The 49,688-nt window shown below is 44.9% G+C and carries 45 protein-coding genes, 1 tRNA gene, 3 pseudogenes and 1 riboswitch; of the genes and pseudogenes, 4 read left to right on the top strand and 45 right to left on the bottom strand.

The genetic code is table 11. From position 1 onward, the window contains the following. Positions 1-54: 54 nt before the first annotated feature. The 4 genes from BSG1_RS09855 to BSG1_RS09835 form a co-directional block, all read right to left on the bottom strand. Positions 55-312: a glutaredoxin family protein gene (locus BSG1_RS09855; RefSeq protein WP_006836871.1), complete on the bottom strand. Its 258-nt coding sequence runs from the start codon at positions 310-312 to the stop codon at positions 55-57. Beyond that, entirely contained in the window at positions 305-1,597 is a 1,293-nt protein-coding gene (rpoN, locus tag BSG1_RS09850; RefSeq protein ID WP_006836870.1) for an RNA polymerase factor sigma-54, read from the bottom strand. The genes BSG1_RS09855 and rpoN overlap by 8 nt, the downstream gene beginning before the upstream one ends. Positions 1,598-2,353: 756 nt before the next feature. Beyond that, a complete protein-coding gene (locus BSG1_RS09840) occupies positions 2,354-3,019 on the bottom strand; it encodes a DsbA family oxidoreductase (protein ID WP_269479316.1) in 666 nt (221 codons plus the stop codon). A gap of 311 nt (positions 3,020-3,330) precedes the next feature. Further along, positions 3,331-3,402 (bottom strand) — tRNA-Arg (locus BSG1_RS09835). 739 nt (positions 3,403-4,141) lie between these two features. Here BSG1_RS09835 and clpP point away from each other — a divergent pair. Next, on the top strand, positions 4,142-4,741 hold the full coding sequence (clpP, locus tag BSG1_RS09830; RefSeq protein WP_044022699.1) for an ATP-dependent Clp endopeptidase proteolytic subunit ClpP: 600 nt from the start codon (positions 4,142-4,144) through the stop codon (positions 4,739-4,741). 114 nt (positions 4,742-4,855) lie between these two features. On the opposite strand, the gene BSG1_RS09825 is transcribed toward clpP, so the two are convergent. The 21 genes and pseudogenes from BSG1_RS09825 to hprK all read right to left on the bottom strand — a co-directional run bounded on the left by BSG1_RS09825 (position 4,856) and on the right by hprK (position 24,047). Beyond that, positions 4,856-5,611, bottom strand: coding sequence for an SDR family NAD(P)-dependent oxidoreductase (locus tag BSG1_RS09825; RefSeq protein ID WP_044022702.1), 756 nt, complete (start codon positions 5,609-5,611; stop codon positions 4,856-4,858). A 253-nt stretch (positions 5,612-5,864) separates the two neighbouring features. Further along, complete coding sequence (locus BSG1_RS09820) at positions 5,865-6,122, bottom strand: HPr family phosphocarrier protein (protein WP_006836864.1); 258 nt, start codon at positions 6,120-6,122, stop codon at positions 5,865-5,867. 27 nt (positions 6,123-6,149) lie between these two features. Beyond that, positions 6,150-7,097, bottom strand: coding sequence for a DNA-binding protein WhiA (whiA, locus tag BSG1_RS09815; RefSeq protein WP_006836863.1), 948 nt, complete (start codon positions 7,095-7,097; stop codon positions 6,150-6,152). A gap of 86 nt (positions 7,098-7,183) precedes the next feature. Continuing rightward, entirely contained in the window at positions 7,184-8,164 is a 981-nt protein-coding gene (locus tag BSG1_RS09810; RefSeq protein ID WP_006836862.1) for a gluconeogenesis factor YvcK family protein, read from the bottom strand. Beyond that, positions 8,161-9,051 carry an RNase adapter RapZ gene (gene rapZ / locus BSG1_RS09805; RefSeq protein ID WP_006836861.1) on the bottom strand — a complete coding sequence of 297 codons (891 nt, stop codon included), beginning with the start codon at positions 9,049-9,051 and terminating at the stop codon, positions 8,161-8,163. Before rapZ ends, BSG1_RS09810 begins: the two co-directional genes overlap by 4 nt. Positions 9,052-9,068: 17 nt before the next feature. Beyond that, positions 9,069-9,527 (bottom strand): NUDIX hydrolase, encoded by a 459-nt coding sequence (locus tag BSG1_RS09800; RefSeq protein ID WP_006836860.1) that lies wholly within the window; start codon positions 9,525-9,527, stop codon positions 9,069-9,071. 466 nt (positions 9,528-9,993) lie between these two features. Then, positions 9,994-10,944 carry a thioredoxin-disulfide reductase gene (gene trxB / locus BSG1_RS09795; RefSeq protein WP_006836859.1) on the bottom strand — a complete coding sequence of 317 codons (951 nt, stop codon included), beginning with the start codon at positions 10,942-10,944 and terminating at the stop codon, positions 9,994-9,996. Between the two features lie 185 nt (positions 10,945-11,129). Then, positions 11,130-12,644 (bottom strand): tetratricopeptide repeat protein, encoded by a 1,515-nt coding sequence (locus BSG1_RS09790; protein ID WP_006836858.1) that lies wholly within the window; start codon positions 12,642-12,644, stop codon positions 11,130-11,132. 331 nt (positions 12,645-12,975) lie between these two features. Beyond that, positions 12,976-13,605 (bottom strand): bifunctional phosphoribosyl-AMP cyclohydrolase/phosphoribosyl-ATP diphosphatase HisIE, encoded by a 630-nt coding sequence (hisIE, locus tag BSG1_RS09785; protein WP_006836857.1) that lies wholly within the window; start codon positions 13,603-13,605, stop codon positions 12,976-12,978. Beyond that, positions 13,602-14,360: an imidazole glycerol phosphate synthase subunit HisF gene (gene hisF, locus BSG1_RS09780; RefSeq protein WP_006836856.1), complete on the bottom strand. Its 759-nt coding sequence runs from the start codon at positions 14,358-14,360 to the stop codon at positions 13,602-13,604. The genes hisIE and hisF overlap by 4 nt, the downstream gene beginning before the upstream one ends. Next, positions 14,354-15,088: a 1-(5-phosphoribosyl)-5-[(5-phosphoribosylamino)methylideneamino]imidazole-4-carboxamide isomerase gene (hisA, locus tag BSG1_RS09775; RefSeq protein WP_006836855.1), complete on the bottom strand. Its 735-nt coding sequence runs from the start codon at positions 15,086-15,088 to the stop codon at positions 14,354-14,356. The genes hisF and hisA overlap by 7 nt, the downstream gene beginning before the upstream one ends. After that, positions 15,085-15,714, bottom strand: coding sequence for an imidazole glycerol phosphate synthase subunit HisH (gene hisH, locus BSG1_RS09770; RefSeq protein WP_006836854.1), 630 nt, complete (start codon positions 15,712-15,714; stop codon positions 15,085-15,087). The genes hisA and hisH overlap by 4 nt, the downstream gene beginning before the upstream one ends. Beyond that, positions 15,715-16,308 (bottom strand): imidazoleglycerol-phosphate dehydratase HisB, encoded by a 594-nt coding sequence (gene hisB / locus BSG1_RS09765; protein ID WP_006836853.1) that lies wholly within the window; start codon positions 16,306-16,308, stop codon positions 15,715-15,717. A 116-nt stretch (positions 16,309-16,424) separates the two neighbouring features. Continuing rightward, the gene (gene hisD, locus BSG1_RS09760; protein ID WP_006836852.1) at positions 16,425-17,693 is read right to left on the bottom strand and encodes a histidinol dehydrogenase; all 1,269 of its coding nucleotides are present in this window, start codon (positions 17,691-17,693) and stop codon (positions 16,425-16,427) included. Positions 17,694-17,708: 15 nt separating this feature from the next. Further along, on the bottom strand, positions 17,709-18,344 hold the full coding sequence (gene hisG / locus BSG1_RS09755) for an ATP phosphoribosyltransferase (protein ID WP_006836851.1): 636 nt from the start codon (positions 18,342-18,344) through the stop codon (positions 17,709-17,711). After that, the gene (locus tag BSG1_RS09750) at positions 18,344-19,528 is read right to left on the bottom strand and encodes an ATP phosphoribosyltransferase regulatory subunit (protein ID WP_006836850.1); all 1,185 of its coding nucleotides are present in this window, start codon (positions 19,526-19,528) and stop codon (positions 18,344-18,346) included. Before BSG1_RS09750 ends, hisG begins: the two co-directional genes overlap by 1 nt. Positions 19,529-19,989: 461 nt before the next feature. Beyond that, a complete protein-coding gene (locus BSG1_RS09745; RefSeq protein ID WP_006836848.1) occupies positions 19,990-20,523 on the bottom strand; it encodes an acyltransferase in 534 nt (177 codons plus the stop codon). Next, positions 20,520-21,173: a pyrophosphatase PpaX gene (gene ppaX, locus BSG1_RS09740; protein ID WP_006836847.1), complete on the bottom strand. Its 654-nt coding sequence runs from the start codon at positions 21,171-21,173 to the stop codon at positions 20,520-20,522. Before ppaX ends, BSG1_RS09745 begins: the two co-directional genes overlap by 4 nt. Then, entirely contained in the window at positions 21,170-22,117 is a 948-nt protein-coding gene (locus BSG1_RS09735) for a nucleoside recognition domain-containing protein (protein WP_006836846.1), read from the bottom strand. The genes ppaX and BSG1_RS09735 overlap by 4 nt, the downstream gene beginning before the upstream one ends. Before the next feature lie 29 nt (positions 22,118-22,146). Further along, positions 22,147-22,968, bottom strand: coding sequence for a prolipoprotein diacylglyceryl transferase (gene lgt / locus BSG1_RS09730; RefSeq protein ID WP_006836845.1), 822 nt, complete (start codon positions 22,966-22,968; stop codon positions 22,147-22,149). Positions 22,969-23,112: 144 nt separating this feature from the next. Beyond that, positions 23,113-24,047: pseudogene (hprK, locus tag BSG1_RS09725) on the bottom strand (HPr(Ser) kinase/phosphatase). Between the two features lie 254 nt (positions 24,048-24,301). Here hprK and BSG1_RS09720 point away from each other — a divergent pair. Beyond that, the gene (locus BSG1_RS09720) at positions 24,302-24,973 is read left to right on the top strand and encodes an N-acetylmuramoyl-L-alanine amidase (protein WP_006836842.1); all 672 of its coding nucleotides are present in this window, start codon (positions 24,302-24,304) and stop codon (positions 24,971-24,973) included. A 375-nt stretch (positions 24,974-25,348) separates the two neighbouring features. Here BSG1_RS09720 and BSG1_RS09715 read toward each other — a convergent pair whose 3' ends face one another. The 8 genes and pseudogenes from BSG1_RS09715 to BSG1_RS09680 form a co-directional block, all read right to left on the bottom strand. Continuing rightward, positions 25,349-25,711: a phage holin family protein gene (locus BSG1_RS09715; RefSeq protein WP_006836840.1), complete on the bottom strand. Its 363-nt coding sequence runs from the start codon at positions 25,709-25,711 to the stop codon at positions 25,349-25,351. Between the two features lie 17 nt (positions 25,712-25,728). Beyond that, positions 25,729-25,911, bottom strand: coding sequence for a PspC domain-containing protein (locus BSG1_RS09710; RefSeq protein ID WP_052302382.1), 183 nt, complete (start codon positions 25,909-25,911; stop codon positions 25,729-25,731). A 22-nt stretch (positions 25,912-25,933) separates the two neighbouring features. Beyond that, on the bottom strand, positions 25,934-27,088 hold the full coding sequence (locus tag BSG1_RS09705; RefSeq protein WP_006836838.1) for a DUF4097 family beta strand repeat-containing protein: 1,155 nt from the start codon (positions 27,086-27,088) through the stop codon (positions 25,934-25,936). A 20-nt stretch (positions 27,089-27,108) separates the two neighbouring features. Beyond that, the gene (locus tag BSG1_RS09700; RefSeq protein ID WP_332248306.1) at positions 27,109-27,432 is read right to left on the bottom strand and encodes a DUF4870 domain-containing protein; all 324 of its coding nucleotides are present in this window, start codon (positions 27,430-27,432) and stop codon (positions 27,109-27,111) included. Between the two features lie 503 nt (positions 27,433-27,935). After that, on the bottom strand, positions 27,936-30,815 hold the full coding sequence (uvrA, locus tag BSG1_RS09695; protein WP_006836837.1) for an excinuclease ABC subunit UvrA: 2,880 nt from the start codon (positions 30,813-30,815) through the stop codon (positions 27,936-27,938). A gap of 6 nt (positions 30,816-30,821) precedes the next feature. Then, positions 30,822-32,804, bottom strand: coding sequence for an excinuclease ABC subunit UvrB (uvrB, locus tag BSG1_RS09690; RefSeq protein WP_006836836.1), 1,983 nt, complete (start codon positions 32,802-32,804; stop codon positions 30,822-30,824). Positions 32,805-33,100: 296 nt separating this feature from the next. Then, entirely contained in the window at positions 33,101-33,949 is an 849-nt protein-coding gene (locus BSG1_RS09685) for an alpha/beta fold hydrolase (protein WP_006836835.1), read from the bottom strand. Further along, a pseudogene (locus BSG1_RS09680) lies at positions 33,946-34,209 on the bottom strand (penicillin-binding protein); the annotation flags it as partial. The gene BSG1_RS09685 and the pseudogene BSG1_RS09680, both read right to left, overlap by 4 nt. A 173-nt stretch (positions 34,210-34,382) precedes the next feature. Between BSG1_RS09680 and BSG1_RS09675 the strand changes: the two are divergent. Then, positions 34,383-34,733, top strand: coding sequence for an LptM family lipoprotein (locus BSG1_RS09675; protein WP_006836833.1), 351 nt, complete (start codon positions 34,383-34,385; stop codon positions 34,731-34,733). Between the two features lie 58 nt (positions 34,734-34,791). Here the strand turns inward: BSG1_RS09675 and BSG1_RS09670 are convergent, their stop codons facing one another. The 7 genes and pseudogenes from BSG1_RS09670 to BSG1_RS09640 all read right to left on the bottom strand — a co-directional run bounded on the left by BSG1_RS09670 (position 34,792) and on the right by BSG1_RS09640 (position 40,862). Continuing rightward, positions 34,792-35,799: an IS1595-like element ISBsp1 family transposase gene (locus BSG1_RS09670; protein ID WP_006836832.1), complete on the bottom strand. Its 1,008-nt coding sequence runs from the start codon at positions 35,797-35,799 to the stop codon at positions 34,792-34,794. Positions 35,800-35,873: 74 nt separating this feature from the next. Then, a pseudogene (locus BSG1_RS09665) lies at positions 35,874-36,638 on the bottom strand (serine hydrolase domain-containing protein); the annotation flags it as partial. A 255-nt stretch (positions 36,639-36,893) separates the two neighbouring features. Continuing rightward, positions 36,894-37,127, bottom strand: a complete 234-nt coding sequence (locus BSG1_RS09660) for a CsbA family protein (protein WP_006836830.1) — start codon at positions 37,125-37,127, stop codon at positions 36,894-36,896. 64 nt (positions 37,128-37,191) lie between these two features. Further along, positions 37,192-37,842 carry an HD domain-containing protein gene (locus BSG1_RS09655; RefSeq protein ID WP_006836829.1) on the bottom strand — a complete coding sequence of 217 codons (651 nt, stop codon included), beginning with the start codon at positions 37,840-37,842 and terminating at the stop codon, positions 37,192-37,194. Positions 37,843-37,900: 58 nt separating this feature from the next. Beyond that, positions 37,901-38,671 carry an alpha/beta fold hydrolase gene (locus tag BSG1_RS09650; protein ID WP_006836828.1) on the bottom strand — a complete coding sequence of 257 codons (771 nt, stop codon included), beginning with the start codon at positions 38,669-38,671 and terminating at the stop codon, positions 37,901-37,903. Between the two features lie 166 nt (positions 38,672-38,837). Then, positions 38,838-39,392, bottom strand: a complete 555-nt coding sequence (locus tag BSG1_RS09645; protein ID WP_006836827.1) for a BsuPI-related putative proteinase inhibitor — start codon at positions 39,390-39,392, stop codon at positions 38,838-38,840. Positions 39,393-39,656: 264 nt separating this feature from the next. Further along, positions 39,657-40,862, bottom strand: coding sequence for a PDZ domain-containing protein (locus BSG1_RS09640; RefSeq protein ID WP_006836826.1), 1,206 nt, complete (start codon positions 40,860-40,862; stop codon positions 39,657-39,659). Between the two features lie 196 nt (positions 40,863-41,058). Between BSG1_RS09640 and BSG1_RS19825 the strand changes: the two genes are divergently transcribed. Further along, positions 41,059-41,601, top strand: a complete 543-nt coding sequence (locus BSG1_RS19825) for a DUF402 domain-containing protein (protein WP_006836825.1) — start codon at positions 41,059-41,061, stop codon at positions 41,599-41,601. 508 nt (positions 41,602-42,109) lie between these two features. Here BSG1_RS19825 and BSG1_RS09625 read toward each other — a convergent pair. The 5 genes from BSG1_RS09625 to BSG1_RS09605 all read right to left on the bottom strand — a co-directional run bounded on the left by BSG1_RS09625 (position 42,110) and on the right by BSG1_RS09605 (position 49,371). Further along, positions 42,110-43,090 (bottom strand): NAD(P)-dependent alcohol dehydrogenase, encoded by a 981-nt coding sequence (locus tag BSG1_RS09625; protein WP_006836823.1) that lies wholly within the window; start codon positions 43,088-43,090, stop codon positions 42,110-42,112. Positions 43,091-43,294: 204 nt separating this feature from the next. Then, positions 43,295-44,737: a S41 family peptidase gene (locus BSG1_RS09620; RefSeq protein WP_006836822.1), complete on the bottom strand. Its 1,443-nt coding sequence runs from the start codon at positions 44,735-44,737 to the stop codon at positions 43,295-43,297. Between the two features lie 148 nt (positions 44,738-44,885). Beyond that, positions 44,886-45,926 (bottom strand): homoserine O-acetyltransferase MetX, encoded by a 1,041-nt coding sequence (gene metX / locus BSG1_RS09615; RefSeq protein WP_006836821.1) that lies wholly within the window; start codon positions 45,924-45,926, stop codon positions 44,886-44,888. 3 nt (positions 45,927-45,929) lie between these two features. After that, positions 45,930-47,228 carry an O-acetylhomoserine aminocarboxypropyltransferase/cysteine synthase family protein gene (locus BSG1_RS09610; protein ID WP_006836820.1) on the bottom strand — a complete coding sequence of 433 codons (1,299 nt, stop codon included), beginning with the start codon at positions 47,226-47,228 and terminating at the stop codon, positions 45,930-45,932. A 111-nt stretch (positions 47,229-47,339) separates the two neighbouring features. Further along, a riboswitch (SAM riboswitch) is annotated at positions 47,340-47,453 on the bottom strand. Positions 47,454-48,240: 787 nt separating this feature from the next. Next, positions 48,241-49,371: a trans-sulfuration enzyme family protein gene (locus tag BSG1_RS09605; protein WP_006836817.1), complete on the bottom strand. Its 1,131-nt coding sequence runs from the start codon at positions 49,369-49,371 to the stop codon at positions 48,241-48,243. Positions 49,372-49,688 lie beyond the last annotated feature (317 nt).

The raw sequence follows: 49,688 nt of genomic DNA, 5'->3' as shown, positions 1-49,688 counted from the left end.
CCTGCTTTCAAGGTAAGTTTAGCAAGGGATGAACCAAATTTCAACTATAAAAACTCAAGTTTTATCTTGTAAACGTTTACTTAATGTAAAATAATCAATTTGCCCATACTGAACGATTTCACCGTCCATCTCGACTACCGGAATCATCAATCCGAATCGCTCTGTCAAATCGTCGCTTAAGTCGATATCATATTCAGAAAGTTCGAACGGGATATCTTCTTTTATAAGGTTAAGAATAAGTTTCGCGTCCACACACAAAGGACATCGGTCTCTCGTATAAAAGTTCACTTTAATCAGTTTCTGATCATTCATATCTTTTTCTCCTTGTGGACGAAGGAATGTTGAGCTGATCTCTGTACTTCGCCACTGTTCTCCTCGAAACGTGCAGACCTTTTTCCTGCAGCATCACGGCAATCGCCTGGTCTGACAAAGGCTTCTTCTTATCTTCAGTGGTGACCATCTGCATGATCTCGGCCTTTATCCCTTCTGAAGAAACAGCATCTTCATCTTTTCCAACACCGCTTACAAACAAAGCCTTCATTTCATATGTCCCACACGGTGTTCCAATGTACTTCCCTCTAACAGCCCTGCTGATGGTAGACTCATGCACCCCTATTGTCTCTGCCACCTCTTTTAAAGTCAAAGGTTTAAGTTCCTTTGGACCATATCTAAAAAAAGCCTCCTGCCTTTCCACAAGGCACTTTCCTACTTTCATCAACGTGGTTTTACGCTGATCGAGCATTTTGAGAAGCCACTGAAACTCCTGCTTTTTATCACGCATAAACTTTAAGCCTTCTTTATCCTTTGAAGAGGCGATTAATTCATCATATTCGCTGTTGTATTTGATCTTCATGACACTGCCGTCGACCAACTGCACTTCCAATCCATCTTTACTGCGGGTCACATTCATTTCCGGCCGTATATACTGTGGAGCCTCCGATGTGAATCTTGCTCCTGGGCGAGGGTTCAGTGTTTTCACGTAGTCCGCTGTTAATTGAATATCTGATAGAGTAATTCCTAACTCTTTTGTGATCGTTTTCCATGTCTTTTCACAAAAAGCCGCGAAGTGATGCTCAATGATTGAGTGGGCATGTTCCGGAGCTTCGGTGTCCCTCTGAATCTGCAGAAGGAGACATTCCTTTAGATTCCTTGCGCCGATTCCGGCTGGTTCCAGACTCTGAAGCATTTCTATATAGGTTGATAGATCCGATACTCGAAAAAGACTTTCTATATTGGACGGCAAATAGCCGTTCTCATCAAGGCTGTCAAATAAAAGAGATAGAGTGTTACGGTCTTCATGGTTAAGCGTTTTCAAATTCAATTGCGCATTTAGGTGCTCCCATAACGAATGCTGCTGCACTGCAATCTCTTCAATCCAATCAATACTCATTCCGTTATACTCTTGGTTTCTTTTTCTAGTACGTTCCTCATAGGAAACAGGTTCAAGCTGAAGAAGCGGATTCTCCAGTGCTTTGCTTTCCAAATAGGCATTCAATTCCTGGGAGGAATACTGCAGCAATTCAATCGCCTGTGTCAGCTGCTGAGTCATATTCAATTTCAATGATTGCCGCTGCCATAATCCGGTATTGAGCTTCATTCCCGATCCCTCCTCACCTTATTTTACAACAGAAAAGAGAGTGAGTGTATGGAAATAAGTAGATTCGGGTGTGGGATTTGGTTTGGGGTAATTAAATTTGGTTGTGATTTCCGCTGCAGGCACTCGACTCCGCGGGGCGGGCGTTGAGCCTCCTCGGCTGCGCCTGTATAAAAGTGGAAGCGCCCTGTTCAGCCCCGACAGGCAAATGTTCCACAGCGAAGAAAAGGTGATCTTTCCTTTTATTCGCTGTGGGTTATTTGAGCCGAGGGGCTGGACGCTGCAACTGGATTGGGGGTCTCACCTGTCATCAAAAGTGGAAGCGCCACTCTCAGCTCCGACAGGCAAATGTTCCGAAGAGAAAAAAAGGCGCTTTTTCCTTTTATTCTCTTCGGGTTATTTGATCCCGAGGGGCTTGGCGCTGGAACTAGATGTCCCGCTTATCCCGCAGGAGGTCTAGTACCTTCCGCTCCAATCATACAGATTAACTCTCAAGGATTCTATTTCTTATAAGCAAGCCTGACCATTCTCTATTACTAGATAAATTCAGACAAGTATATTTGTATAGATTACTTTCCTCTTGGGTACGAGGGCTTTTCTCTCTAAACAAAGTGAATAACTCTTTTCTTTCTTGCTGACCAAAATAATTTCTGCTAATTCTAGCCATACCTCTTGAACTTCATATAGAAGTAACCTAAAACAAAAACCAGCCCCGAATTCTGCTTATCAGCAAAACGGAGCTGGTTTCGTTAATGGTGCTTACTTTTTAGGAATCTCGCAGCCATTCTCATCACAGACAACGCCGTCTTCATTGCCGCTGTTTAAAACTGTGATTTTTTCTTCTTCTTCTGCGATCACTTTTTTCAATGCCTGCACAAACACTTCAGTCGGCTGGGCACCGGTAAGAGCGTACTTTTGGTTGATCAGATAAAAAGGTACACCTGACACGCCAATCTGCTGTGCGGCCTGTTCATCTGCACGGACGGCATCAGACATCTCGTCGCTTGCCAGCACCTTTTGTACCGCTTCACGGTCCAGACCTATTTCAACTGCAAGATCTGTCAGCGTATCATGATCACCGATATGCTTGGATTCCGTATAGTAAGCATGTAAAATACGGTCGGTCATTTCTTTCATAAGGCCCTTTGTTTTAGCATACATCGTTAAACGATGAGCATCAAAGGTATTCGTCAAGATCAGAGTATCCATTTGATAATCTAATCCAACTTCTTTCGCCATATTCACCATATTTTCAGTATTGGCTTTGGCTTGATCTATACTCATGCCGTATTTCTTGGCGAGCTTCTCATAAATGTTTTCTTTAATATCTCGGTCCGCTGTCGGATCCAATTCAAAGCACTTGTATGTCACTTCAATTGGGTGGTCAATCTGCTTAATGGCGTCCTCCAGACGCCTTTTGCCAATATAGCAGAAAGGTCAAGCGAAGTCTGTCCACATTTCGATGTGCATGTTAATCCCTCCAAATCATTATTCATCTATAGTATAGATGGTGAGGTTGGATTTTACACGGAATTTGCTTAAGTGCGGGTTTTCAAAAAATAAGGCTTTTTTTAGGAAAGTGTGTAGACCCATATATCGAGTTAATCGACAGGGAGGGTGTGGGAACGATTGATCAATTTCTATCCCCTCCCCCGTGGGGCTCACGCACTTGGACAAATTAACATACTACATAAAAAGGCCCCCGCACTGAAAATCAGCGCGGGAGCCTTTGGTAACGCCCTCGGAGGGAATCGAACCCCCATTTTAAGAACCGGAATCTTACGTGCTATCCGTTGCACCACGAGGGCAAGCTGTACGACAAGCGTACGATATCCTATTATAATCCAGAAACCGGTGAAATGCAATAGGTTTTCAGGAACAGAGTTTGGATTTCAAGAAGATAAGGATTATCGGTTAATTGGGAATAGAAATTTGTTTAGGTATTGGCCGTATAGTGATTAATCAGGCCAATTAGATTCTATAATACTCATAATACTGGTCGGCAAAAGTGGTTTATCAGCCTATTAAATTCAAAAATCTAAGTCATACCGGCTCACTAGTCAATTCTAACACTTTGTTGATTGGAGCGGAGGGTGTCCGACCTCCTGCGGGAGCAGCGGGACAGGTGAGACCCCCAATCCATTTACAGCGCCCAGCCCCTCGGGGTCAAATAACCCTCAGCGAATAAAAGGAAAGATCACCTTTTTTTCGCTGAGGAACATCTGCCTGTCGGTGCTAAACGGGGCGCTTCCACTTTTTAAACAGGCGCAGCCGAGGAGGCTCACCGCCCGCCCCGCGGAGTCGGATATCCGGAGCGGAAATCCGTCAATACTATTTTAGATAAAACAAACAATAATCTTTTATTCATATTTAGCATAGTTTAAAAAAGGAATGGATGGGTATCATGTAGAAAGGATTGTCGAGGGAAAAATTAGCTTGAAGAGGGTTAATTGTTTGACCTTTATTGACCAACTGGTGTATTATATCAGTACATAAAGAATTTGTATGTTTCCAACATAACATTAATTGATCGAAGGAGGAAATAAGATGAACTTAATTCCGACAGTTATTGAACAAACAAACCGCGGTGAGCGTGCGTACGACATTTACTCCCGTTTGTTGAAAGACCGCGTTATCATGCTGGGAAGCGGCATTGATGATAATGTTGCCAACTCCATCGTTGCGCAATTGCTATTCCTTGAATCAGAGAATCCTGAAAAAGATATCTCCATTTACATCAACAGCCCTGGCGGAAGCATCACAGCTGGTATGGCTATCTATGATACAATCCAGTACATCAAACCTGACGTGCAAACGATCTGTATCGGTATGGCTGCATCAATGGGTGCATTCCTTCTTGCTGCAGGTGCAAAAGGAAAGCGCCTTGCCCTGCCAAATGCAGAAGTTATGATTCATCAGCCGCTTGGAGGAGCACAAGGTCAAGCGACAGAAATCGAAATCGCTGCGAAGCGCATCTTGTTCTTGCGTGAGAAGCTGAACCAGATCCTTTCTGACCGTACTGGACAGCCTCTTGAAGTCATTTCTAAAGATACTGACCGCGACAATTTCATGACAGCGGAAAGAGCGCTTGAATACGGTTTGATCGACCGCATCATCACTAGCAATGAAATGAACGAAAATAAATAATTTCATCGTTCCAAGTACCTGACTGACATCAGCAGTACAGTTTGTAAGTCAGAATGCTATATCACATAGAAGCCGCAGAAGGCTTTTCGCCTTCTGCGGTTTTTGGATTGTGTTTTATTTAGTATTCGTAAAGCCGCCATCAATACGGATGACTTCTCCGTTGATATATTCTGCTTTCGACGTTAATAAGAACGTTACAAGCTCTGCAACTTCTTCCGGGGTGCCTAAACGTTTTTGCGGGATACCGCCAGTCGCGTTGGCTTTCATTTCAGGATTCGCCTCATAAAAAGCTTTGACCATTGGCGTTTCGGTCGGCCCTGGTGCTATGGCATTTACTCTTAATCCTTCTTTGGCATACTCAGCAACCATGCTCTTGGTCAGTCCGATTATACCGTGTTTGGTAGCAGAATACGTCACAACGGAGTCCTGCCCAATCACACCCGCACTTGAAGCAGTATTAACGATTGAGCCTCCGCCATTCTTCATCATTACTTCTGCAACGTAACGAACCCCATACAAAGCTCCCATCAGGTTTATAGAAACGACCTGTTCAATCTCCTCGATCTCTGTGTTTAAAAAGTACTGCCCGCTACCGGATATACCAGCGTTATTAAAGAAATAATCTACCTTACCAAATTCCTCAACTGTTTTATCCACATAATTCTTCACTTCTTCAGCTTTAGAAACATCCGCTTTAATAAAAATGGCGTTAACTCCTTTTTGCTTAACCATTTCAACCGTTTCATTTCCACCCTCTTCATTGATATCGACCACTGCTATATCTATACCTTCTTTTGCCAAGCGGACCGCTGCAGATTGTCCTAATCCGCTTCCGGCTCCTGTGATAATCGCTGCTTTATTTTCACTCACAAAAATTCCTCCTTTAATACTTATCACTATCGCAATTCCTTTGTTTCCTTCCTTATATTGCTCAAATAGATCAAGTTCAAACATAGGTTGTCTTTATAGCGAAAGCTTCGGGGGAGGAAGATAAGGTATATTGACATATGAAAATTACATGGAGTGTAAATCATTCATAAAGGCAGCAGAAAACTGTTCGAATGGTTTATCCGCACACTTCACCACAAAAAAACCCCACCTCATAAAAAGATGGAGTAATTAATCAGCTTTCTTTTTGCACGAATTCAGTGAGGTGTTTCACCGCTTGTTCTTCATCAGTGCCGTCTGCAATCAGTGTGATTTCTGTTCCTGAACTTACGGCAAGGCTCATTAAGCCCATGATGCTTTTAGCGTTTACTTTTTTGCCGTTTCTTTCCAGAAATACTTCTGATGAGAATCGGTTGGCTTCCTGTACGAATAATGCCGCCGGGCGGGCTTGCAAGCCAGTTTTTAATTTTACCTCTACTTTTTGTTCAATCATGCTCCTTCTCCCCTTTGTCCATATATGTTAATGCTTTACTTTTTCACCAGAACGCAGTTTTTCTGCGATTTCATCTATTTTTCGGAGTCTATGGTTGATGCCTGACTTGCTGATGGTTCCCCCTGAAACCATTTCCCCCAGCTCTTTCAATGTGACGTCTTGATAAGTGACTCTCAGTTCAGCGATCTCCCTGAGTTTGTCCGGCAGGATTTGCAATCCGGCAGACTGCTCTATATAGCGGATGTTCTCAACCTGCCTGAGAGCAGCGCCTATCGTTTTGTTCAAATTGGCTGTTTCACAGTTTACAAGTCTGTTAACTGAATTTCTCATATCCCGGACGATTCGAACGTCTTCAAATCTGAGCAGGGCACCGTGGGCACCTACCACATTCAAAAACTCGGTGATTTTTTCCGCCTCTTTAAGATATGTGATGAATCCCTTTTTACGTTCCAACGTTTTGCTGTTCAATCCAAAACTGTTCATTACTTCTGAGAGGGCCTCATTATGCTCCTGGTACAACGAGAAGATTTCCAGGTGGTATGAGGAGGTTTCCGGGTTGTTGACCGATCCTCCGGCCAGGAAAGCACCACGCAAGTATGAACGGCGGCAGCACTTCTTGTGGATGAGCTGCGCAGAGATATCATGTATAATCGTGAATCCCTCACCTAGTATATGGAGGTTTTCCAGAATTTCTTTCGTGTCTTCTTTGAGGCGTACGATATAGATGTTATTCTTTTTAAGCCGCATTTTTTTGCGGACCAGCAGTTCAACCGGGGTGTCATAGTTTTTCTTGATCAAAGAATAAATTCGTCTTGCGATCGCGGCATTTTCGGTCTGGATATTGACGATTAGGGACCTGTTCGCAAACGACAGTGACCCGTTCATCCTTATCAATGCAGATAATTCCGCTTTCGAGCAGCAATCCTTCAAGTCAAGATTGGTTAATTCTTTTTTAGTAACGGACGCAAACGACATCTCTTCACCTCCCTAAGACAAACGCTTGCACTCAATGCGGCAGCCTTGCCGTTCTATTCCACTGCCAAAGACAGCGTTTATATATTTTATTCGATACTTTTAAGATCGGGTTTATTCATGAGTGAAAAAATAATCTCCGCTACTTTTCCGGTATCATGGCGGATGACGCCATCATAGTAAGAGATGATTTCATCGTCAATCACTTGGAGTCCCATTGAAGACAACCGCTCAAAATCAAAGATGACGGGTTTCGCCATTTCTTCCTCATAACGGGCTTCAATCTCCTGAGGAACTTGTTCATTGTTGACAATAATCGTATCAATGAATCCATCATGAAGATGGTCGTAGATGGCTTTCACATGATCGCTGGCAGTGAAATCAAGTGTCTCCCCCGCCTGTGTCATCAGGTTGCATATATACACTTTCCGTGCCTTGCTATTGCTGACTTCTTTTCCGATTTCCGGAACGAGCAAGTTAGGCAGGATGCTTGTGTATAAACTTCCGGGACCAATGACAATTAAATCAGCTTCCCGGATGGCCCGAATTGTCTCTGAAACAGGGATGATTGTGCCAGGCGTCAAAAAGACACGCTTGATCTTTTTTCCGGAAAAAGGAATCTTTGATTCTCCCGAAACAATCGTGCCGTCTTCCATTTCTGCATTTAGGACAACGCTTTGATTGGCAGATGGAAGAACCTTTCCTTTGACATTCAGGACCCTGCTCATCTCCTGTATGGCATGCACGAAGTCACCGGTGATTGAGGTGAACGCCGCCAGGATCAGGTTTCCAAGCGAATGTCCAGACAATTCATTGGATGTTTCAAACCGGTGTTGAAACATCTGCTCAATCAGGGGCTCCACCTCTGATAAGGCCGCAATGACATTACGGATGTCACCGGGTGGGGGTACATTGAGATCATCTCTCAGACGACCCGAGCTTCCTCCATCATCTGCAACTGTCACAATGGCTGTTATATCTAAAGGGTATGTTTTTAGTCCTCTAAGAAGAACAGGCAGTCCTGTTCCGCCGCCAATGATGACTACCTTGGGTTCATTCTTTTGCTTCATGTCAGCTGTTCCCGTTTCTTATTGATATCCCTGTGTGTGATCTTAGTACTGTAGTCATTTTCGAAATAATGACCGATGTACTCCGAGAGTGCCACAGATCTGTGCTGGCCGCCTGTACAGCCGATTGCAATGACAAGCTGGCTCTTTCCTTCACGTTTATAATGCGGCAGCATGAACGTGAGGAGATCCGTCACTTTTTCAAGGAACTTCTGTGTTTCGCTCCATTTGAGGACATATTTTGAAACGTCCTCTTCCAAACCGGTCCTTGGTCTCATATGGTCAATATAATGAGGGTTCGGCAGGAATCTGACATCGAACACCAAATCAGCATCAATCGGGATACCATGCTTAAAACCAAAGGAAATCACGTTGACGGTAAAAATGGATCGTTTATTGACGGAGAATTCCTCAAGGATTTTTTCCCTCAGTTCTCTCGGCTTCATCGCTGAAGTATTAATGGTTTGCGCACGGCCCTTCAATTCTTCTAAGAGAAGCCTTTCCTGCTTGATTCCTTCCATTGGCAAGCCGGATGGAGCCAGCGGGTGTGAACGCCGTGTCTCTTTATAACGTCTGACCAAGGCTGAATCATCGGCATCAAGATAAAGGATCTGCGGGGTCACCCACGAAGTTTCCGCCATATCGTCAAGTGCCTGGATCAGATGATCGAAAAACTCCCGTCCCCTGAGGTCCATCCCCAAAGCGACTTTGTTCATCTTGGTCCCTGAGTCTTTCATCAATTCAAGGAATTTAGGAAGGAGAGTGGGCGGTAGGTTATCTACACAGAAAAACCCTAAATCTTCAAAACTTTGTATGGCAACGGTTTTGCCTGCACCGGACATGCCGGTGATGATCACCAATTGGCCGTCATTCGTCGAACCTGTACTCATTGTCTCTTCCCCCTTGATTAACTTGGATCCAATTTATATGCGAGCAATTGGAAGTCTGGTGTGTAGGTAAAAGTTCCATAAATGGTCCCTTTTCCGTGAACCATGTATTCCAGGATGTGGCGGTCCCCTTCTGCCATTGGCAGGTTTTTAATTTCCTCGAGGTCATGCCACTCCAGAATCCCTTCTTCACACTCTGTAAGGTTGACTCCATCTGCTTCTGTAGCAAAAAAAGTGAACATCATCCACTCTGAAACAATTTTGTCGCCGTCTTTTATAATAAAGGTGAAAATCCCTTTGACATCAGCATTGCGCAGGTAAATACCTGTTTCTTCGCGATACTCCCTGATGACAGCATCACGAATCGATTCCCCCTGCTCCATTTTTCCGCCTGGGGCTACCCACCAGTTTCTTCGCGGCTTTTGGAGAAGAAGAACTTTATCCTCGTTCATGTATAGACAATTTGTCACTCGCTGCATTCATTTCACCTCAAGCTTTACATCTGTTTGCGTTGCTCTTTATTATACTATGATTGTACCTCTCCTACAATGTTCGAACATTTACCATAGGCTTCATCCCTTTAAAGCACTAAGAGGGACAGTCCCCTTTTACACATTAACGCGCTAAGAGGGACAGTCCCTCTTAGCGCGTTAATGCATTAAAGGATTTAAAACAAAAAAAGAGACACAGGCGGTTCCTGTGTCTTAAAAGGGATTTATTTCTTAAAAGGGGGTCAATTTCTTATTATCTATGATACCCCGATTGTGTTTCACTAGTGTTACAGTACGTTTAAGGTGTGATTACGGATTGTTAATTATTTCTAAACAATATTCGGTAATATTAGACACGTTTTGTCGAAAAAGAAGAGCCCTGCTGTTCCAAGGGCTCTTCAAGGTTTTCAGCATATAGCTGGAATGATTTTTCGATAAGCTGTTTTTCGACAGATTACTTCTTGGCCGCCAATTTTTCGGCAAGTTCTTCAACGTAATGCTGCGCTGCTTGGGCAGCGATACTTCCATCGCCCGTTGCCGTAACGATTTGGCGAAGCATCTTCTCACGAACATCACCGGCAGCAAAGATTCCAGGAATCTTCGTCTCCATTCTGTCGTTCGTTTCAATATAGCCCATATCGTTCGTGATCCCCAGGTCTCTGAACGGTTTTGTCAGTGGCAGCATTCCGATGTAGATGAACACACCGTCTGCTTCAAAAGGCTTTTCTTCACCGTTTTCAGTCGATACCAATGTAACGCTGCCGACTTTGCCGTCTTTATCATTGATTTCTTTTACCGTATGGTTCCAGATGAAATCAACTTTGTCGTTATTGAACGCACGCTCCTGAAGGATCTTTTGCGCACGAAGCTCGTCTCTGCGGTGGACGATTGTCACCTTGTTTGCGAAGCGAGTCAGGTACACACCTTCTTCAACGGCGGAATCTCCTCCACCCACTACAACAAGGTCTTTTCCTTTAAAGAAGGCACCGTCACAAACCGCACAATAGGATACTCCGCGGCCGCCCAGTTCATTCTCACCCGGAACGCCAAGTTTTTTCCACTCAGCACCTGTAGAGAGGATGACAGCACGGGCTTTGTACTCTTTAGATCCTGCTTTAATTGTTTTGTACTCTTCACCGTCTACAATTTCTTTAATGTCGCCATACGCATATTCGGCACCGAACGCTTTGGCATGTTCAAACATTTTGTTGGAAAGGTCCGGCCCAAGAATATGGTCAAAACCAGGATAGTTTTCAACTTCTTCCGTATTGGCCATTTGCCCGCCCGGGATACCGCGTTCCAGCATTAATGTGGAAAGGGCCGCACGGGACGTATATACTGCAGCTGTCATACCAGCTGGACCGGCGCCAACGATAATGACATCATAAATTTTTTCTTCTGACACAATGAACACTCCTTCAATCGAAGTCTGTTTTACAGAAATGCAATTTCATAAAAAAAGAACGAGTAAACCGTTCACTCAATCTTTATTTTCCCTTTAAACATCTCCGTAATCCTACTATTTTGTAGTATTTCCTATCTACTCATATCCTATAAAAAGAAGAGCATATTCGTCCATGAATATGCTCACTACTGAAGATAGGCTTCCACTTCTTCCAAATACTTGTTCAGAGTGCCTGTCGTAATTCCATATTTACCTGAGATTAGTGTCTTTGTCTTCTTGTCTCCTCTTAACCTGTGCCAGATATACTCCGTCGCAGCCGCGCATGCTTTGGCATTTTTCAACGAAGTTTCAGCTTCGAGCAGTTTGCAGGCAATGCTGAACCATGTCAGAAACAAGCCGGAATCGACCGCATTGATCGGGTGATGAATCTCATACAAAGCTAATGCCGTTTCATGAATATGCTTAATCACTTTGCTGTCTTTGATGGCTTTTCTCGATTCTGCTTTTAAAATTTCAGCAAGGTACAGCTTTTCGGAAAGGGAAAAATCGTCCACTGCCCCAAAGTCTGTATGGGTCAGTACCTCTTTTTGATGCTTAGAGATCGAAATTAGGAACAAGCCGAACAGCCTTTCTTCCGCATATTCGCTTTTCAGCTTTTTCAAAATGGAAGTGACGTGATTTTCAAATCCTTCTACCTGAGGATTTTCATCATTCCATGGTTCTGATCCTGCTTTTTCAGGATTCTCTTCCAGGACTCTTTTCCATGCTTGCTCTGCCGTCTGCTCATGCCCTGTATTATATGCGGCATGTGACAGCCAATAGTAAAAGCTCGCATCTCCTTGGAACCCAAGCTTTTGCAGGGATTTCAACCACTCATAGGCTTTCTCGTTACGTCCGATCAAGGCGAAAGTGGCCCCAAGCTTGTAACGCTGCTCATAGTGGAACGGGCGGATTTTTTCCAGTCCTTCCATCAATTCCTCCAGCTCGTCGTGCCTTTGCTGGTAAAAATAGAAGACGGCCATGTTGCATAGTGCATGAAGGTTCCCTGGATTTTTCTCCATGACCTCTTCAAGAGTCGCTGCCGCTTTTTCGGTTTTCCCAAGATAAAAATACGCGAGAGCGAGGTTGTTATAGGCGGACCAGTACTCAGGAAAGTCCTTGATCACTTGCTCCAAAAGATCGACTGCCTTTTGGAAGTTTCCTGACTCCAGCAAGTTTCTGGCTTTGTCCTGGTTCGCGATCAGTTCATCATGCTCATAAAGAGTATCCAGAGCCTCGTCTGAATCAAGCTCCAGGATTTCGAGCAGCTCTTCCGCATCTTCACTGAATTCTCCGTACTCTTCTTTTTCCAGATAATTCGTCACATGCGTGTATGCTTCTTTGAAAAGTCCAAGATGTGCGTAATTGTTGGCCAAGAAATAATGGCATTCCGCCATATGAGGATCCAGGCTGTCAACGATTAAGTGCAGCAGCTGGTTGGATTGTTTATATTCACCCATTTCCGTGTGGACGATGGCCAGTTGGCAGGCGATCATCGGCTCCAACGGCTCAAGCTGAAGGGCGCGGTTAAGGTATTTTTTAGATTTATTTAATTCCCTGCGGTGGTAAGCCTTGATGCCTTTGTTGAAATAGTACTCACCAGTGGGTACGAATGATAAAATTTTGCTTTTATCGTTTCTTGCATTTGAACCTTTTCTCATGAAAGTCCTCCGAAACGTATAGATTAACTACAGTAGTATAACACACATATTTAAGTTCCTAAACCATCGCTGAAGGATATTTTCTGGAAATAAATCGAGGTGAATGGATTTCCACTACAGGTGTATGGCTCAACGGGGCGGGCGGTGAACCTCCTCAGCTGTCCCGCTAATCCCGCAGGAGGTCGTACACCTACCGCTTCAATTGACTAATTAAAATGAATATACACTTTTGTATAGAATTACAAAAAAAGCACACAAAAAGGGACTGTCCCCTTTCGCACGTTAACGTAGCAAAGGGGACTGTCCCTCTTAGTGCTTTAAAGCATTAAAATCATTTGTTGTGACGCTCTTCCAGTGTTTGAAAGACTTCATTTAATGGGAGGCCCTGTTCTTTGAGGAGGACCAGCATATGATACAGAAGGTCTGCACTTTCCCACTTCAGTTCTTCTTTGTCGCGGTTTTTCGCGGCGATAATGACTTCGGCTGCTTCTTCACCGATTTTCTTCAGAATCTTATCGACACCCTCTTCAAAGAGATAGGTCGTATAAGCTCCTTCCGGTCGCTGGTCGAAGCGGTCGGAAATCACTTTCTCAAGCTGTGTCAGTATTGAACTTCCATCGGTTGACACCTCTTCAGACTTATAAAAGCTTTCCTCAAAGCAGCTCTCGTTCCCTTTGTGGCAAGCCGGTCCTTTAGGTTCCACCTCAACCAGAACCGCATCCTGATCACAGTCATATCTCATTTCGACGATACGCTGGGTGTTTCCACTGGTAGCGCCTTTATGCCAGAGTTCCTGGCGTGAACGGGAATAAAACCATGTTTCCCCTTTTTCCACCGACAACTTCAAAGACTCGGCATTCATATAAGCCAGGGTCAATACCTTCTTTGTGGAGGCATCCTGAACGATGGCAGGTACGAGGCCCTTTTCATCGAATTGAATTCTTTCTATGATAACGCTCATCTTACTGCAACCTCCTTTTCCCTCAGATATTCCTTCACTTGCTCAACACTTGTTTCTTTATAATGGAAGATGGACGCTGCCAGTGCCGCATCCGCTTTACCTCTTTTAAAAATCTCTTCGAAATGTTCTGCATTGCCTGCCCCGCCTGAGGCAATAACCGGGATCGATACGGCTTCACTGACAGCTTTGGTCAAGGAAAGGTTAAATCCTGTTTTGCCGCCATCACTGTCCATGCTTGTCAGGAGAATCTCTCCGGCACCCAGTTTTTCAGCTTCCTGAGCCCAGGACACGGCGTCTTTTTCCGTAACTTTGCGGCCGCCATGCGTATAGACTTTCCATGTGCCGCTTCCTTCTTCAAACTTGGCGTCTATCGCCACGACGATGCACTGGGAACCGAAGTATTGGGATCCTTCGGAAATCAGTTCCGGCCGCACTACGGCTGCAGTGTTCAAGGAAACCTTATCAGCTCCAGCACGGAGGATATTTTTCATATCTTCAACTGAATTGATGCCGCCTCCGACTGTAAAAGGAATGGCAAGCTCCGACGCGACCTCTTTTACCACATCGATCATCGTCTTGCGCCCTTCATGGGATGCTGAAATATCAAGGAATACCAGTTCGTCCGCTCCTTGCTTATCGTAAAATTTAGCGAGTTCGACAGGATCACCCGCATCACGAAGCTGAACGAAGCTGATTCCCTTAACGACTCTGCCTTCTTTTACATCGAGACAAGGAATGATACGTTTCGTCAGCATGATGACACCTCTTTTACAGCGTCTTCCACGGATACTTTCCCCGTGTAGATCGCTTTTCCGACGATGGCGCCGGCAACACCCTTACCCTCGTATTCTTTTAAAAGACGGAGGTCGTCCATGGAACTCACCCCGCCGGAAGCGATCACTTCTTTTCCTGTGGCTTTCGCCAATTCCGCGACTGCCTCAACATTGGGACCGGACAGCATTCCGTCCGTTGCAATATCGGTGAAAATAAAGGTTTCAGCACCTGCTTGGGCAAGCTCGACACCAAGGTCTACTGCCTTCAGCTGTGACGTTTCAATCCAGCCGTGAGTGGCGACAAAGCCATCTTTGGCATCAAGGCCGATCGCTATCCTGTCTCCATACTTGGCAAGCCAGCTTTTCACCAGTTCCGTTTGGGAAACGGCCAGGCTGCCGATGATCACCCTCTGAACCCCGTTATTAAGGTAGTATTCAATATCCTCTTCTGAACGGATCCCGCCGCCAATCTGGACTTTCGCACCCAGTTCATTTGCGACAGCAATGACAAACTTATCATTCACACGGCTGCCTTCCTTCGCACCGTCCAGATCGACCATGTGAATCCATTGGGCTCCTTCATCCACAAACCTTTTCGCCATATCAAAAGGAGAATCTCCATAAACCGTTTCCTTGCTGTAATCTCCCTGCAGCAGGCGGACACACTTCCCGCCGCGCATGTCGATCGCCGGATAGATGGTAAAACTCATCGCACTTCCTCCTTTTGCTCCACCAGTTTTGTAAAATTACGCAGCAGCTTCATGCCGAGTTCGCTGCTTTTTTCCGGATGAAATTGCATTCCGAATATATTGTCTTTCCCTGCGATTGCCGGCACTTCCACGCCGTACTCTGCTGTCGCTACAACATCGTCAGAATCCGCTTCAGAAATATAATAAGAGTGAACAAAGTAAACATGTTCTTCCGACAAACCTTCCAGCAATGGTGATTCATTGACGAATCGAAGTTTGTTCCAGCCCATATGCGGAATCTTCATCTCTTCTGTCTGTCTCGGAATCCTTATGACACGGCCTTTCAGGAGGCCAAGTCCCTCAGTGGTTCCATTCTCTTCACTTTCATCATAAAGGAGCTGCATCCCCAAACAGATTCCTAGGAGAGGCTTCCCGCTCCCGGCATACTCTTTAATGAAACCAATCAGCTTCTGGCGTGCTAATAGCGTCATGGCATCGCGGAAGGAGCCGACTCCCGGAAGAAGCAAGCCGTCCGCTTTTCGGAGCTCTTTTACATCTTCACTGATAAAATAAGGAACATCCAGCCGTTCAAGCGCCTTTGCGACACTGAACAGATTTCCCATTCCATAATCGACGATTCCGATCATTTATAACATTCCTTTCGTAGATGGCACCCCTTGAATTCTCGGGTCAATGGTCGTCGCTTCATCCAGGGCACGTCCCAGCGCCTTGAAGACCGCTTCAATCATGTGGTGTGTATTATGGCCGTAGTGTACGATGACATGAAGATTCATCCTCGCTTCCAACGCCAATTTCCAAAGAAATTCATGTACAAGCTCAGTATCAAACGTTCCTACTTTCTGGCTTGGGAAATCCGCCCTCATTTCCAGGTGCGGCCTGTTGCTCAAATCCACGACCACCTGAGCCAGCGCTTCATCCATCGGCACAAAGGCATTTCCGTAACGCTTGATCCCTTTTTTGTCTCCCAATGCCTTTTGAAGGGCCTGACCAAGACAGATTCCGATATCTTCAGTTGTATGATGATCGTCAACGTCAATATCTCCCTGGGCATTGACATTCAAATCGAACTGGCCGTGCTTCGTGAACAGGTCCAGCATGTGGGACATGAACGGCACACCCGTTTCTATATTTGCATTTCCGGTTCCATCTATTGAAAAGCTAAGCTCAATATCCGTCTCATTCGTCTTGCGGACCAACTCCGCCCTTCTGCTATCTTCCACAACACTTCACTCCTTCACCGTATTAAAAGGGACAGTCCCTCTTTGTGCTTTAACGCGTTAACGTACGAAGAGGGACTGTCCCTCTTAGCGCGTTAATGGGCTAAAGCAACATCTATTTATTTTTTAAACCGCGATTCGACCGCTCGGGCATGGGCTTCCAAGCCCTCAAGGCGCGCCAGTTTCGCGATTTTGCTGTAGTTATCTTTCAACGCTTTTTCACTATAAGAAATGACCGATGTCTTTTTTGTAAAATCATCCACATTCAATGGGGATGAGAACCGTGCTGTCCCGTTTGTCGGAAGCACATGGTTCGGTCCGGCAAAATAGTCCCCGACAGGTTCTGAACTGTATCTCCCTAAGAAAACGGCGCCGGCGTGGCGTATCTTGGCCATCGTCACCATCGGATTGTTAGTCATAATTTCCAAATGCTCTGGTGCCAGGTCATTGACCACTTCCACCGCTTTTTCCATACTTTCAGCAAGGTAAATCGCACCGAAGCGTTCCACCGACTCTGCGGCAATTTCTTTACGTGGCAAATCTTCCAGTGCTTTCTCCACCTGTGCGGAAACCTCTTCCGCAAGCTGCGCTGAAGTTGTCACAAGCACTGCCGAAGCATTCACATCGTGTTCCGCCTGTGACAGCAGGTCAGCAGCAATCTCTTCTGCTAATCCCGTTTCATCCGCCAACACAACAATCTCACTTGGACCGGCAATCATATCAATTGCAACATCACCGAAGACTTCCCGTTTGGCCAGCGCGACATAAATATTCCCCGGACCAACGATTTTATCGACCGGTGCCATACTTTCTGTCCCATATGCAAGCGCACCTATCGCCTGGGCACCGCCGACCTTCCAGATTTCCGTGACTCCGGCAACCCGGGCAGCCGCAAGGACAGCTGAAGGAATGCGTCCGTCTTCACCTGGAGGAGTGACCATGACGATGCGCTCTACTCCCGCCACCTTCGCAGGAAGAACATTCATCAAGACAGAAGACGGGTAAGCCGCTGTTCCGCCCGGTACGTATACACCGACAGAGTCAAGAGGGGTGATTTTCTGGCCCAGCAGGGTACCGTTCTCATCCGTGTCAAACCATGAATTCCGTTTTTGTTTTCCATGGAAGGAGGAAATATTCTCAGCAGCCTCTTCGATGATTCTCACCATTTCAGTGCCGATTTCCTTTACCGCTGCATCGACTTCCTCTGAGGTAACCTTCATATCCTGAAGCCTGACTCCATCAAATTTCTCCGTGTATTTTAACAACGCAAGGTCTCCAGCAGATTTCACTTCCCGTAAAATCTCCTGGACTGCTTTACGCTGTTCTTCCGTCCCGCTGTCGATTGAACGCTTAATCGATAAATTACCTTTTGCCTCTATGATCTTCATGATGATCCCCTCCTTCTATACCGGAATATTGCTGACTACTTCTCTTAATCTCTCTGCCAGCTCATCGATTCTTTCATCCTTCATTCTGTAGCTGACCGGGTTCACAATCAGCCTTGACGTAATGTCGACGATTTTTTCATATTCAACCAATCCATTTTCTTTCAGGGTTCTTCCTGTCGAAACTATATCCACAATCCTGTCTGCCAGTCCGATCATCGGGGCCAACTCAATCGATCCATTCAACTTGATAATTTCGACCTGTTCTCCCTGTTCTCGAAAATAACTGGAGGCAATCGTCGGATATTTCGTAGCAATCTTCGGCGCGACTTCATTCATTTTCGTACCAGGAAGCCCGGCCACTGCTAAGTAGCAGGCGGAAATTTTTAAATCAAGGAGTTCATATACGTCCCTTTCTTCCTCCAGCATGACATCCTTCCCGGCAATTCCGAGGTCGGCCACACCGTGTTCCACATAGGTCGGGACATCCATTGGCTTGGCGAGGATGAACGTCAGTTTTTCTTCAGGCACTTCGATGATCAGCTTCCTGGAATCATCAAACTCTGGCGGAAGATTATATCCAGCCTGCCTCAGAAGTTCCAGCGCTTCATCGAATATCCGCCCTTTTGGCATTGCGATCGTCAAATCCGTCATCACTCATCACCGCCTTTTCCGTTCTTCCCGATAAAATAACTTACATCAGTAAATTCCTTTGAGAATTCATCGACATCTGTGATCCCTTTCCAGTCCTGCAGTACAACACTCTTCCCGCTCTGCCTCAAATCCTGTGCAAATTGAATCGCTTCACTTCTGCGTTCCCGGCTGAAAAGTACGCAGTGATCTGTGACCGGATTTTCCGCGAAACCCAAAGCCTCCAATATGTGATCAATCCTCAGGGCAAAACCGGTCGCCCCGGAATCCTTCCCGAACTTTTCCATTAATTTATTGTAACGGCCGCCATTTCCAATGGGAAATCCGACATTCCCGGCATACGTTTCAAAAAGAATACCCGAGTAATAACTCATGTGGCTGACAAGACTCAAATCAAACTTCACATATTGAGCCAGACCGTAATCTTCAAGAAGATCCGACAATTCTTCCAGTTGTCCGATCGCTTCTCGTCCTGCCTCACCTTCCATTAACGGATATGCTTCCTGCAGTTTGTCTTTTCCGCCTCGTAATTTCAGAAATGAAAACAGACGCTGCTTGTCGATGGAAGAAAGCGGCAGATCGTTGACATGGTCCCGGAATCCTACATAATTTTTTTCATATAAAAAACGACTTAACGTATTCGCACGCTCTTCTGTTCCTAAAATTTCTTTGAACAGCTCCCTGACAAAACCGATGTGTCCTATTGAAATCGTGAAGTTTTGCAAACCGGCTGCTTTAAACGAGGAAATCATCAGGGAAATCACTTCCCCGTCAGCTGAAATCGTTTCGTCGCCGATACACTCAATCCCGAACTGCTCGAATTCTGCAGGCCTGCCTCCTTCACGCTGCTGAGCTCGAAAAACATTCGCACAATATGCAAGACGCAATGGCTGTTTGTTACGCAAAAGTTTTGAAGCGGCAACCCTGGCAATCGGGGCTGTCATATCCGGCCGCAGCACCAGAGTATGCCCCTGCTGGTCGAGGAGCTTGAACAGCTGCCTGTCCAGAATCGCAGATGCCTCGCCGACAGTCTCAAAGTATTCAAGAGTCGGTGTTTCTATAAACTGATAGCCCCAGGCTTTAATCGTTTCATCCATTTTTGTTTTTAATGACGCTTTCGCTTGGTAAAGACTCGGAAATGTATCCCTCATCCCCAACGGTTTCTCAAACATGAACAGCTTTGACATGACAACCACCTTTTTTTCTGTTTTTTTACAGTATCTATTTATTATTGCACTAGAGTCGATTTATTGAAAATATTTAGAATGCTTTAGTTCGCTAATGTGCTAATAAATTAAAGTTATATGTAGTGTAACTCTATCCTCAATGGCAGTCAACCGAAAAACTCTTTTTGATTAGTTTGCCCGGAACGTAAAAAAAGACCCTTTTGCCAGGAGAGTCTTTTGTGAGTTTGGCTGATTTTTCGTTCGTGGGACTGGTGGCGTTTTTTTGGCGGAAGCGGGTCATCGGTTATCAGCTATTTTCTGAATTTATCAGCGGAAATTTTGATTTATCGGCAATTTTTAAATTTTATCAGCGATTATTAATTTTTATCGGCGATTCTGCCGATTTATCGACCGTTCCGCAAAATTCGACACTGGCACCAATCAAAAGAATCCCCTCAGCCACAGTAGCTAAGGGGATCCCTTCATTCTTTATTGCCATAAATTTCATCGTCTTTCCATCGTTCGGCGAGTTCTTCTTTTGTGTAGATCACCTTCATCGGGTTTCCTCCGACGAAAGCACCGGCAGGGACGTCTTTATGCACAAGGGTGCCTGCAGACACAATGGCCCCGTCCCCGATTTTGATGCCCGGAAGAATCGTTGTGTTTGCGCCGATCATGACTTCACTGCCGATTTCCACTTCACCAAGACGGTACTCTTTGATTAAGTATTCATGGGCGAGGATCGTTGTGTTATATCCGATTACCGTATTGCGCCCGACGGAAATTTTTTCAGGAAACATGACATCGAGCATGACCATCAAGGCAAATGATGTTTCATTTCCGATGTTCATCTTCAGAAAATTCCGGTACAGCCAGTTTTTCATTCCCAGGAAAGGTGTGTACCTTGCCAGCTGGATCACCACAAAATTTTTGACGACCTTCAGGAATGGGACGGTTTTATAAACGTGCCAGAGAGAGTTTGCCCCGTCAACTTTATAACGGGTCGTCCTTCTCATCGCTTTTCCATCCCAACCACATCTAAAAGATCGGGCATTGTTTCAAGCATGAAATCCGGCTCATAGTGGTCAAGATATTCCCGGCCTTTCGCACTCCAGGCGACTCCCGCCGAATAGGTACCGGCATTTTTACCAGCCAGGATATCGTGATGGTTATCACCCACCATGATCGATTCCTCAGGTGTGGACCCGAGAGCTTCCAACGCTTTATTGATCGGCTCTGGATCCGGTTTTGCATTTTCCACTTCATCCAGGGTGATGATGACATCAAAGAACTGATCGAGGTTCGTCAGCTTCAATCCCTTAATGACCACATCGCGAACTTTCGTTGATACGATGGCCATTTTGTACCCGTTCTGACTCAGCGTTTGAATTGTTTCAAAGACTCCTTCGAATTCAGTAACGAGAGAATCATGTTTTTCAAGGTTGTAGGTCCGGTAGGTTTTCACCATCTCTTCCACTGCATCCGGATTTACTTTAAGAAAAGATTCCTCAAGCGGCGGTCCCATGAACTGCAGGACATCTTCCCGTTTGTATTGATCCGGGAAGTAAGTATTCATCGTATGCAAAAATGAAGAGATGATCAGTTCGTTTGTATTAATCAATGTTCCATCTAAGTCGAATAACAATGTTGTAATTTTTTTACTCATAGCGTTACTTCCTTTCCTTTGGCTTTAGTGACTTCAGCACGTCTCCATATATACGCGACGGTAATTGTCAGAAGAATTGCGGTGACCACCCTGATGATCAACAGAGGCAGCACCGGGATGCCGAGCGGGATAAAAATCAAGGTATCTTCGACAACAGCGTGGCAGGCGACAAGGAAAATAAAGGCGAGGGTGACATCTTTTTTGCTGACCCCGTCTTCTTGTACGGCCTGAATCATCACGCCCGCTCCGTAAGCCAAGCCGATCAGCAGGCCCGCAGCCATTGTTGTGGAGGTGTTGGCATTCATCCCCATCGCTCTCGTAAACGGTGACATCCATTTTGAGAACGCTGCAAGCCATTTTTTGTCTTTTAAAATTTGAAGTCCGATCATAAGAGGGATGACGATTAAGGCAAGCTGCAGTATGCCATACCCTGCTTTTTCAAATGCAAGGAGAAAAATCTGCCCCCAGCCTTCAGGGTTCGAATTCTGCGGAGGAACCATTCCATACTGCGCCAGCTCTCCGCCCCCGTTCCAAACAAGGTTGATGACGACTGCTGAAACGACCGCCAACCCGATTCTCACTGTCAGGATGACCCAAATTTTCACACCGACTTTTGCAGCAACAGAAGACTCTATCAGCAGATTATGGCAAAAGCTCAGCATGACCGCGATGATAAAGACTTCTTTTACCGTAAGATCAAGCGAAAGAATTCCCCCGATAGCAGCATACAGATTCAGGAAGTTTCCGAGCACGAGTGGAATTGCCGCGTCCCCGGAAAGGCCGAACAGTCCCATGAAAGGTGAAATCTTCTCAATGATCCAAGGTAAAATCGGTGTATGCTGCAGCAGCACGACAATCATCGTTATCGGAAAAATGACTTTCCCCAATGACCACGTTGTCTTCAGACCAGCAATCGACCCGTTTTTGATAGATGTTCCAAGCATGCTCCATACTCCCTTTGTTCAATTATTCTCTAGGCTTCTACGTCATTATACGGCTTAGCTGCATAACCTTTCATTCTTCTGAAAATCCATAGGCCCACTGCAAGAACGATCAGCACAATTGAAATCACTTGGGCGATACGCAGATACTCAGTCAGCATCAAACTGTCTGTACGCATTGCTTCAATGAAGAAACGACCGATGGAATACCAGATGACATAGGAAAGAAAAAGTTCCCCGACACGGAGATTCAGTTTCCGGCGAATGACCAGCAGTAAAATGAAACCGGCAATATTCCAGAGTGATTCATATAAGAAAGTCGGATGATAGTACGTTCCGTTAATGTACATTTGATTGATAATAAACTCAGGCAGCATCAAATTCTCCAAGAACTGCCTGCTCACCTCTCCACCGTGGGCTTCCTGGTTCATGAAGTTCCCCCAGCGGCCGATCGCCTGGCCAAGGATAATGCTCGGTGCCGCAATATCAGCAATCTTCCAGAAAGAAAGCCCTTTTGCCCTGGCAAAAAAGTAAGCTGTCGCGACCGATCCGATCAGGGCACCATGGATGGCAATTCCGCCGTTCCAAATCTTGATGATGTCGCCGGGATTTTGTGAATAATAGTCCCACTCAAAAGCGACATAGTAAATGCGGGCTGAAATGATCGCAATCGGAATCGCCCAGACAATCAAATCGATGAATGTATCTTTCGGCAGTCCCAGGCGGTCACTTTCCTTCACAGCCAAATATAACGCCAATGCAATGCCCAATCCGATGATCAGCCCGTACCAGTGAACCTGCAGTGGACCGAACTCAAATGCAACCGGATCAAGCGGTCTAATCGTTGACTCCATACCTCAAACACTCCCATTCTTCAACTCATAATAATCCTTTAGCACATTAACGCCCGAAAAGGGACAGTCCACTATTTTGCAGTAACGCATTAATGCACTAAGAGGGACTGTCCCTCTTAGCACGGTAAAGGGATAAAGCACGTTTTAGAAATCTTCCTGATCGCCTTCATCAATGACGTCACTCAGGCGGTTGGTGAATTGTTCGGCGGCGTTTACTCCCATTCTTTTCAAACGGAAATTCATCGCAGCAACTTCAATAATAACGGCCAGGTTTCGTCCCGGACGAACCGGAACCGTCAATTTCGTAATGTCGGTATCGATGATTCTCATTTTTCCTCATCTAAACCGAGACGGTCATATTGCTTGGATTTATCCCAAAGCTCCAAATTGATGCAGAGTGTAATCCGTTTATAGCTCCGAACCGCACCTGCTCCAAATAGTGTCATTACATTGATGATGCCCAGCCCGCGAATTTCCAGCAGATGCTCAATCAGATCCGGTGAACTTCCGACAAGCGTATCCGTATCTTCCTGGCGAATTTCCACGCAATCATCGGCAACTAGACGGTGGCCTCTTTTTACTAGCTCAAGCGCTGTTTCACTTTTACCAACGCCGCTTTTCCCTGTAATCAGTACACCGACACCGTAAATATCAACTAATACACCATGGATGGCAGTCGTCGGAGCCAGTTTGCTTTCAAGGTAATTTGTCAATCGGCTTGAGAAACGGGTCGTTTTCAACGGTGTTCTCATCACCGGCACATCATTCCGATTGGAAGCCTCCACGAGTTCAGGAGGAATCGGCATGTCCCTGCTGATGATGATTCCCGGCGTAATATCCGTACATAGCTGATCCATTCTTGACTTTCGCTGTGAATCATCCAGTTTTTCCAAGAAGGACAATTCGGTTTTACCAAGCAATTGAATTCTTTCTGCAGGATAATAGTTAAAATAACCGGCCATTTCCAATCCAGGTCGTGATATATCACTTGTCACGATTGGACGATGCAGGCCTTCCTCACCGCTCACCAATTCAAGATCAAACTTTTCAACGATATCTTTTGCGCGTACTTTTGCCAAAAAGAAGTCCTCCTTTTTCTTATGCAAAATTTTATATGTACCTAAGGTTTTTGACAGTGTCTCTTAACCAGCCGCTTCCGTCTCGAACATTTTTCTAAGTGGAAACGACCGTAAAGAATTTATCCTAACCCATTTTAGCACTTTTCCACGGGAGACTACCACCTCGGCAAACCTGTAATTTTTTCAGAGAGGTGTCCACTATCTGTTGCACCCCCTATATAACAAGTGAAAATTGATTTGCGAGGTGGAAAATAATGAGATTTGTGATTGATGCGGGACACGGATTCAGTACGCCTGGAAAGCGGAGCCCGGCTGGAATGAAAGAGTATGAGTTCAACAGAGCGGCAGCCCAATTTGTAAAAGAGGTCCTTCTCACCTATGAAAATACGGAAGTCTTCTTTACCCATTCTGATCAAGAGGATGTCAGTCTAAAACAGAGAACGGATTTTGCCAACAGCATGAATGCCGATGCATTTATCTCCATACATGCCAATGCATTCGGGAGCGGATGGAACGAGGCTCGGGGAGTGGAAACGTATGTGCATAAGACAAAGCCTCCAGCGGCAGTCCGGCTGGCAAGTGCCATACAAAACAGTCTCGCAGCGAAGACCGGCCTTGTGAACAGGGGAGTGAAGGCTGCTGATTTTCATGTGCTGAGAGAAACAAAGATGACGTCGGTCCTCGTGGAGTGCGGTTTTATGACAAATAAAAAAGAGGCAGAGCTCTTAAAGTCGCCTCAATATCGAAAAACGTGCGGTCAGGCGATTGCCCTTGCGTTGGCAGACTTCTTTAAGCTCACAAAAAAGCCGGATGAAAACAGCTTGTACAAAGTCCAGGCCGGTGCCTTTTCAAAAAAGGAAAATGCCGAAGCTTTAGTTACCCGCTTGAAGAAGGCCGGGTTTGAATCGTTTATTTCATGTGATTAAGGTGTTGAAAAGATTTTGCAAGCTGTGATTTGTGTGGTGGAATAAGAGGGCGGCTTTCTGAATGTCAGCCGGTGAGGTTCTGACAGCGGTTTTAGCTTGGTTAAAATGAAAACAACTCCATTTCGTAGCATCGCAGGTTAATCTGGCGAACCAAATCAGAGCTGTAATACGAAAGGAACTGGATATATTTACCTGAAAAATGGAGATTCAAACATACTGACAAGAAAAAGGTAGAATTTTGAGCGGGTAGGAAGTTTCTTATCACCAAAAGCTAGCTCTTTGACGGCATCCTCCACTAATTTTCTCGGACCAGCCCCTAACTGCAATGCTTTCAGTAACATAACAAAAAAGAGTGAGAGCAGTTTTTCCTGCCCCTCACTCTTTTTTGTTTTTCATCGGCTCAATGACAGCTTTTTGAACCGCGATGTTGATGATGGACAGGATAATCGCGGCAAGTAAAGCCATCCCGAATCCATCGATTTCAAAGCTGTCTCCCATAAGGCCGTCGGTCAGCAATAAGGTGACCGCGTTAATGACAAACAGGAACAGCCCCAAGGTTAAAATGGTAGCGGGCAGTGTCAGCAGAATCAGGATCGGCTTTACCAGGACATTCAATATCGCCAGAATGAAGCTGGCAATGACAGCCGCCCCAATTCCAGATACTTCAAACCCTTCAAAGTAACCGGCAAGACTGACAAAGACCACCGCATTAATTAAAATTCCGATCAGCCATCTCATTCAAATTTTACCCCTTTTTATCTTTTAGGGAGTACAAACGCAGCAATCAAGTATGCCAGACCCATTGGAAAGAATCCTGTCACAATCAGTAAAATAATAAAGATAATCCTTAATAGGTTTGCACTCATGCCGGTACGTTCGGCGATACCGCCAAGTACTCCTGCAAAGACTTTATTTGTTCGTGAACGAGCTAGTGCCATGTCGTACATCCTCTCTTTCAGTTTATGATTTGTCCTGCATATCATTCTTCTCTTCTGATTTTTTTATGAGGACAGATCCTGTCTTTGTGTGAGCAAAGATATGAAGCTTTTGATCAGATTCACTGTCTTTTGAAAAGTGAACATGCTTCTGTACCACTTCATTTTTTTCTTCTACTATGTTAATACCCTCCATCTCGATCTTGAAACTGCCGAGATTGGACTTCGCTTCCCCTTTCAGGCCGAGGGACCCAGGTACATATAAGTCGATCCCTCCTGTCACGGCCTTCGCATGCAGGGTATCCGCCCTTTCGCCTCTAAGACTGCAGACGATGGTACCGTTCAGTGACTGAAGGTCTGTCAATTTAACGTCACCTTCCAAGTATACCTTTCCGTTGATTGATTCCGCCTCCACGCTGTCTGAATAGATGTTGGCCAAATGGATCGCACCGTTTGAAGTATCGACTTCAGTCTTTTTCGTCGTCATATCCTTCAATTCCACTTTTCCATTCCCTGAACGCACTTTAAACGAGTCAGCCATCATTCTCTCTGACTTCACAGAGCCGTTCAAGACTTTGACCGAAACCTTATCATACTGTGATTGCGGGACATAGATTATCGAATTCACCTTCATCCACTTCAGCTCTGTTGATAGCCTCAGCTTTCCATTTTCGATATAAAAATCGGTGTTGCCGAGGAACGATTCCCGTGCTTCTTCAAGGTCATCCGTTCGGTACACTTTCACCTGGCACTCGACTCTTACTTCATTCTGGTCCCAAGGAAGTACCTCTACCTTTCCATTGGCCACATCGACCGCGATTTCTTTCAGTGACTCAACCTCCGTTTTCTGGAAAACATGAGAAAGTTCTATGGACTTATTGAATTCAAAATCCAAATCAAAGTTCTTGACCTTGTTTAGAGCAGACTGAAAAAAATCAATCAGCCGATCTTTGCCATTATTGAAAGTTTGGGAAGATTTATCTCCATAATCACCTGTTTTTTCTCCAGTAAAAATATTGGCCAGGTCATCCAGCAGATCTGTTTCCTTTTCTTTATAAGAGGCTTTCTCCTTTGGTGCTTCTCCTTCTTTATCCAACGCTTCCAGCAGCGTCAATGCTTCTTTTGTGGACAGCTGCCCTTTTTCGACCATTTCCAAAATACGTTTGCGTTCTTCGTTCATCCTTCTTCACTCCTTCTAAGTTATAACAGTACTTTAATGCCCTTATACACATTCCAAATAACAACAACGAATGAAACAAGCAGCGAAAAACCTGTGGCGATGAAGATGAAAATCGGTACACCGCTTCCTGCTGATAAGACACCAATGTCAAAGAAAATCCCCGCGATCACCAGCGGCAGGGCTATCAGCGGCAGCAAATGGGAAATGAAAGCTGATTTTGCATGTCTTTTCGTATCAGGATCAGTTGATAAAAAATACACGATAATCGGGAAAATAAATCCTGCAAAAAAGATGCTGAAGTAACAAAGCGATGAAAGCAATCTGTTAGTCTCCAAGGAAGTCACTCCTCTCTCTGATAGTACTATTTACGTTAGGACTCCTTAAAGGTTTCACAGTTAGAGTAACTTTTGTTTTCTGTAGAACTATCATCCCATATCCTTGATTCTATTCCCTCCACCTCCAGGCTGAGAAACAGTACGTACCGGGATGTGTTTTTAGTTTTAATTCAGACAAAGATAGTGCTAGCTGATCTCCGCTGCAGGTGTGCGACTCCGCGGGGCGGGCGGTGAGCCTCCTCGGCTGCGCCTGCGGGGTCTCACCTGTCCCGCTACTCCCGCAGGAGCTCGCACACCTTCCGCTCCAATCAATAGTTATTACTAAGGCGGATAAAGCTTTCAAAGAATACACCTTTTACGGGTCTAACCTTAATTAAAACCAATATCCTTCTTGATAAGTCAGCATGTTCATCAACGAAATTGAATTGTTGTCCTCTATTTTTCTTTTAATTGTTACTAATACATAAAAAAACAACCCTCATCGCATGAGCATGAGGGTTGTTTTACATTTGTCATCGGCTGCTGCCGACTTCTTCTTTTTCTTTGACTCGTTTTTTCATCCGCTCTCTGTCACGTTCGAGGATCGGTTTCAGGTATTTACCTGTATAAGACTCCGGCACTTCCGCCACTTTTTCGGGCGTGCCGGAACCAACGACGGTTCCGCCTTTGTCTCCGCCTTCAGGACCAAGATCTATTAGATAGTCCGAACCTTTGATGACATCAAGGTTATGTTCAATGACAAGGACGGTATCCCCATTTTCCACCAGGCGCTGAAGAACGACCAACAGACGGGCTATATCATCTACATGCAGACCGGTTGTCGGCTCGTCCAGGATATAGAGAGATCGGCCTGTCGAACGGCGATGCAGCTCTGATGCCAGCTTCACGCGCTGAGCTTCCCCTCCTGAAAGGGTGGTTGCAGGCTGTCCAAGCTTGATATATCCTAGGCCGACGTCGGCAATCGTCTGTAGTTTGCGTTTGATTTTCGGTATATTTTCAAAGAATTGCAGAGCATCTTCAATCGTCATTTCCAGTACATCTGCAATATTTTGTCCTTTATAGGTCACTTCCAGGGTTTCCCGATTATAACGCTTGCCATGACAAACTTCACAAGGTACATACACATCAGGGAGGAAGTGCATTTCAATCTTGATGATCCCATCGCCGCGGCAGGCTTCACAGCGCCCGCCTTTAACATTGAAGCTGAACCGGCCTTTTTTATAGCCGCGCACCTTGGCTTCATTCGTGCTGGCAAAAACATCACGAATATCATCGAAAACACCGGTGTAGGTTGCCGGATTGGATCGTGGTGTCCTTCCAATCGGCGACTGGTCAATATCGATAACTTTATCGAGATGTTCCACACCTTTGATTTGCTTATGCTCACCCGGTTTTGATTTTGCCTTATGAAGTTGCTGGGCGAGTGACTTATGAAGAATTTCGTTGATCAGTGTACTTTTCCCTGATCCTGATACTCCCGTCACAGAAGTGAAGATACCCAAAGGAATTTTCACTTTGACATTCTTCAGATTGTTTTCTTTTGCTCCAACCACTTCAATATAGCGGCCATCCGGCTTTCTCCGTTCAACCGGCAGCGGAATGAACTTTTTTCCGCTCAAATATTGGCCTGTCAATGATTGGTCATCATTCATGACTTCCTGAGGGGTACCGGCAGAAACGATTTCCCCGCCGTGAACTCCGGCTCCCGGGCCCACATCGATCAAATAGTCTGCTGCAAGCATCGTGTCTTCGTCATGTTCAACAACAATCAGTGTATTTCCAATATCCCGCATGTTCTTCAAGGTGGAAATCAATCGATCATTGTCCCGCTGATGAAGTCCGATTGAAGGCTCATCGAGGATGTAAAGAACGCCCGTCAATCTGGAACCAATCTGGGTGGCGAGCCTGATTCGCTGCGCTTCTCCTCCGGAAAGGGTACCGGCTGCACGGCTGAGTGACAAATAGTCCAATCCAACGTTCACCAGGAATCCCAGCCTTTCACGGATTTCACGCAGGATTAAGTTGGCGATTTTCATTTCTTTTTCCGTCAATTCCAGCTTAGCGAAGAAAGCTTCTGCTTCTTCAATGGAAAATGACGTTATTTCACCGATATGAAGCGCGTCTACTTTCACGGCAAGGCTTTCCGGTTTCAGACGGTGCCCTTTACACTTTGGACACGGCTGCTGTGCCATATACTTCTCCATTTGTTCACGGATATAATCCGAGCTTGTTTCTTTGTATCGGCGTTCGACGTTATGAATGACACCTTCAAACTGAATATAATTTTCCCTTATCTGTCCAAAGTCATTTTCATAACGGAAGTAGACTTCTTCCCCTTTGGAACCGTATAGCACTTTATCAAGCTGGTGTTTCTGCAAATCTTTCACAGGGACATCCATGTCGATGCCAAAGTGGTTGCAGACCGCTTTTAATAACTGCGGGTAGTATTGGGAGCTCGTCGGTTCCCAAGGTGCAATCGCCCCTTCATTCAGGGACTTGTCCCAAATCGGGATGATCAGCTCTTCGTCCACTTCCAATTTAGAGCCGAGACCGTCACAGCTCGGGCAGGCACCAAATGGGCTGTTGAATGAAAACATTCTCGGTTCCAGCTCACCAATGGAGAAACCGCAATGAGGGCAGGCATGGTGCTCACTGAACAATAGCTCCTCTTCTCCAATCACATCGATGAGTACTCTTCCATCCGCAAGACGCAAAGCTGTTTCAAGTGAGTCGGAAAGACGCGCTTCTACACCTTCCTTGACGACAACACGGTCTATGATGACTTCAATGTCATGCTTCTTATTCTTTTCAAGGTCAATATCTTCCCCGAGGTCCAGCACCTCTCCGTTTACACGCACTCTTACATAGCCTTGCTTTTTGATATCTTCAAGCGTTTTGGCATGGGTACCTTTTCTTCCAGATACAATCGGCGCCAACACCTGCAGCTTAGTCCGTTCTGGATATTCCATGATTCTGTCGACCATTTGCTGGATGGTCTGTGAACTTATTTCAATCCCGTGAATCGGACAGATCGGTCTTCCGACGCGGGCATATAATAAACGCAGATAATCATAAATTTCTGTTACCGTTCCAACTGTGGAGCGGGGATTTCGGCTCGTCGTCTTTTGATCGATCGAGATGGCTGGAGACAACCCTTCTATTGCATCGACATCCGGTTTGTCCATCTGCCCAAGAAACTGCCTCGCATAAGCAGACAGCGATTCGACATACCTTCTTTGACCTTCGGCGTAGATTGTATCGAAGGCCAAAGAGGACTTACCCGATCCAGATAAGCCCGTCAATACGACAAGCTTATCCCTTGGGATAGTTATATCCAGATTTTTTAAGTTATGAGCCCTTGCTCCTTGTACTACAATTTGATCTTTAGCCATTTCAGGTCATCCTTCCGCTTTTAACTCTAGAATCGTGTCACGCAGCTGTGCGGCACGTTCGAAGTCCAACGCTCTCGCTGCTTCCTTCATTTCTCCTTCTAAACTTGCAATAAGTTTCTCTCTTTCTGGTTTTGTAAGCTTTGTAACCTTCTTTTGTGCGCCTTCGTACTCCGTCTGGTCTTCTGCCGCATGAGTGGCACGGATAAGGTTCGGAATGTTTTTCTGGATGGTCTGCGGGGTGATTCCGTGCTTTTCATTATATTCAATCTGGATTTCACGGCGGCGGCTCGTCTCATCCAGTGCCTTTTGCATCGAATCCGTAAGCTTATCTGCATACATAATGACATGGCCGTTTGCGTTACGGGCAGCCCGGCCGATTGTCTGGATAAGGGAACGTTCTGAACGGAGAAATCCTTCCTTATCGGCATCCAGGATTGTGACGAGTGAGACTTCCGGAATATCCAGCCCCTCTCTCAGCAGGTTGATTCCGATAAGGACGTCATACTTGCCCATCCGAAGGTCCCTGATGATTTCAATTCGTTCAAGGGTTTTGATTTCTGAATGCAAATACTGCACCTTGATTCCGATCTCTTTCAGATACGCGGACAGGTCTTCAGACATTTTCTTCGTCAATGTTGTCACGAGGACACGTTCATTCTTCTCTACCCGTTCATTGATCTCACCGATAAGGTCATCAATTTGGCCTTCAATCGGACGGATGTCGATTGTCGGATCCAACAAGCCTGTCGGTCGGATGATCTGCTGAATCATCTCGGGACTGTGTTCTCCTTCATAAGGGCCCGGAGTTGCCGAAACATAGACAAGCTGGTTCGCTTTTTGCTCAAACTCCTCAAATTTCAGCGGACGGTTGTCCATTGCCGATGGCAGCCTGAATCCATGATCGACCAGGACTTTTTTCCGTGCCTGGTCACCGTTAAACATCCCCCTGATTTGCGGAAGTGTCACGTGTGACTCATCGATGACAATAAGGAAGTCTTCCGGAAAATAGTCCAGCAGAGTATAAGGTGTTGATCCCGACGGACGCAGGGTCAAATGACGGGAATAGTTTTCGATGCCGGAACAGAAGCCCATTTCCCTCATCATTTCAAGGTCATACCTTGTTCTCTGTTCCAGGCGCTGGGCTTCAAGAAGTTTATTCTCTTCTCTCATTACTTTGAGCTGTTCTTCGAGTTCCTGCTCAATGTTCCCGATGGCGACCCTCATTTTCTCTTCACGGGTAACGAAGTGGGATGCCGGGAAAATTGCCACATGATCCCGCTCGCCGATAATCTCTCCGGTCAGTGAATCCACTTCCCTTATCCGGTCAATTTCGTCTCCGAAAAACTCGATCCGCATACAATGCTCATCCCTTGAAGCAGGGAAAATTTCAACCACATCTCCACGGACCCTGAATGTTCCGCGTTTAAAGTCAATATCATTCCGTGCATATTGAACATCCACAAGCTTACGCAGAAGCTGATTCCGTTCAATCTCCATCCCTACTCTTAATGAGACAACAAGATCGCGGTATTCCTCTGGCGAACCGAGACCGTATATACAGGAGACACTGGCAATGATGATGACATCTTTCCGTTCAAATAATGAAGAAGTTGCCGAGTGGCGCAGCTTGTCGATCTCATCATTGATGCTTGCATCTTTTTCTATAAATGTATCTGTCTGTGGAACATAAGCTTCCGGCTGATAATAATCATAATAACTGACAAAATACTCAACCGCATTGTCGGGAAAAAACTCTTTGAACTCGCTGTAAAGCTGTCCGGCAAGTGTTTTATTATGAGCAATGACCAAAGTCGGCTTATTGACTTCCTTGATGACGTTGGAAACAGTAAAGGTTTTTCCTGTACCCGTCGCCCCAAGCAGTGTCTGATGCCTTTTGCCATCGCGGATGCCCTGCGTGATTTCCTTGATCGCTGCCGGCTGATCCCCCCGCGGCTGGTATTTGGAATGTAATTGAAATTGATCTTTCACCATCCTGCCTCCCGTTCAAATAGACTTATCTATATCAAATATACCCTGTATGACCGTTCTCTAAAGCTTCTCTTTATATTATTCTCATTCTACCACAATCACATTGGAAATAACCAACAATAAGCGAACAAAAGTTCGTGTTAATTCCGGTAGAGTTTTACATTTCGCCCACCCTGGAATTCAGACACCTTACGCTACAATCAACCATTAGTAAACAAATCCAAAAGAGTTAGCTTAAAAAGCAACCATCTATTAGAAAGCACACCTCAAAAAACAAAAAAGACCGGGTTCGCCGGTCAATCAAGTCTGCCGAAAAACAACGATACCTTTTCATGAAATAGCTCATTCTCTTCCAAAAACGGATAGTGACTGCTGCGTTCAAATACGGACAGCTCAGCATCCGGAATTCCTTCAGCCATTTCTATCGAGTATTCCAGCGGACACTGGACATCATGCCTGCCGCATATGATCAGGGCAGGAGCCGCAATCAGTTTCAGCTTCCTCGTGACATCGAATACCTGCAGTTCCCTGTTCATATAATTCATGCGGATGGCCGATAAGCCTTTATGTATGTTTTTGCTAAAGTAGTCATGGTAGTTTTCGGGTTCATAGATAGACAACTTTGTCCGCTTAATAGAAATATCCCGCCTCTCCTCTTGGGATAAGTCATTCCGCTTCAACTTTTCATTATAGTCTTGCATAACCTGGAATTGCGGGTGTTCGAAATGATAGATACATTCTTTTGAAAAAGTGTAGTAGTCCCTGGCTGCTGCCCCCACTGCCACCAAGCCATTCAAACTGCTGGAATAATAGATTCCATAAACAATGCCAAGCATGCCGCCCGTCGAGTGACCGGCGAAAACCCATTTCTTATAACCCAAAGATCGCCTGATTGCTTCAAGATCAAATACCGTTTCCAGCAGACTGAGTTGATAGTGCTCAGAGGCTTTTTCCGAGTTTCCAGCTTCCCGCAGATTCACCAGGATGACCTTGTGGGTGTCTGTAAATTCTGCAGCAAAATAATCTCCGGTCTCATTAAACACAGAGTAGTGATGGGTGACACACAGGGGGTCTCCTTCTCCTCCTATAAAAATTTCAAATGAACCTCTTGGTGTTTCTACTATTCTTCTTTCCCATTTTTTCATCGAAAACTCTCCGATTTTAAACAATCAGCCACAAGATTACTGAACTCTCTCAGGTAATAAAGATAGTTATCGGCTCCGTAGTTATAGCGTTTGTTATACATCTTCACGACCACAGCGTTATATTCGGGGATCACCAAAATGGTCGGACCGGTGACACCAAGAATCTGATAAGACCCCTTCGGCACCCGCCCACCCATTTCACTTCCCGCTGCCGGCTCACCCTGTACATACCAGAAGAAACCGTTTCGCGGAAGGTCTTTCTTTTTGGCTCTTTTCGTAAAGATTGTTGCTTTTAATCATACAAGGAATATTTTACTTTTTATGGTATTATATAAAGAAAGGCTTATTCGAGCGGGCAGTTTTTAGAAGTTGAAAAAAATGAAACTTTTTACTGTTTGTTATCGTAAAGTTAATTAATAGGAGGGGTAAATTTATGAAAAGAATATCTGTTATATTAGTATCCTTATTAGCAATTTTCTCTTTGGTCGGCTGTGGAAATAATGAGACAGAAGAAATAACTAAGGAACAAGCTGAAGAAATTGCTATGGAGGAGTTCGAGAAAGACTTAGCACAATTCAATGAGAAGAGCAACGAGGATATAGAGATGGATAATGTTGAGTTACTTTCAAATGATACACACCTCAGTAGTTCCTCAAAAGCGTGGGAAGTAACGTTCAATTTAAAGGACGGGCTAACAAATGAGGGAGAAGCAACAAGTTCTATCGCACAATACAGCGTAACCCCTGAAGGTGAAATAAAAAGCAAATCAAACTCCTTTGAGTAAAAGTCAGGCCTTAACGGAATAAGAAATACAGTCGTTCCATATAGGAATGGCTGATTTTTTATACCTCACGTAAGAAATTAACGGTAATACTATTTGAATTTTGGCAAGCATTAAGAAGCATTTGGTTTATCTGCTCCTTTTCAGCCAGCTTCTTACTTTGCTGAAGGAAGCTGAACCAGTAAAGATAATTATCCAAATACTTTGTAGCCACTCCTTGGAACCTATCCATCCAGCCTTTTAAACGTTTATGATAGTTATTGACGTTTTGCAAATGGTAGATGCCCTTTTTGACATACCCCTCTTTGCTAAGGTTTATCGGTTCGTGTTTAAGTGCCTTGATTTGAGCGAATTTCTTGTAGTTCGTGGCTGTATCTGTGCATAACAAAGAAGACGGGTCAATATAGCTTCCGATAACTGCGTCAATTTCTTCTTCTTTTACACGACCATTTCCAGCCTTTTGAGCAATGACTTGACCATTTCGGTCTTGAGCGACCACAACAGCAATTTTAAGATGACTAATACCTCTCAATTTATCTCTGCCACCACGTTTTTTAGGTTTCCTGTCCAGTGTTCTTCGTCCTTTTAAAGACTCTTTAAAGAAGGTTTCGTCACTTTCAATAATCCCTTTCAACATTTGATAACCCATTGAACGCAAAGCAAAAAGAATTTTATGTCTCCAGTAAAATGCAGTAGAGATGTGGATTTTTAAGCGTTTAGCAATCTTAGGCAACGTATAGCCTTCCACCATCATATGAAAATACTTCGCCCACTTACCAAGATAACGGGTTCCTGCAATCGGAGTATTTGAAAGTTCGTTAAATGACTTTCCGCAGTCACGACAAAGATATCTTTGCCTCTCTCTGTACTTGCCATTTCTCTTTACCTTCACACTTCCGCAATGAATGCAGCCTAATCCCTCTTTAAAACGGGTTTCTCTAATTGTTTTGTATGCATCTTTCATATCAGCATCTTGATTATCGATAAAGTCTTCTCTTAAAAGGTTAAATAGTTGGATTTGTTCGTGTTTAGTTAAGTCTGAAAACGTGGCATAGATGTCTTTAATCATTGAGAAACCGCCTCCTGAAAGAGTATTTTACCACCTCTTATAAGGATGGTCAAAATAGCAACAATCTATGCGAAAAGAGCCTTCTTTTTATACGGGGGACTTTGGATGGTGGTGGCAAGTTTAATTACTTCGGCCGGCACGATTTGTTTTCCATCTGCGGCTTTCCCCATATTTAAGTGAAGATTTCCCCAGATCGCAAGCTCCCTTGCAGAGACGAAGAGATTTGATTCAGTTCCATTTGTTGTTGTACCCAAACTGGATATGGCTTTCTGAGCGGGATTTACGATGACTTCCGCCAGACTTTCCCGAGGAGTTACTTCCCAGCCGGTTTCATTTAAGCCTAGTGGATCGAACACCCTCTCTTTTAAAAGTTCTGGAAAACTTTTTCCGTAAAGCCTTTCAATGAGTTCTGTCATCATTAAAATATTGATGCCCCTATATGCCCAGTCTTCTCCCGGAGGAAACTCCCTGTATGGCGTGCCGTCTTCTGTTACATTCAGGCCATGGGAATGAGTGATGAGATGCCGGATAGTCACAGCCTCAAGCAGTTCCCGGTTCCAGTCCGGAAAATAATCCACAGCGGCATCATCCAAACTTTTGATTTTCCCTTCATAAACAGCGTAAGCAACAGCAAACCCCAGGTAGCTTTTTCGGGCGGAGGCAATATTAAACCTTGTCCTGCTGGTGACCGGCAGGGCGTCCGGAGTGTTGGATTGCCTGCCGCTGTAGTATTCCAGCACAGTCTGATTATCTGCGATGATAAGTAACGCGGCACCAGAGCTGCAATTTTTATTCTTAATATCTTCAACCCAAGAGATAAGTCGTTGGTACAAAGTCAATCTCCCCTTTTTCCAGATCCTAAAGACTTCTAGAAAGAGATTTCTTCACCTTGTTGATAAAAATGTTAATAACTCTGTTGATAACTTATTGGTTTTGTGAATAAGTTGTTGGCAACTTTGTATTATTGTTAATAAACTGTTGGTAAATTGAAATTAAGGGATGCTAACCTGTGGTTAACTTCATTTATCCACAGGTTTGTGTTAGATATCCACTTTATTGTACAAAATAAAAAAGCACCTGATGTGATCAGGGCTTCAGCTGCGATTTCTCGCTTTCTTTCTCATTCGGTTACTGTACCAAAAACCTGCTGTCAGGGACGCGGCATCCACCACAATCAGCCCCCAGGTATTCGTATATCCTTTATATACAGAAGCTGCTATTAAAGCGACCGTCAACAACAAACCGACAATCTGGCTGTAGGTGACTCTCGTAAACAGGACAACGAGCAGGCCAGGCAAAAATATGCCCAATATATATTTTGAAACCATTCTACTCTCTCCTCAAAACATCCATTACGTTCATTTTACCAAAAAACGAATGGGAAGAGATAGTTTATTCTTTCGGTGTGTTGAACCCTGCGACAATTTTCTTCGTCATTTCACTGAGCTGCTCATGCGGAATGTTTTTTTCCGAGAGCATTTCCGGCAGGATATCATTGAGGAAATACTGCACAGAGTCCATCTCATGGAATTTCAGGATGGTGGCAAGTGCCTCTTCGTAAATTTCCAGGAACAGCGGTTCAGGATTGCCTTTCTGAATTTCGCCAAACGATTCATAAAGCAAGTCAATCTTATCTGCTACGGAGAGAATCCGTCCTTCAAGGGTGGAATCCTTTCCTTCTTTAAACCTTTCACGGTACACGTCTTGATACTCTTCGGGGAATTCCTGATTGATAAACTTGGTGATCATTTCTTCCTCCACCTGGCTGAACAGCCTGCGCAGCTCTTCGGAAGCGTATTTCACCGGCGTTTTAATATCACCCGTAAACAGTTCTGCATAATCATGATTCAATGCTTTTTCATAGAGCGACTTCCAGTTGACGGCATTTCCATTATGTTCTTCCACCGTCCCAAGGAACTGCGCAATCTTGGTGACTTTAAAGGAATGGCTTGCAACATTGTGGTCCTGATATTTGAATCTCCCAGGACAGCGGACAAGTTTTTCCACGTCTGATAGACTTTTAAAATAATGATGGATCCCCATAAAACCCCTCCCTGTCTAACTAGTCTCTATTTTTTGGTTTTATTCATTATACTCCTTTTCATTCCCTGTTCAACATTTTTTTAACATAATAAAAGACCGCTTTGTTAAAAGAATTTGAAAATAGAGTCGGCAACTGGTGCTTTGCGTGTTCAATAATGACGAGCTCGTGCTGAGGATGTTCCTTATATAGCTTGTATTGATTATTGATCCAATCCGATTTACCTCCGTAAATGAGAAGAAGCGGCACTTTCAACTCAAGAACCCGCTCCGTACAATTATAATACAGCGACTGCCTATAATAGTGATACCAGATGCTGCGATTGGCCTTTTCCATGTGGTCATAAAGCTCCTGCTCGGCTTCGGGAGTCTTGGCATGCGCTTTGGAAAGGACCTTTATGATTAGCTGAGGACGTTCTTTTATCGCTTTCATGCCAAGAAGATGCATCGCCTTCAAACGGACCGTCTGCACCTTGGGGTATCCCCCTGCAAGAACAAGAAGTTCCACCATGTCTATGTATTTAAAAGTAAATTCCTGTGCAATCACTGCCCCAGCCGAATATCCTAACAGGACACACCTGGTAATGCCCAGGTGATCGAGGACTGCTTTGACTTCTTCTACATATGTATCGATGCTGACATAGTCCTCTTCATTATAGGAATCTCCATGTCCACTGAGGTCCGGCATGATCAAACGGAACTGTTCCTTTAAGGGATTCTGGTAAATAAACGATTTCCGGCCCAGTCCCGGCGGGTGAATCAGTAAAATCGGCGTCCCTTCCCCGATATCTTCAAAAAATAACTCCCTGTCCCTGAAGTCACAAAGGCCCATTCCATTTCCCTCCTGTCGCCATTTTATAGTTATCTTTGGCAGAACTTCCTCAGAACATACAAGAAGAGGGGGCTTTATCCCTTTAAAGCACGAAGAGGGACTGTCCCTCTTCGTGCTTTAAAGGACTAAAGAAACAGCAGTCCTCATTCCAGGACTGCTGCCAAGACTAGCTCTTTGTATTTAGTTTGATGGAAACCGGTGCTGTTTTGCCGCCTTTTGGAGTCAGCCATACTTCCAACATGTTTCCTCCTTCAAAGTCCTGCGCCGGAGGAAGTTCAATTGTGTAAGAACGCTCTTCGCCTTGAGCCAGAGTTTCCGTTCCCATTACCTGCATAAATGCAGCCACACTGGAATATAAGAACACGGTCTCTCCTGATGCATTTTTAATCGCATAATCGTAACGCTGGGAGCTGGTAAACTCAAACGTCACTTCTTTTTCAGTCTGATTTTTAATCGTATAAACAAACTGGCCGCTTTCGTTCTTTGTAATCGACGGTTCTATTTCTCCTGCCACAATCCCCTGCCCCCTGTCTTCTTCTGTATTTTCTCCATCACCCTCTGATCCATTCCCTGCTCCTTCTGTGTTTTCTTCATCACCCTGTGGACTGCTTCCGACTTCTTCAGTGCCAGAATTCTCCCCCTGCTTCACACTAAAACCGCAGGCAGCCGTCATTCCGATAGTAAAGAGCACAACCAGTAAAGCAAAAAGCTTTTTTATCATTAGTTTACACTCCTTTTTTTCCAAAATATCCTCTTATAGAAGTTGACGTTAATCGCCGGATAAAGTTACATTTTTTTCTGAAATGGGCTTTTTCAAAGTCTGTCTTCATATAAAAATTTCCCCCTTGTTACAAGGTTTTTTTCTCTGAACCAGGAGAGTAGCTCTTTTCTTTCTTACTTAATACATATTAAATAGCAACAAAGGATAAGAAAAGAGCCTTTAAAACAAAGCCTTATGAGAAGCATAATCCCATAAGGCCTGTTGTTATACAAAGTGATACCCGACTTCAGAGGACCAATCCCGGTCTTCTTCAACGAATATGATGCCAAGTTCATGGTGATCTCCCTCGTACAAGGCTCCTTGTGCAAAGCGGATTTGTCCGTTCGTATCGATCACTTCCAGCTTGCAATATGCCCGGTTCTGCTGGAGAGCCTCGTAGAACTCTTCTTCTGTCTGTACATGGAAACCGTTCACCTTGGTGATCATTTCACCGGAAACGAGGGACATCTTTTCAGCTGGTGAACCAGGAAGAATGGCCAATATCATCAAGCCTTCTGATTTTCTTGAGAAGTAATATGATTTTTCACTATCCTGCTTCCGCTGCCTGTAAGCCAGCCATTCACGGCCAACGACCGCCAGGATAGCCCCTGCAATGGATACGAGCGGTGCAAAATAACCCGCTACCGCTATCGTCAGGACGAGAGCTCCAAGCCAGAAAACCCTGCTGCCTGTCTCTTTAATGCTGATGTGCGGAAGAGTACCTCTGACAAGCTGCCCGAAACCGATCAGGAATGGAAATAATATCAGTGAATACGTATGGGAACCGACTGTAAAAACTGGCCACCAGGTCCAAGGCATATCCAGTGTTCCCACAGGAATGAGCAGGAACATAGGCACCACCCAGAGCTTTTTACCTTCCTGGGCACCTACTTTTAAGCCCCGGGAACTCTTTATCAGTCTTGGAGATGTTTTTTTCCAGCCACTATTGCTGATCAACACGCCCTCTAACAGAAGCAAAGTTCCCAGCAAAACGACAACTGCATTCAGCAACCCTTCATTCAGACGCTCGAAATATGTATGGAATAAAGGCATTTCAACTTCAAAATAATGGATGGCCAACAACAGGAAGTAGGTGATTCCGACAGTAAACGCCGGAGTCAGCAGCCTGGTTTTAAAGGTGAGTCCCAACAGGATTGTGACCACTCCTACTAAAAGCAAGCTTCCAAATGGGATGACAAGCCCCGCCCCGATTGTAAGCAGCGAAAAACCTAAACCGAGCAGGAGACCTAAAGGAAATAAAAACCGCGTCTCGTGGTACATGTCAAATATCCGGGTATGAAGTTCCCGCCTCTCCCGTTTCACACGAAAGAAGCCGCTGAATAAAGCAATTATGATAGAAAAATATAATAGCGGATTCAAAAACAGCTTGCCGCCTGCTTTCAAAAATTCCACAAGCCAATGCTGTACCAATGGTATTCACCATCCTCAATGTGTTAATCTTTTCTATTATTTTAACAAATCGGCACGGTAAAACCTATTTAAATTTCGTAATATCAATCTACTAATTTTTCCAGCGCTCGACAACTCTACTTTTTCCCGGGAAATATAAAGGAAATTGCAAGGTACTGGCGAATGAATATGTGAAGGTTGTCGGGAGGTATGTAAAATGAATGTCGTCGTTTACTGGAATCATGTCGGAAGAGAGCACGGAGGGTTAGAATATACAAGTGATATCAGGAAAAACAGTCCGGAAATAATTGAGGAAGCCCTCCGCTTAAAAGAAAACCGTGCCTTGAGCCAAACAGAACCCAACCGGTTTCTCGCATTAAACGAATCACTGGTGATCGAGCTTCCGCCTGAAAATTCTTTAAAGAAATTCATCATCATATATCAGATGGACCTCGGACTTCAATTTTCCTACGGATTTAAAAATTCCCACGAAGGCTGGCTGATAGATATTGTCGACTATGAAAAGAAACCGGATGGATTGGTATGTGTGCATGATTTATTGATCGATATCCGTGTGTTTGAGGACGGCAGCTATCATGTGGTGGATATGGATGAGTTTTATGAAGCCTATTCTTTAGGTGCTTTGTCAAAGGAGCAGTTAGAGCAGAGCTTAAGGGCACTGTCTTATATATTGGAAAAACTGAATAAAGGTGAATTTCCCGGAATAGAAATAGAGGAAATAAAGGAGCGCTACTATTAAGCAAAAAAACAGTTCTTATAAATGTGCGAGTTAAAGAGGAACAAAAACAGAATGGTTGTTGGAGGATTTCGATGTGTTTGATAGTGTACTGGTTTCGATGTTCCTTGGCCTAATAATTTATAAGATAAGAAGAAACAAATTTCTTATAAAGCAATTGACAAAAGTCCAGCTTACAGGGATTTTTATTGCATACCTAACTACGGTTACCACAGGTGTCATCGGCATATACTACATTGGAAACCAACTGACAGATTATATACACAATGGTTTTATAAAGTTTCTTTCTGAGATCTTGATTATCATTATGGTCCTTTCCCTGTGCAGCACCCTTTTACACAAGTTGTTGTATCGCATTATCAATCTCACTAAATAGACATTTGGGTATAACTTGAAATTATAGGTGATAGAAAGTGTAAACTGCATTGAAAGAAGCTCAGAGTTATTCGCCCTAAGCTTTCATGGGAATATTCTATTTATTCCTGCATCGTGAATAGGTGCATTTACGCGGCTACTTATCTGTCAACTGAATGACGACATTCCCCTTTTTGTGTCCTTTGTCAACATATCTGTGAGCATCGACAATCTGTTCCAATGAATAGTGCCTGTCTATTACCGGTGTTATTTTTCCTGCTTCGATGAGCTTTTTGAGAAAGAGTAGATCTTTTGTTCTTTCGACACCTGACCTCATACCTGTTGCCGCAATTCTGGCCTTTTTGCTGCCGATTATTGAAGTTAGTAACACTTGGGGCAGAACACCTAAATCAATGGCAGCTTCAAGAAAGACACCATCTTTCTTCAGGGATCCTTTACAACGTGAAAAATTAAGCTTCCCCACCGTATCGAAAATGATATCATAGGTCTTACCTTTCTTAGTAAAATCCTCCTTGGTATAATCAATCACTTCATTCGCACCTAGAGATTTCACCATTTCTACATTTGCTGTACTGCATATTCCGGTCACCTTTGCACCAAAATAGTTGGCCAACTGTACTGCATACGTACCTATCGATCCGGAAGCGCCGTTGATCAGGACTTCTTGTCCACTCTTAATTTTTCCGGTATCCCGAAGGAAAGGCAATGCTGTTAATGCTCCATCACAGCTCGCAGCAGCTTCCTCAAAAGTAAGGTTTGCAGGTTTTATTGCCAACGTCTCCCCTTCCTCAGGCAAGCATATATACTCTGCATAAGCACCATACCCAGTACAAGTACCAAAAACGTGGTCCCCTTTTTTGAATTTTTTCACCTCTTTTCCCACTTCTTCAATCTCACCTGCAAATTCATCCCCTAATCTCTGATTTTTAGGTCTTATCATACCAGTATATAATCTTGAAAAATATGGCTTTCCTCTCCTGAACGTACACTCCGTTGCCGTCACTGTTGTTGCATAAACTTTTATCATCACTTCATTATCTTCTGGTGCAGGCTTATCTACTTCTGTTAATTGCAGAACATCCGGCTTACCATATTTTTTATATACAATTGCTTTCATGCATTTCCTCCTTTTTATGCATCCTTCTATTGAAAAAATTTTTCTGCAGACTTAGCCTTATCGTTTAGAGTGCGTTCATCTGTATTAATGGGCGGCACTGAAACATATCAACCTTAACCAATCTCCCCACCGAATGCAGAATTGGAAGGCAGAGAATTTAAACGACCCGTCTATTGACGAGTCGTTATTTTTAAGAATCTCCCTTTATTCCACCCTCTCCAAATAATCCAAAGCAGCCTTCAACTGAACATCATTTTTCTCATCTTTAACCGCTATATAGATTTCTTCCTGAAGCTTGGAAGCTGTGTCGGTGTCGATTTTACCTGTAGCAGCAAGTTCATGTTTCTGCTGAAAACTTCTGACTGCCGCCTCTGTTGCTTGATTGAAGTAACCGTCGATCCGCCCTGGGTTGTAACCAAGGCCTTCCAGCATCTGCTGGGCATTCTTCACCTGTTCATTGTTCATTTCCCGGGCCAGCGGCTTCTCTGTTTCCAATGGATGGGCGTAGAAGTAGGCAGGCTGTTTGACCGGGATATCCGGCTGAATTCCCTTTTTATGAATCCAGTTGCCTTTAGGGGTCAGCCATTTGAACATCGTCAGTTTGATATTGCTTCCATCTCCCATCGGCACCGGCTGCTGGACCGTCCCTTTACCGAAAGTTTTTGTGCCGATCAGTGGATAGCCCCCTGCTTCTTTCAAGGCTCCCGCAAGGATTTCGGATGCCGAGGCACTCCCCTCATCGACAAGCACAGTGATCGGATAGGCCTTCTTCTCTTTATTTTCCGAGAAGTATTTCATTGTGTCGCCATTCCGCTCCTGGATTTGCACATACGGCTTTTCTTCCGTCACCAGTTCAGCCAGCATCTCATTGACGCTCGTCAACAGGCCGCCGGGATTTCCGCGCACATCGATCACCAGTCCGGCAAGTCCCTGCTCCTCAAGCTCGGCTAGCTGCTTTTTAAAATCCTTCGACGTATTCTCTGAGAACGATGAAACTTCAATGATTCCATAGTGTTTGCCATTCTTCTTTTTCACATCAGAATGCACCGTTTCCAGAGGAATCTCGTCTCTTTTCACACTGACTTTGATAGGATTTTTCAGTCCTTCTCTCACAATCTCCAACTCTACGGAAGATCCTTTTTCTCCGCGTATCTTCAGGGTAGCTTCGTAGAGATCAAGTCCGGTGATACTTTCTCCATCTACCTTCAAGATTTGGTCATTCGGCCTTAATCCTGCCTTTTCAGCCGGGGAATCTTTGAACGGTGCGACAATCAGAAGCTTCCCATCCATTACCGTCACCTCTGCTCCGATTCCTTCAAAAGAAGAGCCGAGAGAATCATTGAATTGCGAGGCGGTCTTGGCATCCATGTATACTGAATAGGGATCTTCCAATGTATCAAGCATCCCCTGAATCGCCCCTTCGACAAGCTCTCCCTTGTCCACTTTCTCTACATATTTATCCGCAATGAGGTCATAAGCAACCTCCACTTTATGCAGCCGGTCACTCAGCGGGCCGCCTTCTTCGGCAACCTCCCCCTCTTTATCACGATCAAATGCATCCAGCAAACTCATTCCGCCATACATTCCCCCGGCCCCCGTCAAAAGGGAGGCGGCCGCTATGACTATAAGGCCTTTCCGCTGCTCCATTCCGTTCCCTCCTATATGCAAGCTCCAATAGCATTCTTTTAAATTTTGTGATAAAAAAGACACCACACAAAAAATGCTTTAGAAGCGGTGCGATGTCTTTGCTATTGAAACTATATGCTGGAGAGGGACAAGTTATGATTCTTCTTATCTAATTTTCCAGATGCCGGCTGATAAGGTTTCCCCACTTATCAAACTCTGTTAAAAATCCATCATGACCAAAGAGGGTCTCTATTTCATAGTAGGTCGAGTTGTTGACCAGATGTGCAAATTCTTTTATCAAAACCGGAGGATAGATCAAATCGTTGGTGTACCCCAATGCAATCAACTGTGGCTGGAACTGCGAAGCTGCCTCTTTCCAGCCGCCGCGGTCTCTCCCGATATCATGGCTGTTCATGGCAGCCATCAGGTACAAATAACTGTTGGGATCAAACCGGTTGGCGAGCTTTTCACCCTGATAAGCGAGGTAGGATTCCACCTGATAGATTTCTTCAGACGCTTTGCTCCGGTTGAACCTTTTCTGAAACAGCTCCGGTGACCGGTACGTGACCATGCCGGCCATCCTCGCCACTCTCAGACCGAGGACATCGGCAGGACGCTCGTATTTTCCCTCCCGCCAGTTCGGGTCGGAAATAATCGCAGTTTTTCCAATGGTATTAAAAGCAATTCCATAATCTGAAAAGTAGGGAGTACTTGCCAGCAGGAACACTTTTTTGACGAACGAAGGATAAAGCAACCCCCACTCCAGGGCTTGCATCCCTCCCAGTGAGCCTCCGATTACAGCCTCCAGCGAAGAAACCCCAAGCTCCTCCAAGGCCTGATATTGAGCTTTTACAATATCCCTGACAGTCAGCTCAGGGAAAGCCATTCTGTATTGCTCCCCCGTTTCTGGGTTTACGGAAGCGGGTCCCGTAGAACCGTCACAGCCGCCTAAAACATTGAAGGTCAAGACTAAAAATCCCTTCGTATTGATGTAGCCGGAGGGGCCGATCAATTCCCTCCACCACCCAGGCTGCTTTTCCGTTCCGACACTGAGATGGCTCCCCGTCAAGGCATGGCAGACCAGAATGACAGGTCCTGTCTTTCTTCCGGAAAGTTCATAGCGGAGTTCCGCCCCTTTCAAGAGTTTCCCGCTTTCCAGCAGCAAGTCTCCTATGAGGACAGTGCCTGTTTGGTAAGTATATTCACTCATCGTTTAAACAGAGGCAGCGGCTGCCGTCGCTTTTGTGATAGCCTGATCCAGATCGGCCTGCAGGTCTTTGACCGATTCCAACCCGATTGAAAGCCTGATGAGTTCCTCTGTGACCCCCGTTGTTTTCAGGTCCTCAGCGCTCAACTGCTGATGCGTTGTAGACGCAGGATGGATGATCAGTGACTTGGCATCCCCAACATTGGCGACATGCGACCATAAAGTGATATTATCGATGAGTTTTCGGCCCGCTTCCCTTCCGCCTTTGATTCCGAAAACGACTATGGAGCCGTGTCCATGAGACAGATATTTTTCTGCAAGGGAATTGGACGGATGATTTTCAAGGCCCGGATAGCTCACCCAATCCACAGAAGGATGTTTTTCAAGGTAACGGGCAATTTCCAACGCATTGCTGTTGTGTTTTGGAACTCTTAAATGCAGCGTTTCAAGACCCTGCAGTAAAAGGAAGGCGTTATGCGGACTTAAGCAGGCACCGAGGTCACGCAAAAGCTGAACACGTAATTTCACTGCATAAGCTGCTTCTCCGACATCGACATAGCGCAGGCCGTTGTAACTTGGATCCGGCTCGGTGAAATCTTTAAATTTTGGACTATCCCAATCGAACTTACCGCCATCAACGATGACTCCGCCGATTGCAGTTCCGTGACCGCCAATCCATTTGGTTGCCGAGTGGATGACGACATCTGCTCCGTATTGAATCGGCTGGCAGCCATACGGTGACGGGAAGGTATTATCAATAATCAAAGGAATTCCATTGGAGTGAGTGATATCTGCCACTTTTTCAATATCAAGGACATTCAAACTCGGATTTCCGATCGTTTCGGCAAAGACCGCTTTTGTTTTTTCCGTGATGGCCCCGCGGATGTTTTCCGGATCTGTGCTGTCGACGAAATTCACCTTGATTCCATATCGCGGGAGGGTGACCGCAAATAAATTATATGTACCTCCATATAGATTGGAAGAAGCTACGATTTCATCTCCTGCTCCCGCAATATTTAAAATCGCCAGCGAAATCGCCGCCATTCCAGAAGAAACGGCTACGGCCGCCACCCCTTTTTCAAGCAGTGCAATTCTTTTCTCAAAAACATCGACCGTCGGGTTGCCGATCCGTGTATAGATATTCCCCTGTTCACTTAATGAAAATAAGTTTTGGGCGTGCTCAGTGTCTTTGAAGACGTAGGATGTTGTTTGATAAACCGGAACCGCACGTGATCCTGTTACGGGATCCGGCTCCTGACCTCCATGCAATAATAGTGTCTCCGGGTCAAATTGATGATTTGTCATTAATAATTCCTCCTCAAATTTTCATATAATTTTTGCTGGATGCGAAGAGGAATTCTGCATATAAAAAAGCCCTCTCCGCTAAGAAGAGGGCTTGAAAGATCAATGCTCCTCCTCTTATCTTCCAGACTCATTGAGCCTGTAGGATGTAGCACCTTTCCAAGCAGAAACTGCCTGTAGGTTGCCGGGCTTCATCGGGCCTAATCCCTCCGCCGCTCTCGATAAGAGTTATCGATTTGCTTATGAAAATGTATATGTCGTATGTGTTGGATTATAACTGACTATTTTTGTCAGGTCAATAAGTATTCTGAATTTTTTATTTTTATTTTAAGGCAGTGTTAAAGAATAATGGTGTTTGCTTAGCGCGATTTTCGCAGTGGTCGGGCGCTCAGAGCCGTAAGGATTGGAGGGCTTTCGCATGAGATAAAAGAATCACGATGAGCAAAACCAATCGATGATGACTTATCTCAAGGAGAGAGACCGAAATCCGATAGGAGCTGGTCTCTGGAACTGGATGAGTCCGAGAGCCGCTGTTGAAATAAGTTGTACTACGATTTCCACTCCAGGGGCCCGACTCCGCGGGGCGGGCGTTGAGCCTCCTCGGCTTCGCCTGTATAAAAAGTGGAAGCGCTCCGTTCAGCCCCGACAGGCAAATGTTCCTCATCGAAAAAAAGGGGATCTTTCCTTTTATTCGATGAGGGTTATTTGACCCCGAGGGGCTGGGCGCTGCAACTGGATTGGGGGTCTCACCTGTCAGCAAAAGTGGAAGTGCCACTTTCAGCCCCGACAGGCAAATGTTCCTGAGAGAAAAAAAGGAGATCTTACCTTTTATTCTCTCAGGGTTATTTGACCCCGAGGGGCTTGGCACTGAAACTAGACGTCCCGCTAATCCCGCAGGAGGTCGTGCCCCTTCCGCTACAATCAGTAAGTGTTTGGTGCTTCAATTATTAATAAAAATGGGGACAAACGTACACATGGCTTCGATCATACCAAACTTCTTATACTAAACTTATTTCTATTTAGAAGAATCCACTGCATCCTTGAATGCCTTGATGATATCTTCTGAATCCTCTATTCCGACAGATATCCTTACCACGTGGGAATTCACGCCGATTTTCTCCCGCGCTTCCGGTGATAAAGCTCGGTGGGATGTGCCTTGCGGATAGGATACCGTCGTTTCTACACCCGCGAGGGTCGGAACAATTTTCACCCAGCTTAAGCCTGTGAAAAACCTGTGGATATCATTTTGCCCAGAAAGCTCAATAGTTACGATGGCACCATTGCCTTTTTCGGAGGCATTCCTTGGATAATAAACTGATTTTACACCTTGGTAACCAGTTAAGGCTTGTGCAAGTTTTGCCGCATTTTCACATTGCTGCTTCATGCGGAGTGATAAGGTTTTACAGCCCCTGACCGTCAGCCACGCTTCATGGGGACTGAGATTAACCCCCAGGTTGATGACCTTGTTTCGCGCTTTAGTGATCAGTTCTTGAGATCCAACGGTTACCCCTGCCGTCACATCACTATGACCCCCGATGTATTTCGTGGCACTGTGAGCAACAATGTCCACGCCATCCTTATAAGGCGTCATCAGATATGGTGTCGCAAACGTGTTATCGATCATTGTGTATAAGTTGTGGGTTTTCGCAATCGTAACCATCCGTTTGATATTTTCAACTCGTAAAAAAGGATTCGTAATGCTTTCACTGTAGAGAAGCTTGGTTTGCGGAGTGATAGTGTTTTCAATCTCTTGCGGGTCACTGAAATCGACAAACGAAACCGTGATCCCGAAAAATTTCAATTCTTCGTTTAAGAGGTGGTATGTGCCTCCGTAAATATCTTCAGCGGCAATGATATGGTCTCCACTTTCTGCCACTGCCAAAATGCCGGCGAGGATCGCTCCCAGACCAGATGCAGCAGCCACTCCGGCTGGCGCACCTTCAAGAACGGCCACCATATCTCCTAATTCATCGGTATTCGGGTTCCCAGACCTTGTGTATAAGTAAGGGGAGTTCCCTTCATAGAATCCTTCAAGCTCCTCCAAGGAAGAAAACGAAAATGCAGAGGTTTGATAGATTGGTGTAGTTTTGCTTTTTATGCTGCGATCATGTAATGTGCTGTGAACGACTTTTGTGTCAAACTTCATCTGAAGAACCCCTTTTCCATTAAGGCTGTTTTCTTATTGATTGTTGCTTTCGGAAAAATCCCTAGTGCCGGATTTTTCCCTGGTACAAGGTTTTTTCTCTCTAAACAGGGAGAGCAGCTCTTTTCTTCCTGCCTTCCAGGATATTTCGTGTGAATGATGTCTATATTTTTCGAAATTCATATTATATAGCAACAAAGTTTAAGAAAAGAGCCTCCATTAATAACCATTATACGACAGTGAATTCACCCTGTCATCCTTTACTCTATTAACGCATTACCGCAAGAAGAGGGACAGTCCCTTTTGGTGCTTTAAAGCAC

The sequence above is a fragment of the Bacillus sp. SG-1 genome (genome assembly GCF_000181495.1).
Classification (GTDB): domain Bacteria; phylum Bacillota; class Bacilli; order Bacillales; family Bacillaceae_B; genus Rossellomorea.
The sequence above is the reverse complement of the archived record's forward strand: the minus strand, read 5'-3'. Positions and strand labels throughout refer to the sequence as shown.

Coding starts and splice junctions, on each gene's coding strand:
- hisD (WP_006836852.1), bottom strand. CDS start 17,693: ATGAAGATCATAGAGGCAAAAGGTAATTTATCGATTAAGCGTTCAATC.
- clpP (WP_044022699.1), top strand. CDS start 4,142: ATGAACTTAATTCCGACAGTTATTGAACAAACAAACCGCGGTGAGCGT.
- BSG1_RS09705 (WP_006836838.1), bottom strand. CDS start 27,088: ATGAACGAAGAACGCAAACGTATTTTGGAAATGGTCGAAAAAGGGCAG.
- BSG1_RS09670 (WP_006836832.1), bottom strand. CDS start 35,799: ATGATTAAAGACATCTATGCCACGTTTTCAGACTTAACTAAACACGAA.
- hisH (WP_006836854.1), bottom strand. CDS start 15,714: ATGATCGGAATCGTCGATTATGGAATGGGAAATCTGTTCAGTGTCGCA.
- BSG1_RS09655 (WP_006836829.1), bottom strand. CDS start 37,842: ATGGGGATCCATCATTATTTTAAAAGTCTATCAGACGTGGAAAAACTT.
- ppaX (WP_006836847.1), bottom strand. CDS start 21,173: ATGAGTAAAAAAATTACAACATTGTTATTCGACTTAGATGGAACATTG.
- BSG1_RS09605 (WP_006836817.1), bottom strand. CDS start 49,371: ATGAAGTTTGACACAAAAGTCGTTCACAGCACATTACATGATCGCAGC.
- rapZ (WP_006836861.1), bottom strand. CDS start 9,051: ATGAGTACAGGTTCGACGAATGACGGCCAATTGGTGATCATCACCGGC.
- hisF (WP_006836856.1), bottom strand. CDS start 14,360: ATGCTGACGAAACGTATCATTCCTTGTCTCGATGTAAAAGAAGGCAGA.
- BSG1_RS19825 (WP_006836825.1), top strand. CDS start 41,059: ATGAATGTCGTCGTTTACTGGAATCATGTCGGAAGAGAGCACGGAGGG.
- BSG1_RS09710 (WP_052302382.1), bottom strand. CDS start 25,911: ATGGCACTAGCTCGTTCACGAACAAATAAAGTCTTTGCAGGAGTACTT.
- metX (WP_006836821.1), bottom strand. CDS start 45,926: ATGAGTGAATATACTTACCAAACAGGCACTGTCCTCATAGGAGACTTG.
- BSG1_RS09720 (WP_006836842.1), top strand. CDS start 24,302: ATGAGATTTGTGATTGATGCGGGACACGGATTCAGTACGCCTGGAAAG.
- BSG1_RS09650 (WP_006836828.1), bottom strand. CDS start 38,671: ATGGGCCTTTGTGACTTCAGGGACAGGGAGTTATTTTTTGAAGATATC.
- BSG1_RS09735 (WP_006836846.1), bottom strand. CDS start 22,117: ATGCTTGGAACATCTATCAAAAACGGGTCGATTGCTGGTCTGAAGACA.
- BSG1_RS09610 (WP_006836820.1), bottom strand. CDS start 47,228: ATGACAAATCATCAATTTGACCCGGAGACACTATTATTGCATGGAGGT.
- BSG1_RS09620 (WP_006836822.1), bottom strand. CDS start 44,737: ATGGAGCAGCGGAAAGGCCTTATAGTCATAGCGGCCGCCTCCCTTTTG.
- BSG1_RS09660 (WP_006836830.1), bottom strand. CDS start 37,127: ATGGTTTCAAAATATATATTGGGCATATTTTTGCCTGGCCTGCTCGTT.
- hisIE (WP_006836857.1), bottom strand. CDS start 13,605: ATGAGCGTTATCATAGAAAGAATTCAATTCGATGAAAAGGGCCTCGTA.
- BSG1_RS09645 (WP_006836827.1), bottom strand. CDS start 39,392: ATGATAAAAAAGCTTTTTGCTTTACTGGTTGTGCTCTTTACTATCGGA.
- rpoN (WP_006836870.1), bottom strand. CDS start 1,597: ATGAAGCTCAATACCGGATTATGGCAGCGGCAATCATTGAAATTGAAT.
- BSG1_RS09715 (WP_006836840.1), bottom strand. CDS start 25,711: ATGAGATGGCTGATCGGAATTTTAATTAATGCGGTGGTCTTTGTCAGT.
- BSG1_RS09820 (WP_006836864.1), bottom strand. CDS start 6,122: ATGATTGAACAAAAAGTAGAGGTAAAATTAAAAACTGGCTTGCAAGCC.
- BSG1_RS09855 (WP_006836871.1), bottom strand. CDS start 312: ATGAATGATCAGAAACTGATTAAAGTGAACTTTTATACGAGAGACCGA.
- BSG1_RS09745 (WP_006836848.1), bottom strand. CDS start 20,523: ATGAGAAGGACGACCCGTTATAAAGTTGACGGGGCAAACTCTCTCTGG.
- uvrA (WP_006836837.1), bottom strand. CDS start 30,815: ATGGCTAAAGATCAAATTGTAGTACAAGGAGCAAGGGCTCATAACTTA.
- BSG1_RS09625 (WP_006836823.1), bottom strand. CDS start 43,090: ATGAAAGCAATTGTATATAAAAAATATGGTAAGCCGGATGTTCTGCAA.
- whiA (WP_006836863.1), bottom strand. CDS start 7,097: ATGTCGTTTGCGTCCGTTACTAAAAAAGAATTAACCAATCTTGACTTG.
- BSG1_RS09675 (WP_006836833.1), top strand. CDS start 34,383: ATGAAAAGAATATCTGTTATATTAGTATCCTTATTAGCAATTTTCTCT.
- BSG1_RS09790 (WP_006836858.1), bottom strand. CDS start 12,644: ATGAGAAAAGGTTCAAATGCAAGAAACGATAAAAGCAAAATTTTATCA.
- BSG1_RS09810 (WP_006836862.1), bottom strand. CDS start 8,164: ATGAAGCAAAAGAATGAACCCAAGGTAGTCATCATTGGCGGCGGAACA.
- BSG1_RS09685 (WP_006836835.1), bottom strand. CDS start 33,949: ATGAAAAAATGGGAAAGAAGAATAGTAGAAACACCAAGAGGTTCATTT.
- BSG1_RS09750 (WP_006836850.1), bottom strand. CDS start 19,528: ATGTCAAAGCTGTTCATGTTTGAGAAACCGTTGGGGATGAGGGATACA.
- hisA (WP_006836855.1), bottom strand. CDS start 15,088: ATGAGTTTTACCATCTATCCGGCGATCGACATGCGCGGCGGGAAGTGT.
- hisG (WP_006836851.1), bottom strand. CDS start 18,344: ATGACGGATTTGACGATCGCAATGCCAAAAGGGCGGATATTCGATGAA.
- BSG1_RS09800 (WP_006836860.1), bottom strand. CDS start 9,527: ATGCAGCGAGTGACAAATTGTCTATACATGAACGAGGATAAAGTTCTT.
- lgt (WP_006836845.1), bottom strand. CDS start 22,968: ATGGAGTCAACGATTAGACCGCTTGATCCGGTTGCATTTGAGTTCGGT.